Origin of the sequence: Brevibacillus sp. BC25 (genome assembly GCF_000282075.1) — a bacterium.
GTDB lineage: Bacteria > Bacillota > Bacilli > Brevibacillales > Brevibacillaceae > Brevibacillus.
On sequence record NZ_AKIX01000016.1, the window covers coordinates 57,672 to 115,342 of the forward strand.

The window sequence follows — 57,671 nt, forward strand, 5'->3', positions numbered from 1 at the left end:
TCAGACCGTGATCATGGAGGCGGCTGGGCAGTATCTCGTGCCGGGTTACATCGAGCCACACGCGCATCCGTTTCAATGGTACAACCCTTACACGTTGGCTGACTTTGCTCTACAAACGGGAACGACTGGAATGGTGTCAGACTCACTGATGCTCATGCATCTTCCTTTTTCGCAAAGGGCAGCGATCATGGATTCTCTGGCAGCACATCCGGTGAAGCAATTTTTCTGGGGCAGACTCGATCCGCAGACAGGGAAAGCTCATCCGTCGTTCACTAAGGAAAATTTGGCGCGAATGCTGGAACATCCACGTGTGATCCAGGGTGGGGAGTTGACGAATTGGGGCGGTGTTTTACAAGAGGATGAGACGCTGCTATTTGGTTTGAAGCATACGCGGGACTTGGGCAAAAGGATGGAGGGGCATCATCCGGGAGCTTCTTACGAGACCTTGAACATTGCCGCAGCAGCTGGCGTAACTGCTTGTCATGAGGCCATCCATGCAGAAGATTTGCTGTCGCGCATCCGTTTAGGTATGTATGCGACACTGCGCCATTCCTCCATTCGCCCTGATCTGCCGGAGCTGGTGAAGGGATGGCTTGCGCTGGGGGTGCCGTGGTCATCACGGATGATGCTGACATCAGATGGAAGTACGCCGCCGATGCATCGTGACGGGTTCATGAATAGTACGATCCGCGTGGCCATCGAAGCGGGAATGCCGCCAGAGGAAGCGTATGTCATGGCGACGCTGAACCCGGCTGTCTATTACGGGCTGGACGCGGAGATCGGAGGAATTGCGCCGGGCCGAATCGCGGATATGCTGTTGTTGCCTGCAATAGATCAGCCGACACCCTCCATCGTGATTGCAAATGGACAACGGGTGGCAGAAAAGGGAACCTTGCTCGTCCCAACCGTTCAGCCACAATGGGACGAAGCTTCGGTACGTTTGGCAGATCCATTGAAAAAGCAGGCACATCCTGATTGGTTCCGCCTACGACCAGATGAAGATGGAAAGGCCCCTGTGTTACAGATGCTGAATGCCGTTATCACCCGTTTGTCGCTAGAGGACATGCCCGTTGATCAGGATGGCTATGTATCTTTGCACCACGATCCCCAGTTAGCGCTGATCGCCACCATCGATGCGACTGGCGGCAAGCGAACATTGGCAGTGCTTCGTGGCTTCGGTGAGCAGCTTGAAGGGCTGGCCAGCACCTATTCTGCGTCTGGCGATTGGATCGTAATCGGACGCGATCCCCAAGCGATGGCGCAAGCACTGGAGCGTATTCGGGAAATAAAGGGCGGGGTCGTCCTGATCGATGAAGGAAAAATCATCTGTGAATGCCCATTGCCTCTTGCTGGAAAATTCACGTCTGCGCCGATGGAGGAAGTGATCAGCATGGGTGAAAATTTGGTAAATCAACTCCGTTCCAAAGGCCATGTTCATCTCGATCCGATTTATTCGATTCTGTTTTTTACCGCTACCCACTTGCCGTATGCGCGTCTAACGGCAACTGGCATTGTCGACATTAAGAGTGGGCAAATCGTCGTTCCCGCACTCCCTCTACCTTGAGGGGGTGTTTATTTTTGTTTGTAAATAAATGATATATGAATATAAAATATATTTTACTTCTTGTAAATTATCAGATTTATTTTAAAATAAAAACAACCAAGCCTCATCTATCTTTATCCCCGAAGAGTTATCGTTTTTGAAAGTCGCAACCTGGCTAGCAAGGTAGATGGACTAGGTAACAAGAACAAAGAATGATAAAAGGGGGATTCATTCTGAATGAAAAAGCGTTCTTATGTCGGGGTTTTATCTGCGGTATTGGCTGCGAGTATGGCATTAACAGGTTGCGCAGGAAACAGTAATTCAAGCGGCGGAAGTAACGCAAGCGGGGGGCAAAGTCAGCCAGCTCCAGGCAACAGCGGTGGCGGAACAACCGAGGGAGGCCTCATCAAGATTGCCACACAATCCCCACTGTCTGGGAGCAATTCCGCTGTTGGAGATGCGATTAAGACAGGCGCAGGTTACGCTCTCGAAAAGCGTAAGGAAGAGTTTAAAGCACTTGGCTTTGATCTCCAGCTTTTCCCTCAGGATGATCAAGGCGACCCGAAAATCGGGGTATCCAATGCGGAGATGCTTATCTCTGATCCCGATGTGTACGGTGTAGTTGGGCACTATAACACAGGTGTTGCCATTCCATCGTCTGTGAAGTACGAGGAAGGCAAGCTGGTCATGGTATCCCCAGCAAACACAGGGGTGAAGCTCACGGAGGAAGGCAAGAAAACCGTTCATCGAATCTGTGCTCGCGATGACGCGCAAGGGCCAAAGGCTGCTCTTTATGCAAAAAATACACTTGGTGTAAAAACGGCCTATATTATCCATGATAAGACAGCATACGGCCAAGGTCTGAGCGATCAAGTGAAGATGCAATTCGAAAAGGACGGGGTCCAAATCCTTGGCTTCGAGGGCATTACTCAGGGTGAAAAGGACTACAGCGCGGTACTTAACCAGGTAACGGTGAAAAACCCGGACATTATCTTTTTCGGCGGTCTTTATCCAGAAGGTGGAATTATGATCAAGCAAGCTCGTGAAAAAGGATTTAAGGGTTATTTTATGGGTGGCGACGGCTTGGATTCTTCTGATATGATAAAAATAGCCGGTGATGCTGTCGAAGGTGTAGTCTTTACGTCAGTAGCAGGGGACGTAACGCAAACCGAAGAGGGCAAGAAATGGGCTGAAGAGTACAAAAAAGTCACAAACAAGCCTCTGGAAACTTATTCCGTCTACGGTTTCGACTCCATGAACGTCATCCTCAATGGTGTCTTGGAAGCAACCAAAGCGAACGGAGGCAAAAAACCAACCCGAGAGCAAGTCCTCGATGCAGTCCACAAAACCAAAGATTTTCAGGGTCAATTCACCAAGGTTACCTTTGATGAAAAAGGTGACAACACAAATGCGGATGTATTCATTTACAAGTTTGACAAGGACAAATCCATTTTCGTAGGCAAGGCCGAGTAATCACACCACACAACGCGCACACACTCCCATGCCTCATATCAGGATAGGGGGCTGCACGCCGGTGTTGGCCCCTTTTCCACGAGAAAACAAGTCCAGTCAGCGGAATGAATGCAGAAAATTTGTACAAGTTTACAAGAGAAATGAGGGATGGGAAAGCATGATCAACATTTTGCCTCAGGTGTTGGTTGACGGATTGACACTTGGATTTATGTACGCAGTCGTGGCTTTAGGATACACAATGGTTTACGGGATTTTGGAAATTATCAACTTTGCCCATGGAGACATTTTCATGGTCGGAGCCTTTATCGGTACAGAGGTATTATTGATCTCTGATGCGCTAGGGGCACTTGAAGGTATGAATCCATTTGTCGCACTTTTCATAACACTCATAATTGCCATGGTATTAACTGGTGCTTTGGGGGTAGGAATTGAGAGAATTGCCTATCGACCATTGCGCGGAGCACCTCGTCTTGTGCCGTTGATTTCAGCGATTGGCGTTTCGTTTTTGCTGCAGGACCTCGTACGTTTTACAGAAGCACTAGCTCGTAATGAGTTTTATCTGAACAGTCCCGCTCTATTTACAGGTTCGATTCCATTAGGAAGTATTGCTACGATTCCAACAAAAGGATTGATCGTAATTGTAATTGCGATCGTCATGATGATTGCGTTGACGTTGTTTGTGAATAAAACAAAGTGGGGAATCGCCATGCGCGCCGTCGCACAAGACCAGAGTACGGCTTCGCTGATGACCATAAATGTAAACAAAGTAATCATGCTTACGTTTTTGATTGGATCCAGTCTGGGTGGCGCGACAGGAGTTCTGTTTGCACAAAACTACGGGACGATCGATCCGTATATCGGTTTTATCCTCGGTTTAAAAGCATTTACAGCTGCCGTACTCGGCGGGATTGGGAACCTGCGTGGTGCGATGATCGGTGGCGTACTCCTCGGTCTTCTGGAATCCCTGTCCGGTGCCTTTATGGGGCCGTTGACCAACGGAGCCTTTGGTGCAGAGTACAAAGACGTGTTTACGTTCAGTATTTTAATTCTCGTGCTTCTCTTCAAGCCGGAAGGACTGTTTGGCGAAGCTGTAAAAGAGAAAGTGTAGGTGAAATAAATAAATGGCAAATCTCGCTTGGAAATCGTTCAAAGGCATTCCGCTCGTATTCACGTTGATCTGGATTGTAGCTTTTTCTGCCGCGTTGTACCTCATGGATAAATCGGTCATCGCGTTTCTCGGCATTCTTTCTTCCATTGTGCTTGTCTATTACACCAATACCTCCAAGTCGATCAAAATGGCGATTGGCGCTATCGTGCTCCTCCTGATCATTCCGTTGGTAGCCGGTGAAAACCGTTACTACATGGAGGTAGCTTCACAGGTAGGCATCTACGTAGCGATGGCTTTGGGCTTGAATATCGTAGTAGGCTTTGCTGGTTTGCTTGACTTGGGTTACGTCGCATTTTTTGCTGCTGGAGCTTATGCGTACGCGATTTTCTCAACCTCGCAAGCGAATGAGTTTATTGCAGGGAATCTGTTCCCGCTCTCCGGTGAGTGGTTTTGGCCATTTCTCATAGTCGGATTAATTGTGGCTGCTGTTTTCGGAATATTGCTAGGATTGCCAGTTCTCAGAGTAAAAGGGGATTACCTCGCGATTGTGACTTTGGGCTTCGGTGAAATTATTCGCATTGTTTTCAACAACCTGGACAAGCCCATCAACATCACCAACGGTCCGCAGGGAATCACGCCGATTCCGTCTCCTGAGCTGTTTGGGATCAAGATGGGGACGCCGTTTTACTTTTACTTCATCGTGTTGTTTGTGATTGCCTTTATCGTTTTGGCGAATATACGCTTTGAGCATTCCCGTTTGGGGCGTGCATGGATTGCGGTACGTGAGGATGAGCTGGCTGCCCAGTCCATGGGGATTTCCCTGTTGAATACCAAGCTGGCTGCATTTGCATTGGGTGCTTCCTTCGCTGGTGTCGTGGGTGTTATCTTTGCGGCCAAGCAGACGTTTATCGATCCGACCTCCTTTACGCTGATGGAATCGATCGGGATCTTGGTCATGGTCATTCTGGGTGGTAGTGGCAGCATTCCAGGCGTTGTGCTTGGTGCCGCTTTTGTCACGATCTTGCAGGTACAGCTGTTAAAAGAATTCTCCAACTTCCTGCACGGTTTACAAAATTCGGGGCTCATCAGTTTACCCAACCAGTTGGACCCATCCAAGTTCCAGCGACTCATTTTCGGAATCATGCTCATTCTCGTAGCCTTGTATCGCCCTAACGGATTGATTCCGGCCAAACGGAAGAAAAACGATCTCGATGCGATCAAAAATAGCGAGTTTGGCAAAGAAAAGCTGGGGATTCTCGGCAGACTGTCCCAATTGACTTCTGGAAAACAGTCATAGCGGACGAGGAGGGAAATGAGCATGGCATTGTTAGAGGCAAAAAATTTAACGAAGCGCTTTGGTGGCTTGGTAGCCAATCAAGACGTCTCGATTGACATTGAAAAAGGAAGCATTACGGCGGTCATCGGTCCGAATGGGGCCGGAAAAACGACTTTTTTCAATATGATTACTGGATTTTACGAGCCAGACGAGGGAGAAATCCTGCTGAATGGCAAAAGCATCAAGAAGCTTCGTCCTGATCAGATCGCGAGTCGGGGTATCACCCGTACCTTTCAAAACATTCGTCTGTTCAAAGAAATGACGGCATTGGAAAATGTCATGGTGGGTGTGCATAGCCGCTTATCGGCTGGAATTCTCGGAATCTTGTTCAACTCCAAACGTGTACGCCAGGAGGAAGAGCGGACGCGAGTCGAGGCTTATCAGCTCATGGAGTATGTCGGAATCGCGCATATTGCCAATGAAGCGGCAGGGAGTCTGCCTTACGGGTTGCAACGACGATTGGAAATCGCCCGGGCGATGGCGACCAATCCGCAAATTATTTTGCTCGATGAACCAGCGGCAGGGATGAACCCTCGTGAGACGGTTGAGATGACAGATTTTATTCGTCGGCTGAAAAAAGAGCTCGATTTGACGATTATTTTGATTGAGCATGATATGAAGCTGGTCATGGGACTTAGCGAATACATTCACGTGCTGGATTACGGGAGAAAAATTGCAGAAGGAACACCCGAACAAATCCGCAACAACCCTAACGTCATTGAGGCCTATCTCGGAAAAAGTGCGTCGGACGTGTCGTAGAAGGAGGAAAATCGATGGCATTGCTTGAGCTGACTAACGTTCATACGTATTACGGCGGCATCCACGCATTAAAAGGATTGAGCATAACGGTAAACGAAGGCGAAGTGGTGACGCTGATTGGTTCCAACGGGGCAGGTAAATCGACCACGTTGAAAACGATTTGTGCGCAGACCCGTGCCAAAGAAGGAAAAGTCATCTTTAATGGCAAAGACATTACACAGATGCGTACACATGATATTGCCTTAGCAGGAATCGCCCACGTTCCGGAAGGCCGCCGCATTTTTCCCAAATTGACCGTACGCGAGAATTTGGAGATGGGTGCCTTCAGTGTATCCGATAAAAAGGTGATTGAAGAAGGAATCGAGCGTGCCTTTGCTTACTTTCCACGACTGAAGGAACGGGTTAGTCAAAAAGGTGGCACGATGTCCGGTGGCGAGCAGCAAATGCTGGCGATTGCTCGTGGACTGATGATGAAGCCAAAAATTCTCATGCTCGATGAACCGTCGATGGGATTGGCGCCGATTCTGGTGGAGCAGATTTTTGACATCGTTACGGAGCTAAACAAGGAAGGCATGACGATTCTCTTGGTCGAGCAAAATGCGAATCAGGCGCTGTCTGTCGCGCATCGCGGTTATGTGATTCAGACAGGCGAAATTATTTTGCAAGACGACGCCCAGACATTATTGATGAATCCGCAGGTAAGAGAGGCGTATTTGGCGTAATATTGGTGTAATAGAAACGTGAGTACCGATGGGGATTTTGTCTCCGTCGGTTTTTCATTTGGTCAGTGAGGAGGAGGTAGCTTGCTAGATATTAGTCCCCGCTTTGTTGAAGGGAGCGAGCCTCTCTATCTACAGCTTTATCGCTATTTTTGTACAGAAATCCAAGGGAGGCGCTTGATCTCCGGGACGCGTCTGCCTTCTGTTCGGGCGTTGAGCGGATTTTTGCAAGTGAGTAAAACGACTGTCGAGAGCGCCTACCACCAGCTCATGGCAGAAGGCTACATCGAGAGTCGGGAGCGCAGCGGATTTTATGTGGTCGATGTGGACTGGGATGGGCCAGTGCCTGTACCCGCAGGGGAAGGGCAGCAACCAATTAAACCGGCTCACGTCCAAACGCCTCCACCTACGCCCTCACTAGTCCCGGTCCAATATGATTTTCACCAAGCACGCGTAGATGCCGAGCATTTTCCTTTTGACCGTTGGCGCAAGTACACCAACCAATGCATGCAGGAAGAAAACAAGCATGTGCTCTACTACGGCGACCAACAAGGCGAGCCGCAGCTGCGGGAGGAGCTCGCACGCTATCTCGGACGAGCTCGGGGTGTACAAGCTACGCCGGAACAAATTGTGATCGGTGCGGGGACGCAGGTGATGATCAGCTTATTGGGATTCTTATTCGGAACACGAGGACAGGCTGTTGCGATGGAAGAGCCGGGCTATAACGGTGTTCGTGCCGTGTTTTCCCATTTGGGCTATGATGTGCGCCCGATCAGGCTGGAAGAGGATGGAATCGATTTGGAAGTGCTTGGTGAGAGTGGAGCCAAGCTGGTTTATATCACCCCGTCTCATCAGGACCCGTCTGGAATTGTCATGCCGTATGCCAAACGGCTGAAGCTGCTAAACTGGGCGAATCAGACAGGGAGTTACATCATGGAGGATGACTACGATGGTGAGTTTCGCTATCATGGCAAGCCGATTCCTTCCCTTCAAGGGCTGGATACGCAGGGACGCGTCATTTATTTGGGGACGTTCTCCAAGGCTTTGCTGCCGTCGATTCGGATAAGCTATATGGTTTTGCCCCAAGCGTTATTGGCGGTGTTTCAAGAAAAATTGGCGGATTTTGATCAGTCGGCATCACGTATTCATCAGGAGACGCTGGCCTTGTTCATGAAAAATGGCGACTGGGAGCGGCATATTCGCAAGATGCGGACGCTTTACCGCAAAAAGCATGGGGCGTTGCTTCAATGCTTGCAGGAACAGCTAGGGGCGTATATCCGGATCAAAGGTCAGGATGCCGGGCTGTCCGTGACGGTAGAAGTGAAAAGTGAGAGCACTCCGCAACAGTTGACGCAAATTGCGGCTGCATCAGGCGTACGTGTCTATCCAACTGTACATAAATGGGTTCATCCGCAGGAAAATGGACTGCCGGCTTTTCAGTTCGGATTCGGGGGGCAGACCATCGAGGAGATTGAGGGTGGCATTCGTTTACTAAAACGTGCATGGGAGCCTTATTTGCAAGTGGAATGGGAAAATAAAAACCCAATCCAAAAATGAAAAGCAGCATCCCAAAAAGGGAGTGCTGCTAATAATTAGGGGACGTACTGTTCTGTAACTTTTGTGATGATTCCATTCGTTACTTCAATGTGGAATGGTATCTGATAAGGAATCCCCTTGGAAAGCACAAACTTTTTAAAAGTATCGGCGTTTACTGATTCATTCCAATGGAAATTCCCATCTTTTTGTGTAGAGTTGGTTTGAAGAGTAAACGAAGCCTTTGGAGAAATTTCAAACGATCTAATTTTAGGACTGCTATTACGAATGTAATATGGCATTGGATAGTCCTCTTTTTCTAATGGATGATCTTGACGATAAGCTTTTACTGCTGCCTCACCGAAAAACCATTGAATATAGTCAAGCAAGACGAATAGTTTTCCATTTTTCACTTGTAACGTTTTCACATATGCCATTGATTTTTCAAGGGTATTTCCTTGTTTATCCTTGCTACTTGTTGGAACAATTACTTGGGGAGGAACAGGTGCGACCGGTTCTTGGGGTGAAACTGCATGAGCGTCGGTGACAAGCAAAGCACAGAATAACAAAGAAGAAAGCAGCAAATATGTTTTTCTCATAGGGTGTCATTTCCTTTCTGTTTACACGTAATACGATTGACAATTAGTAGGACGAAAAACTAACGAGACCGTTACTCCTCAAGATGAAAAATTTAACATGATAGTTCGGAGTGGAGCATCAGTTCTACAGAATTAGTTTTCTAAGTGTGACAGATATTCTTCTTCTTCTTAAAATAAGTGTCTCAAGATGGCGTGGCTTGTCTCGGTAACGGGTTTGAAAACAAAGGCCACCCAGGTGCTCATGGGCTGCAGATAGCAGTTCCTATAGCCGAGCTGAATTAACTCTAGATTGAGTCGAGTTGTCTCTTCGAAACTTGCGTAGAAATGCAAAATGCTTGGTCATAGTAATTACCTCCTTCCGCACTTAACCGTAGCTGAAGGAGAGTGGGACAAAAAAATAAGCCCCCAATTGGGAGCCCGTATATACGTTTGCCTAAACTAATTAAATCATGGGCTTACCGCGAGGGAAAATTGGAAAGATGAGCGCACAATAGACTTGTTCATCAATGCTGAAAACAAAGAGAAAGCACATGAGCTATTAAAAGCCTACCCGTCGATGAAAGCTGCCGTGGAGATTTTCACTGTTGAGAAGTACTTCCCCGAGCAGTACGACTTCACGGAGATAGATATTGCGAACATAGAGGGCAATGGAACTAGAGGGGATATTGATGGTCGCGGTACTCTACGTAACGTTGTATGCAACAAAATCATTCCCAGGGAAGAAAGCCCGTTGATGATCCTCAACTACGAGCAAAAATGCTTGGCAATTGAAAGAGCAGTGGGAGCACTTCATATAGAAGGAAGCAAGATCATCAGAAGGTGCTTTTTCGAACAAATAAGGGACAAGCATATCTATGAGTTCGAGTTGCGTTTACCAAAGAGTACTTACGACTTTCAAAAACCGTGCGATAGGTACGGTAAAGTTTATTCTGAAGGCGGTCACTGTAATATAGAGCCGTCTTTTCTATTTAATAAAAAATCGCAACTACTAATATTATCCATACGTAGTAATAGAAAAGGGGATAATTGGTGATAAGGTTATTAAATAGGGTTAGTAGTATTAATGTTTAGGGATAAGGAACTGATGCAAAACGTAGTAACCTTTAAGTAGGTTACATTGTTAATAGGAATTCTTTCGTTGTCAAGCACCATGGTGGATTGCAATTGCAACAACACAAAGCCCGAAATGTAGGCATATAGTCGATATAAAAATGCGCGAAGAAAAATGAGGATAGGAGAACATTATGACGATTACAAAAAAGGCAGAAAACTTTTATCAAGAAGTAGTCCTACGTCTGAAGGCGCCTGAAAATATCACTATGCTTTTAGTTTTGTTAATTGTATGTAAGTTATTTTTCCCGATACATTTTGGCAAGCTTATTACAATATTAAAGAACAATATACCACATCTGGCTTTTGCCATTGAGATGTTATTGATTTTTACAATCATACTTTCAGTAATGTCTTTGCTTTCAGCAATATTAATACTTTGTTATAAACCTATAGTAAACAAAAAGTATTTCCAAATCTCAGACACTGAGATAGCTCTTCTTTATATTGGTGATTACTATAAACTAAATTATGGAGCTCAACGCAAACTATTAGAAATTCTAACCTGGTTTTGTATCTTTGCAGGTTATCTTTATATCCTTGAAGAGAGTAGAGCCATTTATTTTGTAAATCTTTTTGCGGAAATGATTATAAATAGTCAAGGCATATTATTTAGATTAGCTGAGTCGGTTCTTATAGCTATATATGGTGTGGGTATTATTTTGGCGTTAGTGAATCTATTTAAAAATATGGTATATCATTTTTTCTACCCCAGATATGAAAAGTATGATGTTCAGCGAAATGTTGAAAAAAACGATGCTGCATAGTATTTTATCAGTGGGCATTTTGGGGGCAAAATTTGAGCTTCTTATGTACCAATATTGGGCGCCAACCATGCTATTATGGGAACATGAAAAATAGGTAATATGAAAGCAACTGTTGATTGAAAGGACTTTTCTTTGGTAAAACTCATTCATTACCGTCTGAGCGAACTAGGCGGTATTCTTTTTTGCCTGTTCTATGAGTTCTTTCTTTCTCTTTTTTAATAAGAGTAGACAATCCGCTATAATTTTTAATCCAGTGGACGTTAAGATATAGGGAAAGGATACTAATTGCAGCAGAACGATGACCATTTTCCTTGTATCTTCAAGATTATTCGAATCAATTCGAACAATCTTGTATAACATTGAAAAATCGCTAATAAAATTTGTGAAAATTACGGACAATGAGAGAAAAACCACAAAAATTAGTCTAATAATATCAAAAGATATTTTTGCGTTTTCAAGAAAGATTTGGTTTCTATCGAATTTAATCTTGATGGCAAAAATCAATGATGAGACGATAGCAATTCCTAATACAATGATGTAAAGGTCATATCCGGTCTCAGAAAGCAAGAAAGCAGTAATCCAAAAACTAATCGAAAGAGGAAAGAATAAGAAAGTTACAAAGGTCATAAAAAGAATATTGCAATTTTTTGCTATTTCCTGTGGTTTGATAAAATACACAATTGGTGCCATAAAAATAGCAAGCAGCACTGTTGGGAATATTTGTGTACTACCCTTAAAATATGTCAGTATTAGGGCGACAAAAAGTATAACTGTCCATATATGGGGCAAATATTTATAAATTAGTTTTAATTCTTTCATGTAATTGAACCTCCTTCAGTCACACTATTCTACAGTTGGGGAATAATTCCTTTTGCAAAACACTCAAAAGGATTAGTTTACTAGGCTTACAGTTAGTTACAAAAGTTTACACTACAGGCGATTTCAGCGAGCGAACAGGACTCTTTGATAAAATGGAGACAAGCAAATAAGGAATAAGCCACTCGGGACGCCGGGTGGCTTTTCTGTTTGCATTCTGGTCAAAATCTTCTAACGGATCAGATAAAACACAGATCGAAGGAGAGATAGTATGAGTAAAAAAGAACTGCGGAACAGAGAGTGTTCTAAAAAGATTGCCCAGCGTTATATCGTTAACTTTATCGACGGGGTTAGTGAGAAAGAGCAAAATAAGATCGTTAAGCAATTTGGTGGTAAAGTACTAAAAAAATTCCGTACACCAGCCTTTGATCGTTTTGCTGTAGTTCATATTGATGATGCAGGGGTTGATCAACTACTAACTCATAAACTTGTTGAGAGTATAGACCAAGACATCGAGGCAAAAAGTCCATCTAGTAACGAAGTAGAAACGTGGGGACATGCAACAGCTCAAGCATTTAACTTTTGGAATGCTGGATACACTGGTGCTGGAGTAAAAGTGGCAATTATTGACAGTGGAGTAACTCCCCACCCAGATCTACCGACGCCTCTTAGTACATGGAATGTGGTAACCGATTCTACTGATGCAACGGATGTAAATCCAACTGATTTTGGTCATGGTACTTGTAGTGCTGGTGTAATTGCAGCTCGCAATAATGGCGCTTATGTAAAAGGTATTGCCTATGACTCTGACATTCACGTTATTAACTGTTACTACCAAAAAGATGGAGACACTCAAGCTTCATATACAAATCTTTCTCATACAGTCGAAGCACTCCAACATGCTGCGACTTTGGATGTTGACGTTGTACTTTGTAATGTACAATTAGACTATGGAGGGGCTTCTCTGCAAGCTGCCTGTGATGTACTAGAGGCGAAAGGTATTCCCGTCTTAGCTGCTGCAGGTAACTATGCAGATACAAATGGAGACGTTACCAAGGACACAGTAAGATACCCTGGACGATACGAGAAGGTTGTTGCTGTAGGAGCTGTTGCTAGAAGCTCCAGAGCTCCTTATTTAAGTCGAGCAGACTATTCAGGTACTGGACCCTATTTGGATATCGCAAGCTTTACAAATCAGGTAACGACTAGTAAGTCTGGAGGGTATAACTCCTCTTATGGCGGAACGTCGTGTGCTGCTCCATTTGCTACAGGTGTAATGGCGTTGCTCAAACAGGCATATCCGAACCACACTGCCCAGCAACTGAGGGATAAATTATATGAAGGCGCCACTCCTTTTGGGACAAAGAATGAGTATGGTGTTGGTCTGATTGGCCTTCCGGCATCACTTCTTCCATCAAATTCTCTTGCTTATCCTCTTTTATCATCATCGACAACGGAAGATTTCTCTGATTCGAACTTTAATTTTAATATCACAGGTGATTTTGTTCTCGGAACAGACGGTAGTCGAACAGTTTTAAGAACTCCGGCATATTTCAATACAGGCACAGGTATTAGTCGGTTCACCTTTCAACTCCCAGCAAATGCAGTGAATCCTCAGATTAGTATTGTTCAAAGGGCCGATTGTAGATGGACTGATGTTATGTTAGTGACGGTGAACGGAATGGCTTTAACCTACGCTTCCGATATTGAGTCCAACTATGAAACTAATACTCTCTCGTTACAGCCAGGCGGAAAGTATCTTGTAGAACTTCGGTGGGATAAGTATAAATCCTATTCGGCCGGTTTAGATGCGGTATTTATCGACAGCATTTCTGTTAATTTCACTACTAGTGGAAGTGGCGGAGGAACTCCTGGAGATTCTTTCACCAATCCTATTGTGGTTTCCGGAACGAATGCAAACGGAATCTTGCAGGATACAAAAGATCTATACTTCAAATACACTGTACCAAATACAGGAAGTTACAATTTCACAACATCAGCATCGTTTGATTCTTACATGCAACTACTCGATAGTTCCCAAAACATCTTGGCCCAAGATGACGACAGCGCAGGCAGTTCACAACCGAAAATCACATATACTCTCTCCGCTGGTCAAGTGGTATATTTGAAAGTTTACGGATATAACCATGGAGCAGGTAAAAATGGTCCAATTACGCTAAATATTATACCTGCGTCTGTAGGGTCTGTCCCAGGTACGCCCAGCGTATCAGTTGGATCACCTACTACTTCTAGCCTGACACTTAATATGTCTGCTACAGGTGCGATTAGTTTTAATGTATACCGTAGCACATCACCATCTGGGACGTACTCTCTAGTTGCATCTGGTGTAACCTCTCCTTATACAAATACCGGGCTAACTTCTAATACAGCGTATTACTATAAGGTTGCTGGTGTAAATAGTTTTGGTATAGGACCGCAATCGGCATATGCTTACGGTACGACAAATGCTAGTGGGGGAGTAACACCAACTACTATTGTAGAGGACTTTACTGATGGTAGTTTTGATACACGATTAAACCTATCACTTGGTGGATGGGAATATGATTCTTCTGTAGGATCTATTTCAGCAATTGTTGCTGATTCCACTGGCTCAAAAAGTGTAACACTAAATGTAGATATCCCATCTGGAACTACCTCAAGAACTTTGAAACTTGACCATAAAGGAATGCTTTTTGGAGGTAGTAGTGGCGTTTATCATACTCAAGTTTTCGTTAATGGAATTTTGAAACACACATTTACTGAATCAGACGTCCAATGGAGAACACAAACAATAAATCTTGGCACGGGTAACCAGGCTATCGAAATTCGAGCTTCTTCTACTTCGAGTACTTGGGTTACGGGAATCGATAATATCGTTGTCAGTTGGAGGTAATTAAACGATTCTTGAGTTTTATAAAATATCTAATATTTTTATTTCTGAGCCCAATTAATCTTGGGCTCTTTTTCTATTTACATAACATAACTATGGTGGTGATGTAGTGGCAAGAGCAAGAGACCTGAACCGAGAGTAAGGCTTTAGAGTTAATGAAGCGGGATTTGCCGCTATCGGTTTGATTTCGCACGGAATCGTGGGCTGGCCGATTCTCGTCTCGACGCTATGGTCTGGCATTGAACAGCGAGGAGATGCGCAGGAGTCCGCTGTGCGTCGGGAGCTTTCATCTACAGCGGGTGCTGGGTGAGTCAGCATAAAGAGAAGCCTCCTGTCATCAGAGCAGACTGATGAACAGGAGGTTTTTTCATGGCAACTTAAGCTATTTTCAAGACATTCGATACCCTAACTGAGCTGACATCGCACGTACCGTCGCTAGCGTTTCTTGTAAAATCTCTTCTTGTTTCAGCATCACGCGGTCGGAGGGACCGATAACACTGACGGATGCAGTTACGTGTCCAGTTGAATCAAAAATCGGGGCAGCGATTCCGGTCACGCCTGTATTGCGTCGATTCGAGCTAATTTCATAGCCCCGCTCGCGGATGGTCGCCAAGTCCTCTTTGATTTGCTCGATCGACGTGTACGAATGAGGCGTGTAGCTTTTCAGCGGGTGTTCCTGCAAAATTTCATCTTGAAATTCCTCCGGCTGATAGGCGAGCAAAACCCTGGCGGCGGAGGTAGAGTAAAGAGGAAAACGCCGAAAGGATTCTACGGTAAACCGAACAGGATGAAGCGAATCCTCTTTGGCTACATAAATCGCGTCCTTGGAATCTTGTACACATAAGACTGCCAATTCGTTTGTCCGTGAGACAAGCTGGTCCAGAAACGGTTTGGAAAAATCAACGATATCGTGATTCGTGAGCACCTTAGTGCCCAGCTCCAAAAGCGTGTAACCAAGCGTATACTGCTTGGTTTTTTCATTTTGGCGGATAAAGCCTTCAGACTCCAGCGTGGACAGGAGCTTGTGGACAGCTCCCTTGGACAGCTGGAGCTTTTTGCTGAGCTCCGTTACTCCGAGTTCCTTTGGCGAATCGAGAAATATTTTTAACAGCCGACAGCCATTTCGAACAGAAGACAATACTTGGTCCATAAAAACGTCTCCTTTAACGTACAGTAGCCCCTCTAAAAGAAGAGTCTCGATTGAAGTAATTTTACCATTAGAAAGAATGCTGACAAGCCTGTAATTGGGGCAATGATGCTTCTAGTACGACTACCTTGAATAGTCAGTATCTTTATGCTAGTATAACATTATCGTTCTCTAATAGGAAACATCGTTCTCTATTCGTGAACAAAATAGACAATCGGGGGTCGAACTTACATGAAGAAAAAGGCATTATCCGTCTTGTCCATTTTTGCTTTGACTGGTTCCTTGCTGGCTGGATGTGGCTCCTCTACGCCGCAAACATCTGCACCGGCTGCTGGCAACAATAGCGGCACCGAAGCACAAGCTCAGCTGGAAGACACTCTGGTAGTAGCAGGAAACGGCGCGACCGTTGAAAAGATGATGAAGGATGAAGTCTTCAAGAAGTTTAACGAGAAGTATCCGAATGTAAAGCTGACCTATGTTTCCGGGGTTTCTACCGACATCGTAGCGAAGGTTAAGGCACAGAAAAATGCTCCGCAAATCGACTTGACTATCGTTGAGGGCGGCGAGCAAGAAAAAGGTCGTCAAGAAGGCCTATGGGAAGCCGTATCCGCAACAGATATTCCGAACATGAAAAACGTACCGGAAGATTTGCGTGTGACGGAGGATAGCGGTGTAGTCGTAAACTTCACGCCGATGGGGATTTCCTACAATGCGGACCTGGTAAAAGAAAAAGGCTTGCCTGTACCGAAGTCTTGGAATGACCTGGCTAAGCCTGAAGTGAAAGGCTACATCACGATGACAGACGTAGCGAGCAACTTCGGACGCTCTGCGATGATCATGCTGGCGTACGCAAATGGCGGGACCGAGAAAAATATGGAACAGGGCTTCAAACAAATGGAAACGATTGCAGGATACATGCCGACCTTTGCGAAGAGTGCAGCACAGCTCCAGCAAAATCTGCAAAACAAGAGCGCAGCGTACACCACTTGGACAATGGCGCGCAGCTTGACACAAAAAGAAGCAGGCGTACCATTGGAGTTCGTTTTCCCTGAAGAGGGCGGAAACATCGTACCGAACGTAGCTACGCTGGTAAAAGGTTCGAAGAGTCCAAAAGCGGCAAAAGCATTCGTCGATTTCCTTTTGACAGATGAAATTCAAACGATGTACGCAACGAAGCTGTACTACAATCCGGCAACATCTGTGAAGCTGCCAGACGATGTAGCGAAAACATTGGAATTCGATCGTACAAAGGTTGTTAACTTCGACTATAGCGTAGTGAGCAAGGAAACATCTGCTTGGCTGGATCGCTTTAATAAAGAAATCGCACCTAAAACAGGAAAGTAGGTATTCACGTGACCAAGGTGATTGACGTTGAACTGCGCGGCATCATGAAAAAATTTCAAAGCAATGTCGTGGTTCAAAACTTCAACCTGCAGGTGGAGCAAGGCGAATTCATCTCGTTTCTCGGCCCATCTGGTTGCGGTAAGACCACGACCTTGAATATGATTGCCGGTTTTTTGGACTCGGATGGCGGAGACCTCTTGATCAAGGGACAGCGAATGAATGGCGTGCCTCCGTACAAAAGGGAACTGGGAATGGTGTTCCAGACGTACTCGCTGTTCCCTCATATGACTGTGGCGGAAAACATCGCCTACGGCTTGAAATTACGCAAAGTGAACAAGCAAGAAATGCAAGAGCGTGTGAATCGTGTACTTGGGCTGGTCAAGCTGCCAAACGTAGCAGACCGCTACCCGAATCAGCTATCTGGCGGACAACGTCAGCGGATTGCAATTGCACGGGCGCTTGTTATTGAGCCGTCACTCCTGCTTTTGGATGAGCCGCTCAGTAACTTGGATGCCAAACTTCGTGAAGAGCTGCGCGATGAGTTAAAGCGCTTACATCACGAAATCGGCGTTACGACTATTTTCGTTACACATGACCAAGAAGAGGCGCTAGCGCTCTCTGATCGCATCGTGGTCATGAATCACGGATTCGTGGAGCAGATCGGTACACCGCTGGAGATTTACAATCAGCCCGCATCTGAATTCGTACATACCTTCATTGGTAAGACGAACCGTTTGGAAGGGGAAGTCATCGGAATTGACGGGGATGTACTCACGTTGCGTACGACTGGTGGAATGCTCGTGAAGGCGGCGAAGCAACAGCGAACAGTGGCACTCCATGAAAAAGTGATCATTTTTATCCGACCAGAGAAAATCAAGCTGACCGATACAGCAGTCAGTGAGGAAGCGAATCGGGTAAAAGGACAGTTGCAGCTTGCCTCCTTCCTGGGCTCGTACACAGAATGTGAGGTCAAGGTCGGGGAGCATACGCTTTCGGTAAAAGTCCAAATGACCGATAGTTCGGTGGACCGCCAAGAAGGTCAAACGGTTTACTGTCAATGGAACGCGGACGACGTACTGGTCATGCCCGCAGGAAGGGGATGACGAATGAGTAAGCGTCTCTCGGTTACGTTGTTGACAGCACCTGCGATGATTTTGCTGCTTGGAGTATTCATCATCCCGATGATGATGATGCTTTTGCTTAGCTTTCAGGATGAGAATCAGGCATTCTCTTTGCACAATTATTTATTGTTTGTACAAGATCCGTACTACTTGGAGATTCTGTGGCGGACGATTCGTGTGAGTCTCTGGACCGTACTGGCGAGCCTTTTGCTTGGATTCCCTGTAGCGATGTACATGGCGCAGGCTACAGGGAAAATGCGTGGAATCGTCACGATGCTAATCCTGGCCCCTCACCTCATCAGTGTTGTGATTCGCAACTTCGGTTGGGTAGTGGTTTTGGGTGAAAAAGGTTGGATCAATGAAACGTTGATCAGTCTGGGGTTGATCGATCAACCATTACGGTTGTTGTACAACGAGCTGGGTATTGTGATCGGTCTGACGGATTCCTTTATTGCGTACATGGTTTTGGCGATTGCAACCAGCTTGTATGCCATCGATCCGTCCCTGAATAAGGCGGCGTCGATTTTGGGGGCTTCCCGCGCACGTACGTTTTTCAGTGTGACTTTGCCCTTGTGCTTACCGGGGATTATTGCCGGTACGACACTGGTGTTCAGCTTGTCGATGAGCGCCTTTGTAACACCTGCTTTGATGGGGGGAACGTCCGTGAAGGTCATGCCTGTCATCGCCTATGAGCAAATCATGGCGACACTGAACTGGCCTTTGGGTGCGGCACTTGCCTTCCTGCTTCTGGGCAGCACGATCCTATTGGTGACTTTGTATACGAAGCTGATTGAAACCAAGCGGTATAAAGAGGTGTTTGCGTCATGAAAAAAATAAACGTACTCGGACTCATCACGTTCTTTGTGCTTGTTTTGGTCAATCTGCCGTTTCTGGTCATTATCCCGAGCTCCTTTACCGCAGCAGGATATCTCGGGTTTCCGCCGGAAGGGTTTTCGTTGCAGTGGTATGAAATGATTTTGGATCGACCGGAGTTCATCGATTCGCTGTGGTTTAGTCTTAAGCTAGCTACGGTTACAGCAATTTTGGCGACTCTCATAGGGACATTGGCTGCATTCGCGCTGTCCAAATACAAGTTTCGTGGGAGCGGCATCATCAACGCACTGATGCTTTCACCGCTAACCGTTCCTTCGCTCATTATCGGGATTTCCGCGCTGCTGTTTTTCACGCGAATTGGTATCGCAGGGACGTTTACGGGGCTTTTGCTGGCGCACATGCTGATCTCGATTCCGTATGTCGTAAGGCTGGTGCTCACAGGGCTTAGCTCGTTCGATTATACGTTGGAAAAAGCGGGATACATGCTGGGGGCCCATCCGTTTCGGGTGTTCTGGGATATTACGTTGCCACTGTTGCGTCCGGCCATCGTGTCGGGGATGATCTTTTCGTTCTTGACGTCGTTTGACAATGTGACGGTTTCCTTATTCTTGGTGGCACCGGATACGACGACGCTGCCACTCGCGATTTTCACCTATATGCAGGAAACACTTGACCCGTTGGTGGCTTCGATTTCCTCGGTGGTCATCCTGTTGAGTCTGGTGTTCATCGTCTTGTTGGAAAAAGTGTACGGACTAGAGCGCCTGTTCGGACTCAATTCACAATCTCACTAAGGAAGAGGCACTATGTCAATCCATACTTATGTACAAGAGAATATGTCCCACTATCTCCAGCTACTCGAAGAGGCAGTCAACATGGACTCGCCTTCTCGTGACAAACAGCTGGGCGACCGCATGGCGGGTTGGTTCGCCCTGCAGTTTCAACGGCTGACAGGGGGAGTAGCAGAGCTGATCCCGAATAAGACGTATGGCGATCAGGTGCGTTGTACGCTGGGCAACGGGGAAAAGCAAATCCTCATCATCGGTCACTACGATACCGTATGGCTAGAAGGAGAGGCGGCTCGCCGACCATTTGCGATCCGGGATAAGAAAGCGTACGGGCCGGGCGTATACGATATGAAAGCGGGCGTTTTGCAAGCAATGTTTGCGATGCGGGCATTGGTGAAGCTGGATCGCCTGCCTGCAGATAAAAAAATCGTGCTCCTATTAAACAGTGATGAAGAGATCGGCAGCCCGACTTCTCGTCGATTGGTAGAAGAAGAAGCCGCGCGTTCGGTGGCGAGCTTTGTGTTGGAGCCGCCAACCGAACCGAGCGGCGCACTTAAAACATGGCGGAAGGGAAGCGCCTATTTTACCGTGGCAGTCAGCGGTATTTCCTCACACGCTGGCGTCGATCATCAAAAAGGTGTCTCTGCTATTGAAGAACTGGCGAGACAGGTGCAATTTCTGCATGCCTTGACCGATTACGAGAAAGGAACGACCGTCAATGTGGGCGTCATCAAGGGCGGGATTGGTTCCAATGTCGTAGCGGATTCGGCAGAAGCTGAAGTAGACGTGAGATTTATCTCGATGGAAGAGGCATTACGCATTGAGAAGGTAATGAGCGAACTCACGCCAGTGCTCGCCGGTACAAATATCAGCGTAAAGGGAGGCATTCGCCGACCGCCGATGGAGCGAACCGAAGAGACAGGCAAATTATTTTCCCTTGCACAATCGATTAGCATCAATGAACTAGGGATGGCTTTGGAAGAGTCGGGTACAGGTGGAGTCAGCGATGGCAACTTTGCTGCTGCTTGTGGAGTCCCGACGCTGGATGGACTTGGTGTAAAGGGTGGCTACGCCCACTCGCCGGATGAATGGATCGAACTGGGAGAAATATCGACGCGTGCTACCTTGTTGGCGCGGCTGATAGAGGAAGTATAGAGAGAGTATAGAGAAAAAGAAGAAGCACCTGCCTGATGCGTGTGATGTTGCATCATGGTAGGTGCTTTTCCTGTACGACAAATACGCTTACTTATCTTTATTAATAACAGCGCTCTCAATATCATTTATCAAGCCAGCAATTCTTTTATATTGGCGCGCATAATTCGGCTGATACTTTAACATCGTTGCATAGTATGCTTTTGCCCCGTCGAGTAAAGCGGAAAGAAACTCCCTTTTCGGTAAATTTGCCTGTGCGATAAGAGTGTTGTCGTTCGTATATCTAATAGAAAATTGCACCAAATTCGAATCGAGAGTTTCCAAAACAAACTCAATTGGATCAATTCCATACTGTTCTACCGCAGACCCGTGTTGAACATATTCATTCATCAGGTGAATATATGAGTACCAGAGTTCTACACCGCAAAAGCCAAAGGATACAACATTTAATTCATTGAACGATATGGTGACACAGTATTCATTATAGTCTTCTTCAATATTATGCTTGAAATTGTCCATCTGGAATGAATCTTGGATATTGATATAACAGTCATCTGGGTATAGAGCAATTACTTTATGCATGTGCATATCAGGAAATTTTGTGACGAGTTCCTTATGTGGTCTAAGCAAATATGTATTGATCTTAAACATAAGCATACTCCTCTTAGAAAAATTTTTCCTTGCGTAAAACCAAACATCCCGCCTCACTTTTTACAGTGAAGCCGGATGTTTGCCAACATATGCTTCTTAATCGTACTCTACCATGTTCCAGCCGTCAGGATAAAGCGTAATTACTTTTCCATCTTCGATAACCAAGGTATATTCTTCGCCCAACCAACTTCCATACACAGTTGCACGCTTCCCATTTTTCAAAGCTTTTTCAATTTTATCGTCATTGTTACTTTGAAAAGAAAGTATCGTAATCATATTTTCAATATCTTCAATACCGATGTTTGGTTCAAACATGCTGTTCTTTTTACCAAAATCGATACCGTAATAGTATTTAGGGTGATGTTTACCCAAAATATGCTCCAAACCCCATTTAGATGTACCAAATTTCAATTCAAAAACTTCACTTCCAACTTGATACTCCATTAGTGTTGTGCTTGATCTCGAGCTTTTTAAACCGTAATGATCTTCAATGGCATTTTCTACATAAGCCTCAGAAACTCTTTCATAAGTTTTGTATCCCTTCCAAGCGACTACCCCAGCCCTAATAATGATACCGATGACTGGAACAACAGCAGCTTCTTCTTTTATTTCATGTTTTGCGTTGCCTTGTTCTTCAGAAGTTAGCTGTTTTACTTGATTTTGTTTATTATCTTGAGCATGTTGAATAACCACATCCTGTGATTTAGCAATTTGAGCAGAAGCATACGTTGAAGGAATCACAGCTGTTGAGAGTAGTAAGGCAGATAAAATTGTGAAAAAACTCTTTTTAAGCGTCATTTTTTTCCTCCTAGGTGCACCTAGGGGTATATTACACTTAATTTGAAGGCATATAAGCATTTAGTGATGTCAATTTTGTTACAAAATTGCCTTTATTAGGAAAATTATTGTTTTCAATTAGGCAATAGTAGATGAAGATGATATAGAGACAAGAGAAAAAGACACCTGTCTGTTGCATGTGATGTTGCGTCGGACAGGTGCTTTTGTGTGAGGAAGAAAGAGGTTATTGTTTCGAGGATGTATTTAGCTTTTTCACAAAGCTATTAAGGTAGTTCGCTCCGCGGCTGGTGAGGATACCAGCCAGCACGGCAGAAACGTAGTAGCCGCTGCCCTCAAGACCAAAGGGGTTGACTTGAAAAGCGAGGGAGAGCGAAATGCCAATGAGGATAGAGAGGATGTAAGTGGAGCGATCTTTTAGTACGGGGAAGGCATTTTTAAAAATTTCGGTTACGGCTTCGATCAAGATCGCCATAAAAGTAAGCAGACTCAGGCTGTGAATGAACTGGTCAATATCAATCAAAGGTTGTTCCTCCTTTTGTTTTTAAAGCGGGGCGTGGTTCGGGGAGTCAGAGGCGATCAAGGCTGAAAGACAAACATCCAGCCGTCATTCATTTGGAAGGGAGCTAATTCGCGAGGCGAGATTTCGCCCCAAGGAAGGTAGGTGTCACCTTCGTAGATGACGCCTTGTGGAGGAGGTACGGCTGGATCGGCAACATCTAGGAAATCCTCGCTTGCATGTACGTTTTGAGCTCGGTCTCCAGCTCTTTTACACGAAACTCCAGCTGTTGTCTCTCTACTACCAGCGTCGTGTATTTATCTCGCCACTCCTGTACGATGGTTTCAAGCTCCATGCAACGGTTGCGCCAAACATGGAGTTCTTCCCGGAGCTTGTCCATTTCCTGACGCAGCTCCTGGCGAATTTGCTGGTTTTCTTGTGAGATTTGCTGCCTGTCTGTAATCATCAACTCTTTCTTGTTGTTGTGGCGAGCAGCCAGATACGTGACGATTGCCGTCAGCACACTGGATACTACCAAAGGGAGAGTGGAAGAGTTGAGTAGTGTTTGGATCATCCGTTTGTTCACCTGCTTTCTCTTGTGAGGTCTATATATAGAGTAGACAGTTTGGGGAAATTCTCACGGTGTTTTAGGTGGTTGTACTTTACCACAACTCAATGCATCAAATTCATCGGAGTAGGTGCTGGAGACGGTACTTATGCGTATTTCAAGTTCCTCTATTCGATTTACAAGGGTAGGATCAGTCGCTGCAATTGGCACTACTTTCACCTGTTCCAACGAAAAGTTCATGGGTATCGGTTGTAAAAAGAGACTTCCCCGCTGAGGCAGTGAAGGGGAGCGTGACTTTTAGACCACACGGCTTATATGAATGAATCTGTCTTACTCATAGTAGTAACCCCACGCATTGAGCTCTGCATTCCCAGTAATGATTGCTTTTACGACGAGTTGTGTTCCAAACGGTTGGCTGGAAATATCCGTTAACGTTTGTGCAGAAACGTCTGTCCAAGTGTTTCCACCATCTCGAGATGCCTGGTATTTGATACTTCCACCATTAACCGTCTCATCTCCGACAATCACGATTTTATTTGGCGGTGTAGTGGTGTTCTCGGGTTTTGATTGTAGATGATTTTGGTCTACGGCCTTTTGTAATCGTAATTCCTGTATTTGGGTTACGCCAGACCCGTATTGGGAAGAGGTAGAGTAAAATCGATAGTATTGATAAGGTTTGATGTTCTCAGTAGGAATAGTAAATTCATTGCCTTCATACCGAGTCCAAACATAACCGGAAACAGAATGGAGCGTATCCCAAGTCGTATTATTATTGGAACCTTGCAATTGCCAGGTAGTAGGAGCGTACTTTGCGCCTCCAGATAAAAGATATCGATCGACACTCTGTCCGTGTTCACCCAGGAAGATTTTGATCCAATGATGTCCACCTGCAGTTGTGCTCCAGCCACTTGCTAAGTTGCGGTCAAACAAATGAAACACAGCTCCACCAGTAACACTGTCTGCACTCACAATAAAAGGGGCGGGGGCGTCGTTAGCAGTCATGGGCGGTACAATATCTACGATTCCAGTAGTGAATTTTTTTTGAGTATGGTCATAGACAGCTTGGCTATTCGGGATATCTATACCAGATAGATCTGTGAAAGTATCGACAACCATGTTTTTTAATCCATATTTTGTAGCGTTCATGTAAGTGATTAGTTGGAAATTTGTTTTTAGTAGATTGGTTTCAAGATCGATGACTCGTTGGGGGAGGTTGGGGTCTGCTAAGGAGGGGTTCAATAATAAGTTGGCGCTTGTTACAGTGAAATCTCGGATAGAGGGGGTGCTTGATTCGCTAGCAGGAGAATGGAGAATCGCACGGACTCGAAGATCGCTGTTGATTGGATTGGCAAATTCAATCTCCTGACCCAGCTCAGCAGATTGCCAAGACCCGCCACCATTGTTGCTTACTTCCCAGAGGATTTCTCCGCCATCGAGAATTTGATTGGCAGTAAGTGTAACACGAGAAATGGGGGTAACGGATGGTAAGGTGGATGAAGTATACGTTTGTGTGATTTCTCCTGCCGTTCCGCCTAGTGAAATACGATAGTTTCTAATTGTGGGGGAAATCCCGTAATTTGGTGACTGCATCTTTATTTTCATGATTAACTTGTCTGTTTTATTGGGAAGGGTGAGTTCCTCACCAAGTGATATGGGAAACCACGAAGCACCGTCAGGGGAAATCTGGAAAGTTACAGAGGTAGGAACAGTATCGTAACGTAACATTTTTATCAGGCTATAGTTGCTTGAAGAATACTCGGTCGTATTCATGACAATTGTCAATCGACCATTTCCGTCAATACAGCCAGACACTCGTGTTGTATTGGTCCCGCTTTGGATCAGTGTGTCTGGTTCCACAATAGATAAAGTAGCAAGATCAATAGAGATAAGACGGGTAGAACCAACTGTTTGTTGATGATAAAACACCCGCATAATTTTGTCTTGTAACACAAACCCAATCGGTAAAGAAGGCTCAATAGCCATGAATCCGGTCAAAGAAAAAGTGGTGGATGCTCCCGTTGACAAGTTTAGGCGGTGTACAACCGGAGCATTGTTATCAACGCATAAGATAGTCGTAAAACCTGTTGATTCATCGTGGGTTGCGTTTAACCATTTACTTGAGGCTTTACCGATCGAAGAGAAATGGGTTGGGTTTGTTCCATCATAATTTAATCGAAGAGCTCTTACCGTGTTATTGCTGTAACCTCGTATTATGAAACAAACATAGCCTTTTGTACGGTCTTCTACCATTACAACATTGTCAACTGCCGTAGAGGGGGTGAAAGCTTGTGTAGTAGTAGGGATGAAAAAGGTACCATCTGGATTAACGCATCCGTAATAGAGATTAGTTGAATACCCCCACGAGTACCAGATCCGGTTGTTTTTATCGACATGGAGTTTTAAAAATGGAGTGTAGGAGTTAATGGTGGTGGTTCCTTTTACAGAAATGGGAGTTAAAAAGGCTTGAAAATCAGGCTTAATTGAAATGATTAATCCAGGCATGTTTGTTAAGGCTGCTGCTATCCATACATTGTTGTTATGGTCTACTACTGCATTCGTAATGCTTGAGGCTACATAGTAACTAGTTCCACTGTACGAATGCAAATACCCTTCAAAGGCAACGGAATCATCTGGATTGGTTACAACCGCATAAATTCCTTCACGGTAAACAGAACTGATAACCCAAGTCCTGTTTGACCGATCAACTAAAATAGTGGGTTCTAGGTGAGATTCTTTTGCCCCCCTCTCCCCGGTTACTTTTTTGGTAGAGATAACGCCTAATGCGTTAGGAAGCGTATAGTCTGATTGAACTGTTAGCTTGTCAACTCCTACTACTGGAAGAGAAGAAGACACAACCACTCCTTCAAGGGTGTTGCTCAGTCTTACCAATCCGTTTTCAATGTCGAAGTTAACGCCGTAGGAATTGATTTGATCAACAGCGCTCAAATCGGTGAAATTCTCTGTTATGGAGGGGATTTTAGAGGTGCGTACACCGTTGGTTGAATACCATGCAGTTGTTTTCTCAATATCAACTTTTGGTGAAGCAAATGTTTCCGTATAGGTCCGAGATACGGAACTACGATATTTCTCTAGTTTGCCCACTCTATCTGCCAGAGTTGGATCGGTTCCAATAGCTGAGATCCCATCACCTGTACCGATAAATAATTCTTTTGTATCTGTAGTGAAAAGAGGTTCTCCAACCGCTGCGGCGGAAGGGAGATTTGTTTTTAGACCTCGTTTGAATTTGATTGGTAACGCCATTAAAAAGTACCTCCATCTACTTCAGTGATCGTGGAGCCACTGCTACCGCCAGAGCCTACGTTTATTTTGTAATCTCCATCTGAGAGTAAAAGGACTCGCAGATTGGTATTTCGGTTATACCCGTATTTGTAATCAACTCCGGGCATCGCCATGTCCCACGAATCTAGTAAGTCTACATCCATGGTAAGGGAGTCTAGACTTGTTTCATCAGCGGATGAAGACTGTTCGAAGTAGAACGCGCATCGCAAGTTTCTACTTTGGCCAATCTTCTCGTCCCAGTTTTGGATGCTATTGAAATCGTCTATTGTCATTGCTTTTGCTTTGAAATCAATGGGGTTAGTAACATCAACGGTTGTCCACGAGCCATCCTTTTGTTTTGATTCCCATGTTGTTCCACTGTCCGTAGTTATTGCTATCCTTAAGACGCCTTTCTCTGTACCTGATAAGGTTAAAGAGTTGATTTTTGATGTGCTGAGAAAGCTTATATCATTCTTCATCTTTACGATCCTTGGTACTGGGATGCCAGTAAGATGAGCTATTGTGGGCTCTCTTTTAGGTTTCGAAACAAGGATTTTGATGTTGGATTTGTCTATTAAATCTTTCAAGTATGGGGCGCATGTAGAGAGGTCGAGCATGCCTTTATTTATAAACATATCGTCTGTAGGGGGAGTAGTACCAACGGTTTCCCAGCCGGAAGAAGTGTACGTTTTCACGTCTGTGCCGTCTTGTACGAGGAATCTATTGTTTATTGACTCAATCAGCAGAGCAGGACGAAAGCCTCGACTTGGAGTTGTAAGCTCTGTTGAACCAGATGTCCAGTTTGTGAGTCCGTTATAACCTCGAATCACGCGGGCTTTTGAATTGGATTGATCAGTTGTACTGGTCCATGAACCGTGATTTACATTATTCCAGATCCGATCATCGGTAATGTACTTATCCCATTCGTTGTCTTTATCCGATGCATTTACTCCACCTGTCGGCAGTCGCAATGTTATTTCTCTATCAGAGGATGTGAACAATTGGGCAGTATAAAAGCCGACATAATAAAGTCCGTTCCACACGTAACGTTCTGATACTCTGATGCGATATTGTGTGTAAGCTTTATCATTTTTGAATGAGAAGGTTTTTTTAAGACCGTGCCAGCTTGATACTTCATTTCCATTATGCAAGATATCCCAAGCAGTTCCGTCGTTAGAAGCTTCGAAGACCCATTTTTTCGGACTGTATATGGCATATAGAAAATACGAAGTAATTCTTGTTGGCGTAGAATACTCGATCTTTAAAATCTCTTCTGTTGTTTCAGTACCAGCAGTACTTGTCCAGTACGTAGTCTCTGATCCATCAAAAGCCTTCCATGCATGATAACTTGCTTTGTCATACTCTGTTGAAGCAGAAACTTTACACACGGCAGAAGAATACCCAGACAATCCAGGAATGGTGTGCAGGCTTTTTATTGGCAGCCCGCTTCCGCTTGCAATCCCTGCTGTATTTAAGGCATCCCATGAAATGTTTTGGATATTGCGGTCAGCCATTAGCAACTTATCACCTTTGTGATTTGTACCGTACATGATAAAATATCCATCACCATTTGCACTTGTTGCAGGAGCATTGGGAAGAAGTCCTAGCATTTCTTTTCCGATAGATATGCTTCCAAACGCACCAGCAGGTGCCAAGTAGTTAAAACGAATACGTTTTCCTACAGTTAAATCTTTAACATCTATTACTTCATCGGGGTGGAGAGTTTTACCATAATCATCAATGTCAATGGCATCAATCTGTATGTTTTTCACGTTCATGTTATTTGGGTCAAAACCAATACTTCCTGCATAGGAAGGAACTGTAATCTCTACAGTATGCATTTTATTCTCTAACCCTATTTTTTCGTACTGTAAAGCTTGAAACTTTAAATCCCCATACTGACTGAATGTTTCAGTGACACCATCAATCGTTATTGGAACATTTGGGAATTTGTTCTGGTACAGGTTACCTATTATTCTGATTTTAGTACCAATAAAATTAAATTGTATCTTAAAATCTGCACTTGTTGCATAGTTGGAGGCCCCACCATAAAAGCCTACATTTGATTCTCGTACGAAAGTTCCAAAGTATTTTATAGATGGATCACTGTCATCATACCTTTTCCATCCTTGAGCTGGTGCTGTTAATTGAAAACCGATAGGAAATTCAATAGACCCTGTATCATCAATATCAATTGCATCAATTCCAAGATAATCTGTCCCAGAATTCAATTTCAGCTCAACACGGTGCTTTCCTTCAGGCAATCCCATTTTTTCAAATACGATGACTTGTGGAGTATTTGAAGTACTTCTTTCACTAAATGTATGTGCGACCCCATCAATCGTGATCTTCGCATCTGCTGTGAAGTTGTTCCAGCAAAAAGATATGATACGGATTTTTGTTCCTACAAAGTAAAACGTTGCCGTGTCTCCTGCTGTTGAAGTGTAGGTATCTGTAAATTCATAACTACCTGCGTATCCTGTTCTTTTCGCCCATGTTCCATTATATGAAATAGACGGATATGTGTTATCATATCGCTTCCATCCTGTCTCTGGTGCAGTTAATTGATCTCCAACTGTAGCCATACGTTACACCTCCTTATATTCAAACACTGGGCGGAATCCTTGATTTATACCCATTGATAGACCGATCCAAGTTGACATAGCCCAAGCAAACTCAGTAGTTAATCCATCAGTTGATTTCGCAAGCCCTCTATGGACTCTTCCTATATTGCTAGATGGACTTGGGTGACCACCTACAGGATGCGACATCCCATTAATAGGCGTATCTTGACACCATGTAACAACATTCAAACCAGTATTAAAAATATCTTTGTATGTCTTCCCGCTCTGAATCATATCTTGCGGAAAGTTTACAATATACTTATCCCATTCATTATTTACAGGCCAACAACCTAATCCCTTATCAGCGGTAGACATTGCACCATTTGCATCTGCATAAGCAACTCCACCTGTTAAGCTCCTCATAATACCTGCCACTTCATACATTCTGATGTCTCCTATGCGGACATAAGTATTAGAGCCTACTCTGTCTGTAACGTGGACTCTATATTTTTTGTAAGGAGTGTTGTTATCAATGATCATTTCAATTTTGTCTGTCCATGTATGATTCGATCTGCGATCTAGCACATCCCAGCTTATCCCATCATTGGTGCCTTCAAATGTCCAATCCCTTGGTCTTCCTCCGTCTCCAGATGAATAGGAAAGAATATCATATCTCTTTACTATTTTTGGTTCAGGGAATTCATAAGCGATCCATTCTGATGATGATGTTGTTGGAACACTTTTGGAATACCAGTAATTGGTTATGTCCCCGTTAAAAGCATTCCATGGGGGATTGCTTGTTACAACACTACTTGCACTAGCTATCCCACTTGGAGTTGTATCTCCTGTCATTACAGGAATGATATTCCCATTATCCCAAGGACGCCCTTGAATAAATCTCCCTGTATTTAATGCTTCCCAGGAAATGGAGTGATTTACAACTCGGTCGCCTATTAACAGTCCTTTATCTACTTTGACAAAATAAAATGTTCCACCATTTCCGCTGGTTGGTGCTGCTGTCATCCCTATCACTGGAATTTCGCCACGAGTTGCTGTGCCAAGTAAGCTAAGACTTCCAGTTGAGCCTGCTGTGTTTTGCCAATATTCACAAATGATATAATCACCAATCTGCATGTCTGAAACTTTTGTTCTTTTTTGTCCTGTAGTTGCGGGTATTGTCATTTTTTATCACTTCTCTCTATATTCAAATACAGGTCGGTATCCAATCGTCGTGCTGCTAATGCTACTACCCGAGAAATTAGAATAGTTCACTTCATTTCGTACAGAACCACTTGCATTAGCAGAACCTCTCCATATCCGATGTCCAGAAGCACCAGTTGTGACTCCGTCATGGTGCCTCGTTCCAGTGGCGGGTGTTTCTTGACACCATGTAGCTACACCTACATTCCAATGGAATACATCATCGAGTGTCTTTCCTGACTGAATTTTATCGATAGGGAAATTCACAATATATTTATCCCACTCATTATTGGCAGGCCATCCACCTTTATTATTATCAATAAGGGATAGATGCCCGTTTCCATCTGCATTGGCTACTCCACCAGTCAAGGATCGCATAATACCCCCAAACTCAAACATCTCCAATTCACCGATGCTGAGAAATGCGGAGCCATTATTAGAAAACACGTTGATACGATATTTACTATAAGGAGTGTTGTTTTCTATGAGAAAATGACGCTTTTGCGAACCAGACCAATTTGTTTGACCAGAAACATAATCTAGTTGATTCCACTTGGCTCCATCCCAACCTTCAAAAATCCATTCCTTCGGAGAAGAGGCTGGAGTATCTGTTGCGTCACCGCAAATAACCGTATATTTTCTCACAATGGTTGGCTTGGGGAATTCATAAGCCAACCAACCCGTAGACTCGCCATTGGTATACCATACATTTTTCCATGCCCCAACTAACTTACCGTCGAACGCCTGAAAAGCACCATTTTGATTACTGGATACACTGCTTGCACTAACGAAACCGCTAGGAGATGTATTACTTGTCATAACCGGGATGAGATTGGTGCTATTCCAAGTATTTCCCTCAATTGCTTTTTGAACGTTTAGACTATCCCATGAGACGGAATGTGAACGAACTCTGTCTGCAATTAGCAGGCCTTTATCTACTTTCACCATGTAAATAAAGGTATTAAAGAGGCTTTGTTTGGTTCCATTGATAGGAGTTTCTGTGTATCCTGCGGTACTTCCACCTAATTCGTGAAGACCTGTGGAAGTCACCTTCATCACAATGTAATCAGCGATTTCCATATCTAAAACATTCTCTCTGAGTTGGCCTATTGTTGCTGGCATTGGCATTCTTACTCACCTCAACTTTTTGAATTGAAAGCTGATTGTTTATTTAAGTCACTTCAATTTTCTCAATACTGGAGAATTGATTAACATCAAGAGTAAAAGAGTAGACACTATTACCAGATGGAAGCACGATATCTTCCGTCAATTCAATCGTAAAGTTGGTTTTAAGGCGTAAAGTACCATCTAACTCCATATAATTGTCATGCTCGTAGTTAGATGCTTCGTTTCTAGTAAAGGCTGCTATTTCGCGAGTGTCATTTAGTTCACCGGGGACAAATTTCAAAACCTCAATAGGGAGTAATTTATAATCAGAAGTGTAGGGAATAGTGATATTAATTTCTGAGGGAGAAGTAGGGGAGGCGATGACTCCATACTTTTCTACTTGAATCATTGGAACATCCTTGCCAGGTACGTTACCTCCAGAGCTACCCCCTACTGTATCGGTATAAGTGGGAAGAGTGTCCTCGTCATACCAAATGCAGCCAATGCTATGGAGTACTGCCTTATCACCAAGGGTAGCTCGAATGACAAGAGAAGTCCCTGGTAGGAAAGAGCTTATATCAACCAACTGATTTAAAGGAAGACTAGTTGTGAACGTTGTTCCTCCATCAAGTGACAAATCAACGTTGATACTGCCTTCATACTCTGCATCTAGTACAAGATGGGTTGGGGCTTTTTCCAACAGAATCGGTTTGGAAACCATGACAGGGTTTTTATCAGATGCTTGCAGGATTTGTACCTCAGTGACGGTCATATATGAACTTTTATTCCATACAGTTACTTTGACCTCATTAATAGGATAGTCCAGGTTGAGGGGGTAGTGCCAAGAACCGTCACCATGTACGCCTTTATCAGTTATCGTAGCGAGATTTATCCTTGGAGTAACAGCCTCCCATTTACTTGATGAAGGATTTTTGACGAAAATTTGGTGATCGCAATAGTTGTGATTCCCACCATAACTGCCGTTCATCCAAAGAATAATTTTGGATACTTCTACGGGTGTCACCCATTTCATGAATAAGTCAGCGCTTGTACCACTCTGAAGCCAGTAATCAGAATTTCCACCTGGAGATACGGTAGTATTATCATCTGCGATTTTTTCAACAGAATAGACTGGTGTAGTGCCATTTGCTTTAAATGGTCGATAGGAAGTAGTGTTATTGTTGTAATCCCCAACAGAAGAAGCAGTCTGCACACCAAGTGTCTGCCAGCTATAATTAGCGCCCGCGGATTTGATAAATTTTCCATTCCCAATTTGATATGATTCGGACTTAGAGGCATCAATTCCCGACGCATTTACAAAAGCGTCTGCATACAAATTATGCCTAACCGATGCTCCCTGATTCGCACCTTCCAAAGTGCGATAAGCATTACGCAAAATATTGGTGGCGGCCACGACGTCTACTAACGGTTTGGTGCTACTACGATCGTTGCCTCCTTCTTCTTTACCTGGCATCTCAATAAGCATGCTATCGTCATACCAAGTAAATCCTAAAGATTTTAAACTGCCAGTAGCTGGAATGTTAGCTCGTATTTGGAGGCTTGTACCTTTTAGTGAAGAGGTATCAAGTAGCGTGTTTAAATCGATGTTGTTTACCCAAGTTGTTCCATCAAGGGTCAGGTCGAAGGTGACCGTGTCAGTATACTCCGCAGTCGTAATAATCTTCTTTGGAGAGCGGCCAACATTAACTGCCTTAGTCACGAGAGTAACAGCGTCAATAATTTCATAGAATTTAATTTCGTGCCAACCGGTATAAATCACCGGGTATGCTCTGAGATGACTGCGAAGCTTGGCCATGCGGTAATAGCGGTATGCAGTAGTATTGGTGAAGCTGTGTTCTGTTTCTGAATCAGTGTTTACATGAGATCCTGCGTAAATATCTGTCCAATTCGTTTCATCGTGTGAACCTTGGAGAGTAAACGAGGCAAGACTGTACTGTCCACTGGAAATTCGAAGAGGCTTGATTGCGAGCTTGGTAATAATTTTAGGAATGGAAAAGTCAATTTGCCACCAATGACCTTCTGCCGGAGGAGTCACTCCATTTGAATAATAGTAATCAGTTAATACTCCGTTGATTCCCAACCATCCAGGATAATCAGACGTTTCACTAGAAGAGGATACATGATAAGGGGCAGGTTCAGTAGGACTGGACATGATGATGTTTGTATCGTGAAGCCCGGGTAAGACAGTACCATTTATAATCCCAAAAGAAGATGACTTTTCGGTATCAATTCCTGAGGAATCGCTAAATACATCTACATACATGTTGTTTTGACGATAGGCCGATCTGTTATGTGTTTCCGCATCACGAAAGGTATTCAGTAAAATATTGATTGGGGTCTGTAAATCAAAGGAGCTGCTTGAGGCTCCCCCATTATTTCCCCCGTCGCCTCCGGTACCAATCTTCCCCTGCATGTCATCTAACCGAGCTTTCAGACTGGGAAAGGTCCTCCCATCCCGATCCCGGCGTGCAGCGACCACCTCGGTGTTCGGGTTAGAGGAGACATCGCTTTGCAGCTTCAAAATGGCTTGGTCTTGCTGTGCGTTTTTTTGTTCGACTTGCGAAAGACGGAGATCTTGGGTCTGATTTTTCGCTTCTGCCGAACTGACCGTTGACGATAACGTATTCAGCCGCGTTTGAAAGGTAGAAACATCACTTTTCACAGCATCAAGCTGACGATCCTGTTCATCGTCTTTGTTTTTTAGCTCACGGAATTTTTCTTTTAAGCTCGGTTTTTCTTCTCTGGCATCATCTAGCTCCTGGAGGTAGGAGTCGATTTCGGCATGGGTACGTTTTCCCTTGTTGGCCAACTCATTATGATCGAGGACGACTTCGGTGCCTGTTCGGGTGATTCTGACCGACATACGTTCAGCTCCTTTTCGATTTATTTGGTATAAATGGCGGACAAGTTAAGCCCAAAATGGACATGTGTCGTTTTATCTATGAGGGATGGATCGGTTTCTCGGGAAATTCGCGTCCAGAAAACTTGTTCATTTCCAGCTGCAGTATCCGGCAGGATGAAGGAATCGCCCCACGTGCCGGGCGCACCGTTTTTGTCTGTAGCGACATCTACAAGCCGCTTATACTGATCCGTACCTGCATAGGAGGTGAGAACGCCTTGGATACCTGTAAAGGTTCCATGATGCATCGTATTTCGGGCGACCATTTTCACTTCTTTGTACTGGCCTTGGAGCATATGACCGAGAAACTCCTCTGTGTTGTCTTGCAGGTGGACTTCCTTTCCTTCGCCATCGATAAAAAAGAGGGTAGGAGAGGGGGAAAAGTCGTATTCATCCCCGCCCCACATTTCCATCTGGTCGCTGGAGCTAATGATAGTTTTTCCGTCTGCTTCCGCAAAACGGAGAGAGCCAGTGAAAGGAATAGGACGCTGGGTCATATCAAATTGAATGGATGTTTGGCTTGTCCGACACGTTTTGAAGTCGACAGCGGCTCCTGTGGAATCTAGCAGCTCCACGCGGGTGCCGGGGGAGAGGTTTGAAACTGTGAGAGTGGGGAGGGAGAAAACGCGGACGTGTTCCATGTCCAGATAGTCGTCTGTAGCGCTGCTGTTGAGAAACATACCGATTTTGGGAGCAAGGCGATTGAATTCCTCTGAGCCGATGATGTGCCAGATGGTTCCGTCCTCGGACCAATAAGCGGTGTAGGTATTGTAGTCGCGTATTAATCGAAGCCAGGGGAAGGTTTTCGCAGTACCTTGCGATGCATCGTAATATTCTTCGACGTGGAAAAAGTCATTGTGGTTTATGAAGACAGTCAATCCGCCTGTGCTTCCGGAAGCTTTCGGATTGTATGAATTTTTCATATCGAGGACGAATTGCTTTACGGGTGTCAGTGAATCTAAAAAGAGTTGAAGTGGCTCAGCTCCGCCTTTTAAACGGAGCGAGCCTGGTGCGTCTGATAGCGACCACCTTGAAGAGTCATTTGGTGTCATGTTCCACTTGGAATCGAGGGTAAGAGAATCGAAAGAATCTTCGAAGAGAAACCCCGATTTACGCCGAGAAACTACACTCATAGAAGTACCTCCTTACGTAAATAGCCATATTCGTTTGCCAATCACACATGCCTCAGGGCGTTGTTTCCAGATCGCCAGCAAGCATTTGATCAGTGCTTCGACGCATTTGTCTCCGCTGCCGGGATCGCAGTAGGGGGTGACCAGGACTTTGTCGCAGATCCAGTTGGTTAGTTTGATGTAGTCTACTTCGCAACCATCCCAGACCTGTCCACTGCTTTGTGCGATGAATTTCCACTTATACGTATGCTTGCCTGCTTCAACAGGGTAGTAGTGATCAAAGAAGCCGCCTTGTTGCGTGAAAGTGTCCATTAATACGTTGTCGATATAAAATTCGAGCTTGGAGTTGAAGGGTTCGGGAATCAGCTCCCATGTTTCTGTAGCTTGGAAATCCTTCATTCGGAATGTTGTTTTGTATTCTTTGCCAGTGACGGCGCTGGTTGTACCTTTTTGTTCGGTGATGAATTCAAAGCGATAGGAAGGGGAAGGCGTAGGTAGGAGAGAAGCGAGGCCAAAGGATTGCTTGCCTTCTTCCAGAAATGTTTGTGAATGAATCAAAGCTCCGTTTTGTCCATACACGTTCAAATGCATCTTGCTTCCGTTGCATCCACCCATCCAGATAGCCGTGTTCTCGGTAACCTTGAACCCAATGACGGTACAGGATGACTTTTCGAGAGGCTTCACGTCTTCCAATTGCACATGTGCGTCCGATAGGGAAACCATGTCGTCGCATTTCGTTAAGAATCGATAATTCACTCTGTACCTTTTTGCTTCTGGGGTATTGTTGTTTAATGCAACCTCGATTAATTGCTCGTCATCACCATCGTATTCATCCTCGGAGATCAAATCGTCGGAATCCTCGTCATAGACTCTGACACGCAATCTCGTGTCTTTGCATAAACGAACAGGATCAGGGCTTTCCCATACTTCGATGGCATCTAACCAGCACCATGAGTCGGGAGGGATTACCCATTCTGTAGCAGGTTGGGTCGGGGGAGTTCCCGTATAAGGGGTTTCTTTTTTGGGGTAGTAATGTCCGTTGGAGTCGTGACAATAATCTTCCCATGTTTCTTTGAATTTTCCTTCAGACAATCGAAATGATCCGCCATTACCGTGTAATCCACCTTTAGTTCCAGGGCCTTTTACAAGTGTATATCGGATTTGATAGGTTTTACCTGGTGGAATGATCACTTGTATAGGATGCTCCCTCTCTGCCTTATTGTAGGAGCTTACACCGTTAAAGTAGGCAGGGTATGGTTTACCTATTGATTTTCCTGTGGATTTATCGATTACTTCCATTTTTACTTCTGTCGTGTCATAAATATCCTTTCCCTCGTTATCCCGTTTTGTGGTGGTTATTACTAAGTTATTGATGGCGGCAAACTGAAGATTACTATCCACCTGATCATTATCAGAGTATTCATCCTTAAAGATAAGTCGTAAATACCATTTTTTTACGTCCATTTCATTTCCGGAATTTGCCTTTTTGGTGACGAATAAAGATTTTGACCAATCAATATTTGCATAACTAAGAGAGCTACCTTCATTTTTGACAGAGTCAAATATTACCTCACCGCCACCTTCTGATTTAGCGGATAATATCATCCTAAAGGATGCTCGAGTGCCTGTATATTCTTTACCTAGCTTTGATTTATTTTTTTTATTCAGGTCTCTTACTAAAGAAGCGAAATTAAAACGCAAAGTTATAATACCGCCACCAGAAAAACTGATGACGTGTTCAACCGTGTTCCCTGGAACGATTGAATCTGTAAATAAAACGGGATATCCGTTTATTATTTTCAGATTTGAATCTAGTTTCAATCCGCTATAATCTAGATAAGTTTTTGAAGGGGTGTTATTCGGTATGCCTGTTCCCCCAAAAACTTTAAGCTTCTCGGAATAGGTATAAGAGGCAAAACTAGGAGCAGTCACTTCCCGAGTGACAATTCCGCCATTTTTTGATTGCTCATGTCCCTTATAAAACATTCTTCCTGTGATACTACTAGGTAATCCACTATCGTAAAGGGAATAATCTATGTCATGATTCTTAATCCCAGCCTTGTAACATTTCTGGCCTCCTTCTTCCGGGGTAAGTTCTTCGGAGCCGTCAATGCCTCCTGAACCACTACCTCCAGACCCCGAACCAGATCCTACCTCTACCTCGACTTCTTCTAAATCCTCGTAAACCCATTTCAAAGAATGCTTTCCAGCAGGGAGTGCAACTTCCCGATAAAGACCTACGGCTGATTCATGATTTTCGTTTCCTTCCCAAATCAGTTTGCCGTTATCATATAACTTCAACGATTCATAACGGCTGTACTTTCCTCCATATTCAAAGCGGACAAAGCCAGGATTTTTCAATTCAATATCACGTAAATAAACGCGGTTTGTGGTTCCATCCTGATCCTTGACCATCAGAACACCATCATCAATATCTCCAGTATTTGATTCAGGATGATAGAGCTGGTAAATGTCTACCCATTTCCAGTTATCCCTGACATCTATGTCTCTACTCCAACGTTCGTCACCTGAATTGAAGTCCTCTGAAAAGACACGAACGTATTTGGAACGATCCGGGTCAAAGTCTGTTAAATCAATGGCGGGCTCCAGTAAAACCTTCTCTGTAAAATTCAGTGAAGCACCAGGGTTTAGTTTCACTTGATAATCTATCTCTGCTCGATTCTCAGCAGTCGTTGCCATCTTTTTGCTCCGGTTGTAGTCCCAATCATTGGAGCGATCTACGGAAATAAAGCTTCCGAAGCGGCCGCGAATTTTTTCTGAATCATCATCGTAATCAAAGTCTGTGTCCTTTTCAGCTCGAAAAGGCTCTTCTGTATAGCTGTCTGTCACTCGAAAGGTAATCGTATGGGTGCCTTTGGTAAGATTGATTTTTGCCGATTGAATCTCTGTGGTAGAGGCTGACACAAGCACCTGCTCCCCGTCTACCAGAACCTCTAGTATTTCAGAAGGGCGAAAATCACAAGCATAATCAAATTCAAACCAGCCATCGTCAAAAAGAGTAACGGTAGTTGATGCATCTCCAATACCTTGACGGATGGGGTCTTCCATTACCAATGCTTGCATATTGAAATCGGGATGAGACCATCTTTTCCAAACGTTTACGCCGGAAAATGTGAAGTATGTTGTGTCTGCGTCTAAATCAGAGATCACTTGCGGATTGTAATGATCGATCGACAGAGGAGGGCAGATTATTTCAACTTCGCCCTTTACGTCGACCGTAGTCTCATCTCCTACGTGAACAGAGTAAGTAATGTTGGCATCACCAGATTTGGTTTCAGAATAGTGCTCGTAGGGATCAAGTGACCATGGAGGGCCATGATGAGAAGAGGCGTGACTTCCGTGCAGGCCGCTACCATGCATAACGTTTTGCTGAAAAGTGTCATCAAAAAAGGTGTTAACATCGAATTGATAGGGTGGAGTTACTCTCCCCATTTTATGACTCCAAGAAAAAACACCGTCACATTCGTTGTCTAGTGAGATGGAGACTTCTCTCCCATTAATATCCTCGGTCACTTCACCGTTATAGTAAGTCGTCATGATGCTTTTGCTTGATCTTGTAAGCCATTGCCATTTGGGATCAGCAAAAGCCTTGTTCCCCAACGTATCCACATCCGGCGGCGTCTGCTCATCCAAGCTCTGCACCACTTCAACGCACTCCACATCTTTAACATAAACGGCATTCTGCCCAAACCGCCGATCACTCATCCGACGCACAAACCAATCAAACTTATACGTCTGCCCCGGCTTGACGTTAAACTTCGCTTCCTGCCAGCTGTTGCTTTGATTCCATTCCCCGCCAACCTGATTGTTGTTGATAAAAAACAGCAACCCATCGCCAGGAGCGCTACTAGCCATGTATTTAAAACGAATGAAGCCTTGTTTTTTAAAGCGCCACTGGAAAGTCACTTTACTGGAGTTGCCATGCTTGAGAGTGGTTACATCCAGCTTCATGATATTTTCGTTCCCTGCCATCTCATTGGTGCCGACGGAGTGAACCATCTTCCATTCCTGATCCTCGGTGGAGGAGACATAGCGGAACAAGCCGTGAAACTTATCCGATAGCGGGAGAGTCCGCATATCAAATGTAGGAACTTCTTTATCGATGGCATCGTAATGATTGAGATAGTAGCCGCTGAAATGATGATAATAAGAAGCTGGGCAAACTGGCAGCGAAACATTTTGATGGGTTCCATCCGGCTGCTCAGCGTTTTTTAGGATTTTGTAAATGCAATCGCGTACCATGAGCAAGGCTCGCTGGTAGTCGTTTTTTTGCGGATCGATTTGCTGGTTGACCCACCATTCCAGGCGACGATACATGTTCCAAAGCGCTTCGCGGCAGCGAACCTTGGCGTACCAATTTTTGTCCCGGACGAATTGCTCAATCATCTGATCGATCATGCTTTCGAGAGAGTCGAGATTGACCGTCTGCCAACGACCAATCTGACCTTTGCCGGGATCGCCTAGCAGCGGATTCTGATACCCAGCGTAACGATCCTCTGCACGAGGACGATTGGGGCTGTCCGGATTGTCCGGATGATTCGGGTGGAATGCGCCCTCTACCAATGAGGAGCGCATTTTTCCGAATGTGACGTTGCCCACTGATTTAGAAAAAATGCCAAACGTATGACCCAAAAATAATCACCTCTAATCCGTAAAATCGTATTGCAGGTTATGATCTACCCAGACGCGGATGCGGTTGCCCGTTACCCAAACACGAAGCGTGTACCATTTCTCTTTTTCCCAGGAAAACGGGTTCATTGGGGTAGAGTACATGGTTGATCTGCCATTCTCTACTTTGAAAAGCTGCATGGGGCGCGGCATACCGCTGGCGCTTCCATCACTGACGACGAACATCCAGTAGTTCTGGTCGTTGTGATATTTGAACACGATACCAGCACTGTCTCCATCTGCGGGCTCATCGACTTTGAAATCGACCTCAAACTGATAGTCTGAATAGGTAAAGTCGTTTCGAATGTAGCCACTCATGCCACTAGAGCCTTTTGGATGGGTAAAAGTGCCTTGGTCGCGATTATGCTCCCATGTGCCAGAACCAAAACGAGTCCAGTTGTCTTGTCCCATTGCGAGTGCGTTCCTATCTGTCGTCCACGGATAGTACGCATTGAATGGATCGTGGGGATCGTATGCTTCCGGAACAGAAAAACCACCAGACCAATGCTCGGGATCATGTTCAGCTTCGAGTACATCGTTGGAGTAGTCGTAGACCAAACCTTGCCCTATTTCTTCTATACGATCTGCCCAAGCTTTCTTGTAGTCACGAACAGAAAGTAATGGTTGCTCGATATGCCCTTTTCTGTGATCCAATTGGCCAGCCAAATATTCCAGGATGACGGCATCTGCGAGTTCTTTTTTACCCATGATTTGAGTGAGCAGCGAGGTCGCTCGCTCTTGGTTGTTAGCTATCCAATCCGCGTTCATAACAGCTTGATCCGGTTGCCTGTAGCTGAGGATGGATTCGATCAAATGAGCTGCTGCCTCCGGCTGATAGGCAATCAGTTGCTCATGCAATACCGTTTGTTCCAACGCGAGCTTGGCATATTTTCGCCACTCATCGTCTTGCAGTTCTCCATCACGCGCGCTTTTTTCTGCCACATCGTATAAATCGACGAGGTAACTGGCTCGCTCATGCGGGGAGGTAGCGAAGAGATAGCCACTGCACAATTCCGTGATTCTGCTGCGCAGCAGTGCGGTGACCGACAACTCGTCAAGATCGCTGGCGTGAGCGGATTTACGGGCTGTATGCTCGTCAAACAAAAAGGACGGATCGGGTTCCATGTAACCAAAAGGATGCTCGATTTGCAGCTCGACTGGACGGAATACATCTTCACCAACGAGTGCTTCTGCAATGGTTGCAGGGGCTGCCTCCATTTGGCTAGTGATATCCACCTCTTCAACCGTGGAAGAGAGCAATACTTCCCGTTTTCCTGCTACCCCGTCCTCCTCCAGATGCGAGAGAATCTCATTCTGGCGGGTAGCCTCCCATGTCTCAAAGGAAAGAAGGCCGGCTCTGTCTTGCAACGCTTTACTGAAAATGACCTCAGATTCGATCAATGCCTGAACCCGCGTCCGCACACCCTCCAAAAATTCCTCATCTACATAAGCCTCGAAAGTCTTGTTGGTCAGTGCCCATTCCATTAGTGCTTCCAAAATACTCTGACCGTCTGTAAGGCGCGAGGCAAAAATCATGTCGTCCATCAAGTGGGAAGGAAATTCTTTGGAAGCAAGGATGTCTTCCAAAAGATGAGCGGGCAGTAACCGTAAGATGGTCGCGAAGATCATATCTTCAGCCAGGAGACTTGGGCGTACATTTTCCAGATTGGCGAAAATGTCATCCTCATCCTGATAAAAGGATGGCTTAGGTGCTTTGCCCCCACTAAGCTCGATGGGGCGTTCCTTTTCCCAAAGATGAGCAGCACGCATGAGCTGGCGATCTGCGCGAAGGTCATCCGTCATAATGGAAGCGGGGCGAGAAAGGTGTTTCTTTCCGAGTTCAAAATGTTGGGGAACCCACAGCAGATTGACTTTTTCACGCCGAGAATCAGAGAGGGGATTTGGGATAAACAGATGGTGGCTGTTTTGTCGAGAGGCTTGTTCGAGATAGGTCAAGAGCGAAGCATCTGTTTGAATCGTTCGGGTTCCCGTAATCTGTGACATGAAAATAGCGAGGTCTGAAACCACATCCCGATTCCCGATTGCATATTCCGTCATGAGTGTGCCTAGTGATTGATAGGATCGAGCAGCATGGAGTCGAGAGCGATTGATGAACAAGTCATTTTGGTACGGACGGAAGGCTGTTGGTGAAAAGGAATCGAGGGAGAGAAAACGCGTGACATCTCGATAGCCCCAGTCGCGCTTCTGTAAAAGGGAACCATCTTGACGCATTGTACGAAAACCCGTAGAAGCCCGATGAATGGCTAAGTCTTGCGTAGTGATCCTGCTTGCACGGTAAAGGAAGTGCAGCAAGGCGTCATACTGACGGGCCTTGAGATAAGCCCAGTCCATGTCGCGAAGCACCTTCGTCGGCTTTGTTTTAATCCGGTGGAAGGCTTGCACGAAGTGTCGGGTCATCTGGAAGGCAAAATGACGCTCGCCAATGGAACGGGACCAATCCGTAAACATGGCATGTCTGTTATCGCGGCTGGAAAGAAGTAGGCTGTTCTCAATAGATAGGTTGTGAGTGATTGATCTGGTTGCGTATTTTCTTTCCATCTGCACAAAGAGAGAAGCCCAAAACTTTCGCTCAGCCAAGCTTCTTTCGGTGTTGACGAATAAATCGAAGGTAGATAAACGCTCTCCTGTGAACCATTCGTTCATCTTTTTTCCGGCGAATCGCTTAGTTCGTGTTGCTCCAGGTTGTTCTTTCCCAATGGTAGCTTCGGCAGAAATAGAACGGCTTGCCGATGCTGGTGGCAAATCGATATGCAGCTCATCTTTATGCACACGCACGGACATTTGGGCAGGGTTGAGCTTTGCCATCCCTGCTGTTTTAATCCGATCCGATAAATGAACGCGACGAATAACTTGTAATGGCTGCTTGATGATTCGGTCAGCATCCAAGGCATCGTCCTGAAGCAAGCTCTCTTTAAGCGGCGAGCGATCAGATACCACGACCAGCTCCATGGGATTTGCCATGCTAGTATCATTCCGGATCATATCCTGTAAGGAATCTTGAAAGTCAGCAGCAAATGATTTCCGATTCGCGAGCAAATAATCCAGCATGAGCATACTGGCACTTTGGCCGTAGGGAATATAGACGAAGGAATACTTACGGGAGGGCGAAGTCGTGAAAGTTACTTTCCCTATATAGTTGCGAATAGAAGCGTGGTTGTCTGCAAGTCTGAATTGATAGGCTGCTAGAGAAGAAATCCCGGTCAAATAGTTCACCTCCCAAAAAGAAGGGGGAAGACCAGATATGTGTTCTAGTTTCCCCCTTTTGCTAGCTATACGGTTTTAGAGGGACTTCTTTTAGTAGCGAACTTCCTTCAGGAACGCGACTCCCATTTTTACGTTGGCGGAGTAGTTCATGAAATTTTGCTCGGTATTGTGATCGAAATAGCGGTATACTTCCTGCTTGTGTTTCTTAGTCGTGTCGCCTGGGTCGACATCAATGATCAATTCATCCAAGTGGAGAATGTTGTTTTTCGAAACAGCAATGCATGCATCTAAGCTACCGCGGTATCCATCATATCCGTGCACGACATAAATCGGGCTCAAATGGTAACGGCGTGTCCAAGCAGATGCGTTAAAGCCTTGTGGCTCCAAAAGAAGTCCGGTGTCACCGAGCTTGCTATCGGAATATGCTTTGCCAGGCTGTGGTGCTTGGGTGATGAAGGCAGGGTAGTGCTTTTGGAAGCGAATGCCCGATTTTGTCGCCAGCATTTGCAAGGTGTTGTTACCAAAAGAGGTGTATTGACCATAATCGTGTGGGGCGATTGGAGCAACAGGCTCAGCAGCGACAGCTCCAGCCGTCAGCATGATGTTTCCGACCACATCATCCATGTTGTACTTGAACGGCTTAAGTGCGCCGACATAGAGGAAGCTCTTGCGATAATCTTCAAAGTGAACAGCCGGATCACCAACAGCTACGAGGGAAAGACGATTGTTCATCACGTTCATGTACAGGTAGACAGGTTTATCAATCGTACGATCTGTCGGTCGTTTGTCACTCGTGACGAATTTCTCGTCAGCCCATTCGAAATTGACTGGATGTCCTTCTGTTGCGAAGGTTTTGGCTGTCTGGTTGTATCCTTCCAATACTTGAACCGTCAAGGAGCTATGTTCCTTCGGGTTGGTGAAGCCTGGATTGACGAATTTCACATAAAACTCTTTGGTCGCGTCGTTAATTTTGGAGCTGCCCTTTAAGACCAACTCGGAGGTTTTACCAGAAGCGGAATCTTTTTTTGTGAGATCGGTCATGACCGTCCAGGTAGATTTCTCCTGCGTCTCTCCAGCAGTTGCGTTATGGGGATAGTTGGTGATTTGTTCGATTTCAGATTTAATGGTATCCAGGAGCTCTTTAGAAGTGGTGATTTTTTCAATGTATTTAAAATTAGCCATGTAAAATTCCTCCTTTAATATACTTCTTTTAAGATAGCGATGGTGCAATCAGTAGGGTTGGGGGAGTACTTGAAGAAGTTGACAGGGGTATTGATTCGGAAGAACTTGTAAACTTCTGTCCAAGTTCCGGCAGCAGGGTCCTTCGGATCTTTTGGTTCCTCTGTATCTACTACGAGCTCGTCCTTGTTGATCAGATTATGGTCCTCAATTGCTACGACACTGTCGAGGTAGCCACGATAACCTTCGAACTGGTGTACCAGATAGATCGGAGATGCATGATATTTTTTCGTCCATTTCGAGCTTTGGAAGCCGTTTGCTTCGAGAACCATTTTGGACAGCTCGGGAGGGATTGTGCCCACTCCATCGTATTTAGGGAGCTGGGTAATGAAGGCAGGGTAGTACGCTTGGAAGTAGACGGAGCTTCGGGTTTGCAGCATGGAGAAGGAATACATGCCGTTGGAGGTATAGCGTCCCCAGCCTGAATAGTTAGGATTGGAGTCTTGTTTGATGTCGGCAGGAAGGAATCCTGATTTTTCCTTTGTCAAATCACCCATGCCGACTGTAATTCCAAAATTGCCTTTGTGGTCATAGTCAGCAAAAGGAATGGTCTTTCCGATATAAGCAAAGCTGCTGTAGTAGGCATCCATATCAGGCGAAGGGTCGCCCTCAATTACGATTGCTACACGATCATTGCTGACGGAGAGGTTGTATTCGACCCAGTAGTCTGGGCGACGCTTCTTGTTTGGTACCCAAGAGACGACAGAGTCGGCGCCGAAGAAAAAGTGGGAGGAAGGGCTTTTGATTTCGACCTTGTCATCGTAATCGAGTGCCCATGCTTCGTGAGGTGGAGTGTATTTGTCGGTATCATCAGGATTGTTCCATTTGTTGTATTGAAGCTCGGCTTGTTTTTGGTCAAGGACGACTGGGACTTTGCCGGGGATGACAGTGCTCCTGTCGCAGGCTAACAGGTAGGTATCAGCGGAGTTTCCAACCGGATTTTTGCCTGTGAAGCCTTTGCCGTACGACACATCCAAGAAGTTGTATTGCTGAATGGGATGCTTCAGCATGACAAAATAATCGTTAGGCGTTTGGCCCGAAGGTACGTCAGGAACGGCTTTTAGGACGACAGTGCGGTCGTAGTGATGGACGGGGTTGGCAATGTATTTGACCATTCCGAATTTGTATAGTGGGGCACTAACGTAGGTGGTGTAACCTCCCGAATAATAGGTAGTCCATTTCGCTTTTGAAAGTAGGTCGTTCCAATCGGAAGGCATTTGTGTCATGATCTTGTACTCGTTCCATTCGACACCGGGTGTAAAAGTAATCCCATCAAGCTCGAATTTACCTTGAAGCAGTACATAGGATTTCTTACCGACGGTGTTTGAAGGATCAGCATCATCGATATTAACCACCAGTAGCCCTGGCACAGAAAGGGTAATGTCGTTACCTTCAGTATCTTTGTAGGCAAATTCTTTTACCTGAATTTTTTTACCTGATTTCGTATTGCTAGTACCGAGAGTTTCATGGACATAACCATCTTCATCAACCAGCGGAATATCAGAGTACGAGGATCTCAACTCTCTTAAATCCGGCAACACATAAACCGGATAACTCTTCCCATCCGTATGCTTGTACGTCCCTTGTGTATCCGCAACAGTCGTCTTCTTAAACGTAACCCACTTATCTTCATTGACTTCAAACACCTTTTCCCATCGGTTCTTCGTATCCGGGATTTTGGCGTTGACGATTTCATCAGCCAGCTTGTTGATGAGCAAATCGGCTGTGACCTCGCCCTCGATCCAAGCTACTTGTTTACTAGGCATCCATACGCCTCCTTTACAGTTTCTTACGTAAAAATTTCACATTGTACCAAACTTTCTTTTCCGTACCTGAAATGTTGTGGAAGTCAAAGCGGACCTGAGCATTTGGCTTCAACGGATAGACGATCCCAAAGCTGTTTCCCATCGAGACGGACTCTGGGAGCTCTTTGGTATAAATCGTTTCACAGACCTTCACGCCGTCCAGACTCAGCTCCCAGTAATCGCCGACGCAATAATTATTGGTAGCAAACGCCACGGATAAAAATTCTGTCGGATAGGGAAGGGCATAGGTATCGGAAAAGACTTGCTTGGACGCGGTCACATCAAGCATGCGTCCGCGAATGAAGGGCTCAGTAAATTTGGAAAAGTGCGGGTAGGGGAGTTCTCGTACCTTGTCGATTACGCCCCCGCCCGAATAAACAACGGAGAAGCCCACTTGTACTCACCTCTCTTTCTCTATACGAAGGACATCGGTGCCAGTTAAGAGGCCCCTCGTATCATAGAGTAGACGGATCAGATAAGATCCTACCGTTTTTCCGTCAGGTGCGTAGCCCGCAGCGGTAACCGAGGTTAAGCGCCAAAGAGAATAGTACTCCCAATCTGGATGGAGCTGATCGACTTCAAGCGGGAAGGTGGTAGTGTCTGTAGAGCCAAACGTGAGGGAAATATCCAGCATGTAGCCAGACTCGTAAAACAGCTTGGCACCCGTGACCTTTTCGGGATCGAGGGGATGCTCCCGGATCAGACGTACAGAGGGTTCCTCTGCGAACGGGTCTGCCATGACTTTCGTGGTACGGTGGACTTCATCACGGATCAGATCGAGGATCGGATAAATCAAATAATCATTCGCAATTCCGGCCATTACACCATCGCCCCCTCGTTGTTGCTCCAAAATAAATCGAGGATTTGCATGTAGCCGTTCTGCGCATCAAACATCGTGCGGATTCCTTTGATGGTATACGCTTCGCGGGTGGTTGTATTGGAGTCGATAATGTAAATACGATCGAGGACATCTAGGGTAGGGTTACCGGGGATGGAAATTTGTAGCGTACGGCACAACCGTTTCAAATCAAAAAACGTTCGCTGGGCAGCCACCCTCTTCAGCTCGTCTGTTTTGGCATAAGGAACGGATCTAACGCCTGTACGTACCTCGCCCTTCAGCTCCATCAAAATCTCCGTGTCTACAAAATGACCAACCTTATTTTCTTCATCCAAAATGACAAGATGGCTTTTGCCACGTGAAAAATCGATGGTCTTATGAATCGTGATCAAATTGTCATGCTCGGTATAAGTAGCCACAATCGGCCGATTCATATCAATCTCTTCCAGGCGATACGTACCGTAGCGGTCACAATAGGAACGGAATGGCGTCTCTTTCATGATTTCCGCGATGGCTTCTCCGACTTTGTATTGATACGATTCGAATTTGCGTCCGGGCGGCTCAATAAAAGGATTTTTCCAACCTTTTGGGGTCAAAATGGATTCGGGATCGACTTCAACGAATTCGCCTTCTTTATCCGGTACAGCTTTGAAAACTTTGCCTGTCGCCTGCGTCACGTGGGTATAGCTCGTCTCTTGTACAATGGCATAGGGGTAGAAAATGTCTTGCGGATTGCTGCGCCAGGCATACATTCCTGCATGGGCGATCAAGTCTTGTACGATGGCGGATTTGAGATAGGCCGCTTTCGCAGTAGGCTCTGTCTGGACAGCTGGGGCACCCTCCCACTCTGGAATCGAATCAAACTCCGTGCTTAAGCGGAATTTTTGGTAGATTTGCCACACGCTGTTATACCAGTTCGTATCGCTCGCCCATTGATAAGCGCCCTTGTCGCCTCCTTGCCAAAAATATTTGACGTCGTCGACAGACTGGAAGCGCCATCCTTTGCTCGCCATAGCTTCCCGATAGCGAACGGCGCCACGATAGAGTTGTCGTTCGAGCCCTTGGTATTGCGGGTCACATTTTTCTCCGGTATAGCATCCATATCCGAGAATAAAATCACCTGGAGGCAGGCCTTTCCCCAGCGTCCCCATTTTGGTTTCGTGCTCCGCAATGGCAAGCAGAAATTTATAATCGAGCTCGGGACCTTGCTGCTTAGCCTGCTTTTTGGTCATGGAAATGATTTTGTCCCGACGAGACATCGAGGAAAAAACGTTGGTATCATGTGCGGCAGAATGTCCGACATCTGGGGGATATTGCTTGTCCTCGGTAATGACCTTGTTCAAAATCTTCTTGTACATATCGCGGCAGTAAATGGTTATGGTCGATTCCTCGCCATTCAAATCGAGCTTGTCGATCAGCCCAGTAAACACACGCATCAAATTCAGACCATAACCCATGTAGATCCGGACAGGAGTATTTTCGGAGAGAACACCAACATGGAATCCATTCACAAAATAAGACCAAGGCGTTTCTTTGTAGGTTTCCGGAAAGTAAAACGGATTATAGTCCGGGCTGTAGTAGCCGCCAGGGTTCGAGATTGTGATGCGTGCCTCACATGAATCCATTTCATATTGGTCGTCCATTTCGATGTGGTTAATATTGTCGAGGGTAAGGGTGTCCATATAGACGAACTTTCCGACCTGGAGTGATACTTTTCGCGGCTGACCAGGCATGAAGGTGCTCGTAATTTCCCGTTCCTCAAAAAACTCCTGCTGTACCGTCGGATCGACTTTGTCTTTGTTCCCGTACAGATCGGGTCGCCCTTGCAATTCCTTGATCTGAATGTACTGGAGGGAAAAACGATTGACTTGTTTTCCATTCCAAGACAGCTCGATACGGATTTCCATTTCGCCATTGGGAAAGGGGATGTCACGAATCTCTACGTTTTCTGTGCCGGAGAATTTGTTGACCTTGATTTGCATTTTTCCATTGAAAAAAACGCGCAGCTCGCCGGCACCTTCACCGAAGTTGGTGGAGAACCCCATGCTAAAAATGCCGGGGTGAACGGAGGTCAGCTTGAGATTCATGCCAGTCGTCACGGTAGGGGATGGGAAGACGGTCTTGTACCCTTTGGGGTCAAAGGTAAAGGTAAGGTTGCTATGCTCAGTCGAGCTTCTCTCGATCATGGATAGCTTTTTGGTCAGCTCGTCTACTTTGTAGACAGATTTTGTGTGCCACGTATTATTGGTAAACCGTTCGTCCAAAAGAGTTGCTCCTGGCGTTCCAACATAGGTGGCATCGGTTGTGACCCCTGCGCCGTTATTGGAAGAGGCAGCGAACAGATGCTTCGAGCCATTCATATAAGGAAACGGATCGATGACGGCATCTCCATTCCAGACTTCAAAGTGCAGATGAGCACCTCTTCCTTTGGAGCGGGGGGAATTCGGATCGTCATAGGTACCCATGTTCGTAACACCTGCAGAGCGGACGTCTCCTGTATTGCCGCTTTTTCCGATTATGGTGCCTTGCGTGACATAATCCCCTGTTTTGACGTGGATTTCGCTCATATGGGCGTAGCGGGTCCACATGCCATCTGCATGCTGAATTTCTACGCGAAAGCCAAAGCTCGTATATTTTTCAGACAAGGTCACTTTTTTTACTTTGCCAGCCCAGGCAGCTTTGATGGGCGTACCGACTGGACAAGCGATATCAATCCCTTTGTGGTTGCGGTTGTCGCCCATATAGGCTGTAATATCTCGGATGCTTTTGCCTTCCACCGGAAAGACAAAAGAAATCTTGGATGGAGCAGTGCCACCCTCTCCTGAGCTATCTTGAATGATGGTCCGGGTCAGCGTTTTCTCTTCCCGAGGATCACTCATAATGAAATCGAGTTCTTCGGTACGGCCTGGCACGAAGACGAGTCGATCGACCTCGACGCGGCAAGCGGGCTTTGTTAATTCTCCGAGTTTGAGTCTTTCGGATAGAATTCTGCGAAGCTCATTGGACATCGTTTGCATGAAAGCACCTCCTATTTAAACCGTTCCAGGGACCATTTTCGAAAGCGATTCAAAAAAGAGACGGCCTGTGCCCGGGTGAGTAGCGAGTAAGGCATGAACCATTTTTCTTTCTCTTCTGCGTTGGATGACGATACCTCGTACATATGGTTGACGACAGCCGCTCCATCGACGAAATTGTTGATCGCAATTCCTTCGATCAAGTAATCTCCGTTGCCAAACCGCTCGTCTTCCATAGAGAGGACGGATGGTGCCCACCATGAAGGCTTGCTGCCTGTCATTCCACCGTTTAATGCGATCTTTTCCCCGGTGTTGCTGTTGTACATATATTTTTCACGCCCGACATCTTCAAAGCGGGTGCTCGTCTCTTTGACATAGAAGAAATGAACGTTTTTACCTGCCTCAAGCGGCATGTTGAACAGTACCGTATGATCATCAAATTCTTGATAGTCGGAACTGTTTACCACTTTTCCATCCACTTTGACGGCAAGCAACTCCTTACCCGCAGGATAGGTACCATTCAGACGAAAAACACGTTGCCCTTCGTATGCCGTGTGGGATTCATCCAGCCGCTGTGTAGGAGGCTGTGAATCTGTAAAGCGTTGGTAAAAAGAGCGCCGAAGCCGGTCAATAAGCAGAAAAGCCTCTGCCCGATTGATGTAGGCGTTGGGAAAGAAGCGGTCGTTTCTCCATACGCCAGGGCTTTTCACCGAAAAATATCCGCCTCGCATAAACAGAGCACCGTTTTCGTAGCTGTTGTAGATGAAACGCAACTGAACGCCGTTTAGATTGTAGGGAAGGTAAATCGTGGCTCCGGGAGCAGGACTAACCATGTAGACATCTTGCTTGAGTCCGATATATTTTTTGGCGAGGTCTTGGGCAGGTGTCGATTTCCATTCTTCTTCAGGCACGTCAATCCGCTTCAAGGAGCGACCATATGCGTACAAATACTCGTTGAATTGGCGGCTGAACGGATTGTAGAAATACGTGTCTCCGTTATCGAGGCGTTTGTTCGGGTAAGCAAAGGAAGAGGAATTGGGGGGAATCGGTTTGCCAAAACGGTCCAAGGCAGGCTTGCCGAAGCTGGAAAAGGCAACAACTGAATTGGCAGAAGGGGCGTAATACAGCTCGATATCTGTTTTGTTCGGGTCGGTTTTATTTGGACGGATTTCTTTGAAAAGGGTTTGGGTTCCGTCAATGAAGACAAAGAGGGGGTTATCTGTACTCGGTGTCAATTTGGCAGTGAGTGTAAATACCTTTTGCCCAGTGGAGCCCTTCTGTTCCTCATATAAGTAAGGGGCATTGCTTTCAAAGGAGCCGTAAGCGATTCCTTGAATGAAGGGTTCTCCGTCGGCCATCAAATAATTGCTTGCCTCCATTACTTCGTTAAAAAACCAGTCTTTTTCATTCACATCAGCCCAGCTGATCATTTTCATCACCTCCTATATAGAGTAGACAGAAACGTTTTAACTGCCTCAGCTATTCCCGAATCATCCGTTCTACCAGTCGCCTTGTCCGATTCAAAAAGGCAATAAATTCGGCGCGTGTCACAAAATCATTGGGGCGGAAGTAAATGACGGGCTTTCCGTCACGGGTAATGACCGTGATCAGCCCAAGATTGGCCATTTCCTCGATGTTTTTCTGCGCCCAATGCCCTTCAATATCTTGAAACTGGAAACGTGATTCGCGTTCGATCGAGTCTTTTTTGATGAGGATCAAATCGACAGTTACGCTGTAGCGCCGTCCTGCCTCAAGCACATGGGGGGTGATGGATTCTGCGCTTCCGAGGAAAATGCTTCCTTTTTCATCGTAAAACTTGTGGGTCCAGCCTGCGTAGCTCAAGTAATCGTTATACGATTCCTTGTCTGGAAAAAGCAAGGTCAATGAACAGTGGTAGCTGCTAAAGCCGGAGTGGTGGATGTGCGAGGGAGCGTTGATGATTTTGATTTCGCGCAAGGAAGGCTGGGGACTTGGTGGAGCATAGGGCTCGATGAGACGGGCGTTTACTTCCATGAACTCGAAGCCTGTATCGACGAACAGCTTTTTTTTGTAGTGCTGATTGGCAGTGCCAAAGGCGTATTGTTGGGTCATTTTTGTACCTCCTTACAATCTCGTGTAGCTCGTGGCGATGCCGGAGCGTACTTGTTGGCTCAATTCGGTAGAAAGGCTTGCTTGTGTACTGCGAACGGCTTCGCTGACGGTCGAGCCGAGGCGCTGTAGGTCAGCTTCCGTTCCGCTCATTTTGTCGATCGTAATGTTCACATTACTGCCGCCGCCATAGGTAAGGTCGTAGGTGCTATGTGTTCCATTGGCCGTTTGCATGCCCCAGTAGGTCAGTGGCTGCAAGCCGTCGGGCATGTTGAAGGTTCCTTTGGTAGGCTGCTTGGACATATGCAGAGATACGAGATTGTCGTACTTGGCTTTTTCGAGGCCTTTTTTAAAGCTTTCGATGTTTTTCTTGAATGACTCATTGTTTTGGTTCTCGGACAAAAGCCGATCCATTTCAGAACTCGTCGCATCAAAAGTCTCATTGATACTGCGTAAATATTTTTCATCTAGCTTCTTTACTACTTCAGAATTTTCGCTGTGACCTGCCAAGATTGCTTTGTTCCTGTCGATCGAGTATTGAAGTTCTTTACTTTCCAGTTCAGAGCTCAGCTTGTCCTTCACGGAATCAATTTTTGTGCCGGTGGTATGGTTGGTTTTATCGAGGTTATTTTGGGCGATAGAAGCGTTTATATTTTGGACTACTGAATTTACTATCCTATAGGCATCTGTATCCTTAGGAATCTTTTTCTCTAGTATCTCTTTGAAATAGGTCAGGGTTGCATTCCGGGCCGTATCAATACCACTGTAGTAGTCAGCATAAGCTTTTAGCATTTCTGGGGAATCTTCGGCCTTACCCTGCCTTAGAAGTTTATTCTTTGTTTCATCTAAGACGGATTTTAAGGTGTCCTCCTCTACAGCGAGTTTTTCCAGACGATAACCAACCACTTCCTTGCCAAGGTCGAGTGTTTTGACCTCTTTCCATGAAGTAATTGGGGTATTGTCCAGCTTGGAGCCGTCGCCATCGATATCGATAAGCTTAGAGTTCTTGTCTTTCTCCTCCAGTTTTTTCTTATCGGATTTCGTTTTTTCGAATTCAAGGTCAGCTTCTTTCTCGTCTAGCTGAAGCACTTTATTTAACTCTTCATTGAGCCTAGCACCGTCGTATTTATCACCAGCTTGCAAGGCTTTAGAGTAATCGCTCCATGAAGGAGCAGTGCCCCCCATGAGGTTGATCGCACTATCTGTAACAGCATTAAAAGCTGTTGATATATAACCCATAGCCTTTAAAACAGGAGGCATTTTATCGATATTCATGATGTCAGCCACGAGATTTTTTTGGTTTTCTAAGACCCTGCTTTGTCGCTGAGTATCGGACATAAACAAAGGCTGCAGCCAATCCTTGTTAAAAGTATCCAAGAACGTGAGTGCCGTTAAGCCAACACCTAAGGCACCTGCGCCTTTTAAAAATTTCCCAGCATTTTTTAATCCTTTTCGCCATGCTGGTACACCCTTGGTTGCATCATCAACAGATGTTGAAGCAGCTTTGCCTGCTTTGGATTGAGCTTTTGGAGGCGAGTCTGACTCATCCATATCGCTCGTCTTTTCGGCAGATTTAGGTTTAGATTTAGATTCGGATTTAGGTTTAGATTCAGAATCGGATTTAGGCTTAGATTCAGAATCGGATTCAGGCTCGGTTTTAGCTTCAGATTTAGATGCAGAATCGGAGTCAGAGTCAGAGTCAGCTTCTTTCTTATCCTCCTTCTTTTTTCCTTTAAACATCTTGTCTCGTATCTTCGTCTTGAACTCACCAGATAATTCGTCAAAAAGGAGAGCAGCAACAGGGGCCAGCCTGCTAGCAGTAGAGGATGAACTGCTTGCGGCCGCAGCCGCGGGAGCAGCTTGAGGACCCGCTGCGGCATTCGGAGGTTTGGGTATAGCCGTGGACAGTGCTTCTGTCAATTCGTTCAAGGCTTCCCGTGTTTTCTGGAGTTGTTCCTCCTGTTGTTTTAAGTCGCTTGTCATGTCCGTGATCTGCTGGTCGGTCGTGACAGACGTATCAGCAAGGGCACGCAGTTTCTCATCGAGCGAGGAGATGGAAGGAATCAAGGCGGTAATCGTGCTCTGTAAACCACCAAATGCACGCTGGACCAAAAGGATTCGGCTGGTGAGCAAATGTGCCTGACGCTCTACATCGCGCATCTTACGTCTGAGCAAATGTAATTGTTCAAGCAGCTTCTTTTCTTCCGCAATCAATGCCTTTAACAATCGATCATTGTACGGATATAGCTCTTGTACCCTTTTCTGTTCCAACCTGTTGCGGATCAATCGAGTGCGGGCAGCCTGATAGGAAGAGAGATTTTGCAATTGCCACGACTGGATTTCCATCGCTTCTTGCGTAAAGGGAGAAGAGGATTGACTAAGCAGTGCGGTAACACGCTCTTGTCTTCGCTGTTCACTTCCTTCATAAAGATTGCGCCGGGCTTTGACGTAGGCAGTTTTTCCTCCGTATTGATCCGCAGCATTTTTCAACAGGCGCACAGCGAGCGATAATTGGCTCTGGCTTTCTCGCATGCGCTGAAGCAAGTGGACCAAAAGCATGGGAAAGCTACCGGGCTGATTTTTAAAAAGATCGAATGCTTCAAGGGATGCTGCTTGCCAGATGTTTTGCATCTGGTTTTCGGAAGCAAGAGAGTCACCTGGTAACAAAGCTGCTTTCTCCCGAATATCGGCTACAGTTACATGCGGGTCATTTGATTGGCGGGAAGACGTATAGTAGGCTCTGGTTACTTCTTCAAGGCTGACGGCATATGTTAGCGCGATATCCCGCAGGTCTTGTTTGACTCCTGTTCGCAAGTATTCTCGCAAACCAAGTGCTTCTTCTTCCACTTGTTTTTGATCCGTCGTTCGTCCGAAAACGCGTGCCTGCGCCAAATCCATCATGTTTGTATCTTTGAACAAAAAATTACGCTCTGCCTTTTTAAATAGGCGGTTCAAAGATTTTGCTGACTCCCAATTTTCGATATCCATTGAGGTGATAAGCGTGTGAAGGCCGCTGCTCATCATGTTTCGCAACACATCTACGGCAGCCTCTTCCCATGCTAGTGGATGGATGGTGCTTCTCGTGCCATAGGACTTTTCCGTTCTTTTAACGGGAGTATCAGGAAAAGTAGCAAAGCGGAACGGGGAAATGGCTTCTCCTGTACTTACGGACAGCCGGGAAGCAGGGGCAGCATGGGAAACAGGCCGAGAGACATGCTTACGGGAAAAACTGAGCGGCTTCGACTCAATTTCGCGTATCATCTGGCGTAATTCATACAGTTGTTGATGCAGTGCTTGAAAAAATGGGGTAGCTTGTTGGGCACGAAATGAGGATGCCGACTGCTCTACAGAACTCCGTGCAGCACTCGTTATAGAGCGGAGGGCATCGGTCAAACGTTGAGTTTCCATGAATATCACCTTCCTCAAAAGAAAAATCCCGTTCTGGTCTTAGAATAGACAGAAACGGGTTATAGACCACCTAACACTTTGCCAAGTACGGCAATATCGTCTTCGGAAATTTCCTGATAGTCTTGCGAGCTAGATGCATGGGGAGAGCTGTCGACAGAATTCGTTCCCTTTCTTCTCAAGAAAGGAAATCCCATGCGTGTCTCTACCTCAAATTGAATGTATTTGTTCACTCTCTTCATTAACTCTGCTACTTGGGGAAGGGTGTACTCCCAAATATCCCATTTCTTCAAACCGCAGTCCTTATGGAGATGAAAAAATAGATCGCCCCAATCAAGTGGCTCACCAGATTCCATATCGCGAATCGTGGAACTGTCACCCTCGCCACTCTCTACTTTTTTAAGCCGTTTAGGCCAATTAAAATGTTAATAAGCTTTTTGGCCGTCTCCAAATCACAATGTTCATCCAAGTACTCGCGAGTGACTGTAGGATAGTTGCGGAAGCCCAGAAGCAGGATATCGAATAAATCTTCTTCCTTGTTTTCGTAGGGGAGAAAATTAAGGATAATCGCGTCGATATGGACGGTTCCTAGCTTTTTCATCAGGATGCGGGCGTCTTTTAAGGTCACAGGCGGAATCCGGTAGGTTTTGCCGTCACGCAGCATGATTTCACTGTCATCTTCAAAGAAAATAGCTTCTACCAGATCAGCTTCCTGCTGTTTTTTGATACGCTCTATAGCTTCTTGGTTCATCATCTCTGCGTGTTTTTTTTCCAGATCTTCTTGGTGGTTTAGCATGGAAAAATCCCTCCTTGTACAATCTGAGAAATCATCAGTAAAATTTATCCACTTGCTGAATGTGATTTCGTTCGCTATGATTCGTTGTAAGTTATTCCCTTTTTAAAAGAGCAAGGCAAGAGCGAAGAGCATGATACTCTCCACTCAGCTTGCTTAACCTCGAAAGATTTACACTTTTTTGTTAGATACGAAGCGTTTCACACTGCCTAGCTTGCCATCTGCTCGCTCTGGATCGATAACGGACAAGGAAATAGCGGAAGTACTGGCTGTGGAGCGTGCCGCATCGATCGAGAAGCTACCTTTTGCCATGCAGGAGAACAGCTCTGTTTCAATACCTGCATAGGTTCCGTCTTTTTGCAGGAAAGAGCCGTGATGGACAACATGAACCGGGAATGGCACTTCATCCATCAAAATGTCGACCACGTCTACGGTTTCGGTTCGCTGATAGTTGAAGACCACATCTTCATTAAGGAGGGCAGGAGAGAAGATGAGACGAGCTTTATCTTCGCTGCCATCCTTGAATGTATCCACCATGAATTCGTCAGCTTTTGGAGCAGCAGACGTGCTCAAGTTTACTTGCTTCAACAGGCGATTGCTATTTTTCAGACGAACAGCAAATCCGCCGCCGTTGAAGAGGGTACCGCCAAAGTCAACTTCACAAACACCAGCGTCGCCAGTGGATGCAGAACGATCTAGGCTGCCAGTTGTGATTGCTTTCTGCTCACCCAGCACATACACATAGTCGCTCTTTTGTTCTTGCAGCTTGGAGCCCATCATGAGCTCAAGTGCGCCCAGATCAAATTTGGCATCCGTTGCGGTAATC

Annotated in this window: 41 protein-coding genes (2 of these 41 cut by a window edge); 15 read left to right on the plus strand and 26 right to left on the minus strand. The window is 45.5% G+C overall.

From position 1 onward, the window contains the following. The 7 genes from PMI05_RS03675 to PMI05_RS03705 form a co-directional block, all read left to right on the plus strand. On the plus strand, positions 1-1,564 hold the 3' portion of the coding sequence (locus PMI05_RS03675; protein ID WP_039960181.1) for an adenine deaminase C-terminal domain-containing protein. It extends 194 nt beyond the left edge of the window; the window shows 1,564 of its 1,758 coding nt (coding positions 195-1,758); its start codon lies beyond the left edge, outside the window; it ends in the stop codon at positions 1,562-1,564. 216 nt (positions 1,565-1,780) lie between these two features. Beyond that, positions 1,781-3,016: a branched-chain amino acid ABC transporter substrate-binding protein gene (locus tag PMI05_RS03680; protein WP_007717351.1), complete on the plus strand. Its 1,236-nt coding sequence runs from the start codon at positions 1,781-1,783 to the stop codon at positions 3,014-3,016. Between the two features lie 157 nt (positions 3,017-3,173). Continuing rightward, a complete protein-coding gene (locus tag PMI05_RS03685) occupies positions 3,174-4,124 on the plus strand; it encodes a branched-chain amino acid ABC transporter permease (RefSeq protein ID WP_039960186.1) in 951 nt (316 codons plus the stop codon). A gap of 13 nt (positions 4,125-4,137) precedes the next feature. Beyond that, the gene (locus PMI05_RS03690) at positions 4,138-5,421 is read left to right on the plus strand and encodes a branched-chain amino acid ABC transporter permease (RefSeq protein WP_007717353.1); all 1,284 of its coding nucleotides are present in this window, start codon (positions 4,138-4,140) and stop codon (positions 5,419-5,421) included. 21 nt (positions 5,422-5,442) lie between these two features. Further along, on the plus strand, positions 5,443-6,219 hold the full coding sequence (locus tag PMI05_RS03695) for an ABC transporter ATP-binding protein (RefSeq protein ID WP_007717354.1): 777 nt from the start codon (positions 5,443-5,445) through the stop codon (positions 6,217-6,219). Positions 6,220-6,233: 14 nt separating this feature from the next. Further along, on the plus strand, positions 6,234-6,941 hold the full coding sequence (locus PMI05_RS03700; protein WP_007717358.1) for an ABC transporter ATP-binding protein: 708 nt from the start codon (positions 6,234-6,236) through the stop codon (positions 6,939-6,941). 81 nt (positions 6,942-7,022) lie between these two features. Further along, entirely contained in the window at positions 7,023-8,495 is a 1,473-nt protein-coding gene (locus PMI05_RS03705; RefSeq protein WP_007717360.1) for a PLP-dependent aminotransferase family protein, read from the plus strand. Between the two features lie 35 nt (positions 8,496-8,530). Here the strand turns inward: PMI05_RS03705 and PMI05_RS03710 are convergent, their stop codons facing one another. After that, positions 8,531-9,070, minus strand: a complete 540-nt coding sequence (locus PMI05_RS03710) for a hypothetical protein (protein WP_007717363.1) — start codon at positions 9,068-9,070, stop codon at positions 8,531-8,533. A gap of 496 nt (positions 9,071-9,566) precedes the next feature. Between PMI05_RS03710 and PMI05_RS03715 the strand changes: the two genes are divergently transcribed. Both PMI05_RS03715 and PMI05_RS03720 read left to right on the plus strand, forming a co-directional pair. Continuing rightward, positions 9,567-10,103, plus strand: a complete 537-nt coding sequence (locus tag PMI05_RS03715) for a hypothetical protein (protein ID WP_007717365.1) — start codon at positions 9,567-9,569, stop codon at positions 10,101-10,103. 211 nt (positions 10,104-10,314) lie between these two features. Continuing rightward, entirely contained in the window at positions 10,315-10,947 is a 633-nt protein-coding gene (locus PMI05_RS03720; protein ID WP_007717367.1) for a hypothetical protein, read from the plus strand. Positions 10,948-11,112: 165 nt separating this feature from the next. Here PMI05_RS03720 and PMI05_RS03725 read toward each other — a convergent pair whose 3' ends face one another. Then, positions 11,113-11,766 carry a hypothetical protein gene (locus tag PMI05_RS03725; RefSeq protein WP_007717368.1) on the minus strand — a complete coding sequence of 218 codons (654 nt, stop codon included), beginning with the start codon at positions 11,764-11,766 and terminating at the stop codon, positions 11,113-11,115. A gap of 268 nt (positions 11,767-12,034) precedes the next feature. Between PMI05_RS03725 and PMI05_RS03730 the strand changes: the two genes are divergently transcribed. Then, complete coding sequence (locus PMI05_RS03730; protein WP_007717371.1) at positions 12,035-14,656, plus strand: S8 family serine peptidase; 2,622 nt, start codon at positions 12,035-12,037, stop codon at positions 14,654-14,656. A gap of 385 nt (positions 14,657-15,041) precedes the next feature. Here the strand turns inward: PMI05_RS03730 and PMI05_RS03735 are convergent, their stop codons facing one another. Continuing rightward, a complete protein-coding gene (locus PMI05_RS03735) occupies positions 15,042-15,803 on the minus strand; it encodes an IclR family transcriptional regulator (protein ID WP_007717373.1) in 762 nt (253 codons plus the stop codon). A gap of 228 nt (positions 15,804-16,031) precedes the next feature. On the opposite strand from PMI05_RS03735, the gene PMI05_RS03740 reads away from it, so the two are divergent. Genes PMI05_RS03740 through PMI05_RS03760 form a run of 5 tightly spaced genes read left to right on the plus strand, consistent with a single transcriptional unit; the run spans position 16,032 to position 21,039 of the window. Next, positions 16,032-17,144 (plus strand): ABC transporter substrate-binding protein, encoded by a 1,113-nt coding sequence (locus PMI05_RS03740; RefSeq protein ID WP_007717375.1) that lies wholly within the window; start codon positions 16,032-16,034, stop codon positions 17,142-17,144. An 8-nt stretch (positions 17,145-17,152) separates the two neighbouring features. After that, a complete protein-coding gene (locus PMI05_RS03745; RefSeq protein ID WP_007717378.1) occupies positions 17,153-18,247 on the plus strand; it encodes an ABC transporter ATP-binding protein in 1,095 nt (364 codons plus the stop codon). Between the two features lie 3 nt (positions 18,248-18,250). Further along, positions 18,251-19,093 (plus strand): ABC transporter permease, encoded by an 843-nt coding sequence (locus PMI05_RS03750; RefSeq protein WP_007717381.1) that lies wholly within the window; start codon positions 18,251-18,253, stop codon positions 19,091-19,093. Then, on the plus strand, positions 19,090-19,890 hold the full coding sequence (locus PMI05_RS03755; protein ID WP_007717384.1) for an ABC transporter permease: 801 nt from the start codon (positions 19,090-19,092) through the stop codon (positions 19,888-19,890). The genes PMI05_RS03750 and PMI05_RS03755 overlap by 4 nt, the downstream gene beginning before the upstream one ends. A gap of 12 nt (positions 19,891-19,902) precedes the next feature. After that, positions 19,903-21,039, plus strand: a complete 1,137-nt coding sequence (locus PMI05_RS03760; RefSeq protein WP_007717386.1) for a M20 family metallopeptidase — start codon at positions 19,903-19,905, stop codon at positions 21,037-21,039. Between the two features lie 87 nt (positions 21,040-21,126). Here the strand turns inward: PMI05_RS03760 and PMI05_RS03765 are convergent, their stop codons facing one another. The 23 genes from PMI05_RS03765 to PMI05_RS03875 form a co-directional block, all read right to left on the minus strand. Next, entirely contained in the window at positions 21,127-21,687 is a 561-nt protein-coding gene (locus PMI05_RS03765; protein ID WP_007717388.1) for a hypothetical protein, read from the minus strand. A gap of 96 nt (positions 21,688-21,783) precedes the next feature. Next, on the minus strand, positions 21,784-22,485 hold the full coding sequence (locus tag PMI05_RS03770) for a hypothetical protein (protein ID WP_007717390.1): 702 nt from the start codon (positions 22,483-22,485) through the stop codon (positions 21,784-21,786). A gap of 223 nt (positions 22,486-22,708) precedes the next feature. Further along, positions 22,709-23,005 carry a hypothetical protein gene (locus PMI05_RS03775; protein ID WP_007717392.1) on the minus strand — a complete coding sequence of 99 codons (297 nt, stop codon included), beginning with the start codon at positions 23,003-23,005 and terminating at the stop codon, positions 22,709-22,711. A gap of 196 nt (positions 23,006-23,201) precedes the next feature. Beyond that, complete coding sequence (locus tag PMI05_RS03780) at positions 23,202-23,555, minus strand: hypothetical protein (RefSeq protein WP_007717394.1); 354 nt, start codon at positions 23,553-23,555, stop codon at positions 23,202-23,204. A gap of 324 nt (positions 23,556-23,879) precedes the next feature. Then, positions 23,880-26,810: a discoidin domain-containing protein gene (locus tag PMI05_RS03785; RefSeq protein ID WP_007717395.1), complete on the minus strand. Its 2,931-nt coding sequence runs from the start codon at positions 26,808-26,810 to the stop codon at positions 23,880-23,882. Beyond that, entirely contained in the window at positions 26,810-29,413 is a 2,604-nt protein-coding gene (locus PMI05_RS03790; RefSeq protein ID WP_007717397.1) for a discoidin domain-containing protein, read from the minus strand. The genes PMI05_RS03785 and PMI05_RS03790 overlap by 1 nt, the downstream gene beginning before the upstream one ends. 3 nt (positions 29,414-29,416) lie before the next feature. Then, positions 29,417-30,574: a discoidin domain-containing protein gene (locus PMI05_RS29565; RefSeq protein ID WP_007717399.1), complete on the minus strand. Its 1,158-nt coding sequence runs from the start codon at positions 30,572-30,574 to the stop codon at positions 29,417-29,419. Positions 30,575-30,580: 6 nt separating this feature from the next. Next, a complete protein-coding gene (locus tag PMI05_RS29570) occupies positions 30,581-31,720 on the minus strand; it encodes a hypothetical protein (protein WP_007717408.1) in 1,140 nt (379 codons plus the stop codon). A gap of 43 nt (positions 31,721-31,763) precedes the next feature. Beyond that, positions 31,764-34,583 (minus strand): discoidin domain-containing protein, encoded by a 2,820-nt coding sequence (locus tag PMI05_RS03805; RefSeq protein ID WP_007717410.1) that lies wholly within the window; start codon positions 34,581-34,583, stop codon positions 31,764-31,766. 20 nt (positions 34,584-34,603) lie between these two features. Next, positions 34,604-35,752 carry a hypothetical protein gene (locus PMI05_RS03810; RefSeq protein WP_007717411.1) on the minus strand — a complete coding sequence of 383 codons (1,149 nt, stop codon included), beginning with the start codon at positions 35,750-35,752 and terminating at the stop codon, positions 34,604-34,606. A gap of 12 nt (positions 35,753-35,764) precedes the next feature. After that, the gene (locus PMI05_RS03815) at positions 35,765-40,402 is read right to left on the minus strand and encodes a hypothetical protein (RefSeq protein ID WP_007717412.1); all 4,638 of its coding nucleotides are present in this window, start codon (positions 40,400-40,402) and stop codon (positions 35,765-35,767) included. Between the two features lie 12 nt (positions 40,403-40,414). Beyond that, positions 40,415-43,672: a family 16 glycoside hydrolase gene (locus PMI05_RS03820; protein WP_238543243.1), complete on the minus strand. Its 3,258-nt coding sequence runs from the start codon at positions 43,670-43,672 to the stop codon at positions 40,415-40,417. 81 nt (positions 43,673-43,753) lie between these two features. Then, the gene (locus tag PMI05_RS03825) at positions 43,754-44,845 is read right to left on the minus strand and encodes a hypothetical protein (protein ID WP_007717416.1); all 1,092 of its coding nucleotides are present in this window, start codon (positions 44,843-44,845) and stop codon (positions 43,754-43,756) included. Between the two features lie 14 nt (positions 44,846-44,859). Next, complete coding sequence (locus tag PMI05_RS03830) at positions 44,860-46,668, minus strand: hypothetical protein (RefSeq protein WP_007717417.1); 1,809 nt, start codon at positions 46,666-46,668, stop codon at positions 44,860-44,862. Positions 46,669-46,681: 13 nt separating this feature from the next. Beyond that, positions 46,682-47,101, minus strand: coding sequence for a hypothetical protein (locus PMI05_RS03835; RefSeq protein ID WP_007717420.1), 420 nt, complete (start codon positions 47,099-47,101; stop codon positions 46,682-46,684). Between the two features lie 6 nt (positions 47,102-47,107). Further along, positions 47,108-47,527, minus strand: coding sequence for a hypothetical protein (locus PMI05_RS03840; RefSeq protein ID WP_007717421.1), 420 nt, complete (start codon positions 47,525-47,527; stop codon positions 47,108-47,110). Next, a complete protein-coding gene (locus PMI05_RS03845; protein WP_007717424.1) occupies positions 47,527-50,562 on the minus strand; it encodes a M23 family metallopeptidase in 3,036 nt (1,011 codons plus the stop codon). Before PMI05_RS03845 ends, PMI05_RS03840 begins: the two co-directional genes overlap by 1 nt. 11 nt (positions 50,563-50,573) lie before the next feature. Beyond that, positions 50,574-51,989 carry a hypothetical protein gene (locus PMI05_RS03850; RefSeq protein WP_007717426.1) on the minus strand — a complete coding sequence of 472 codons (1,416 nt, stop codon included), beginning with the start codon at positions 51,987-51,989 and terminating at the stop codon, positions 50,574-50,576. Positions 51,990-52,038: 49 nt separating this feature from the next. Further along, positions 52,039-52,650 (minus strand): S-layer homology domain-containing protein, encoded by a 612-nt coding sequence (locus tag PMI05_RS03855; RefSeq protein WP_007717427.1) that lies wholly within the window; start codon positions 52,648-52,650, stop codon positions 52,039-52,041. 12 nt (positions 52,651-52,662) lie between these two features. Further along, a complete protein-coding gene (locus PMI05_RS03860) occupies positions 52,663-56,055 on the minus strand; it encodes a hypothetical protein (protein WP_007717429.1) in 3,393 nt (1,130 codons plus the stop codon). A gap of 59 nt (positions 56,056-56,114) precedes the next feature. Then, a complete protein-coding gene (locus tag PMI05_RS03865; protein WP_232030104.1) occupies positions 56,115-56,345 on the minus strand; it encodes a hypothetical protein in 231 nt (76 codons plus the stop codon). A 98-nt stretch (positions 56,346-56,443) separates the two neighbouring features. Beyond that, positions 56,444-56,848 carry a hypothetical protein gene (locus PMI05_RS03870; RefSeq protein ID WP_007717434.1) on the minus strand — a complete coding sequence of 135 codons (405 nt, stop codon included), beginning with the start codon at positions 56,846-56,848 and terminating at the stop codon, positions 56,444-56,446. A 168-nt stretch (positions 56,849-57,016) separates the two neighbouring features. After that, positions 57,017-57,671 carry the 3' portion of a hypothetical protein gene (locus PMI05_RS03875; RefSeq protein ID WP_007717435.1) on the minus strand. It continues 197 nt past the right edge of the window, so 655 of the gene's 852 nt are visible here — the last part of the coding sequence; its start codon lies beyond the right edge, outside the window; the stop codon is at positions 57,017-57,019.

Excerpts from the sequence above, each read along its gene's own strand:
- PMI05_RS03760 (WP_007717386.1), top strand. The coding sequence starts at position 19,903 with ATGTCAATCCATACTTATGTACAAGAGAATATGTCCCACTATCTCCAG.
- PMI05_RS03870 (WP_007717434.1), bottom strand. The coding sequence starts at position 56,848 with ATGCTAAACCACCAAGAAGATCTGGAAAAAAAACACGCAGAGATGATG.
- PMI05_RS03790 (WP_007717397.1), bottom strand. The coding sequence starts at position 29,413 with ATGGCTACAGTTGGAGATCAATTAACTGCACCAGAGACAGGATGGAAG.
- PMI05_RS03755 (WP_007717384.1), top strand. The coding sequence starts at position 19,090 with ATGAAAAAAATAAACGTACTCGGACTCATCACGTTCTTTGTGCTTGTT.
- PMI05_RS03785 (WP_007717395.1), bottom strand. The coding sequence starts at position 26,810 with ATGGCGTTACCAATCAAATTCAAACGAGGTCTAAAAACAAATCTCCCT.
- PMI05_RS03765 (WP_007717388.1), bottom strand. The coding sequence starts at position 21,687 with ATGTTTAAGATCAATACATATTTGCTTAGACCACATAAGGAACTCGTC.
- PMI05_RS03695 (WP_007717354.1), top strand. The coding sequence starts at position 5,443 with ATGGCATTGTTAGAGGCAAAAAATTTAACGAAGCGCTTTGGTGGCTTG.
- PMI05_RS03680 (WP_007717351.1), top strand. The coding sequence starts at position 1,781 with ATGAAAAAGCGTTCTTATGTCGGGGTTTTATCTGCGGTATTGGCTGCG.
- PMI05_RS03740 (WP_007717375.1), top strand. The coding sequence starts at position 16,032 with ATGAAGAAAAAGGCATTATCCGTCTTGTCCATTTTTGCTTTGACTGGT.
- PMI05_RS03735 (WP_007717373.1), bottom strand. The coding sequence starts at position 15,803 with ATGGACCAAGTATTGTCTTCTGTTCGAAATGGCTGTCGGCTGTTAAAA.
- PMI05_RS03825 (WP_007717416.1), bottom strand. The coding sequence starts at position 44,845 with ATGGCTAATTTTAAATACATTGAAAAAATCACCACTTCTAAAGAGCTC.
- PMI05_RS03830 (WP_007717417.1), bottom strand. The coding sequence starts at position 46,668 with ATGCCTAGTAAACAAGTAGCTTGGATCGAGGGCGAGGTCACAGCCGAT.
- PMI05_RS29565 (WP_007717399.1), bottom strand. The coding sequence starts at position 30,574 with ATGACAATACCCGCAACTACAGGACAAAAAAGAACAAAAGTTTCAGAC.
- PMI05_RS03845 (WP_007717424.1), bottom strand. The coding sequence starts at position 50,562 with ATGCAAACGATGTCCAATGAGCTTCGCAGAATTCTATCCGAAAGACTC.
- PMI05_RS03810 (WP_007717411.1), bottom strand. The coding sequence starts at position 35,752 with ATGAGTGTAGTTTCTCGGCGTAAATCGGGGTTTCTCTTCGAAGATTCT.
- PMI05_RS03770 (WP_007717390.1), bottom strand. The coding sequence starts at position 22,485 with ATGACGCTTAAAAAGAGTTTTTTCACAATTTTATCTGCCTTACTACTC.
- PMI05_RS29570 (WP_007717408.1), bottom strand. The coding sequence starts at position 31,720 with ATGCCAATGCCAGCAACAATAGGCCAACTCAGAGAGAATGTTTTAGAT.
- PMI05_RS03855 (WP_007717427.1), bottom strand. The coding sequence starts at position 52,650 with ATGACCCAACAATACGCCTTTGGCACTGCCAATCAGCACTACAAAAAA.
- PMI05_RS03690 (WP_007717353.1), top strand. The coding sequence starts at position 4,138 with ATGGCAAATCTCGCTTGGAAATCGTTCAAAGGCATTCCGCTCGTATTC.
- PMI05_RS03805 (WP_007717410.1), bottom strand. The coding sequence starts at position 34,583 with ATGTCGGTCAGAATCACCCGAACAGGCACCGAAGTCGTCCTCGATCAT.
- PMI05_RS03730 (WP_007717371.1), top strand. The coding sequence starts at position 12,035 with ATGAGTAAAAAAGAACTGCGGAACAGAGAGTGTTCTAAAAAGATTGCC.
- PMI05_RS03710 (WP_007717363.1), bottom strand. The coding sequence starts at position 9,070 with ATGAGAAAAACATATTTGCTGCTTTCTTCTTTGTTATTCTGTGCTTTG.
- PMI05_RS03850 (WP_007717426.1), bottom strand. The coding sequence starts at position 51,989 with ATGATCAGCTGGGCTGATGTGAATGAAAAAGACTGGTTTTTTAACGAA.
- PMI05_RS03860 (WP_007717429.1), bottom strand. The coding sequence starts at position 56,055 with ATGGAAACTCAACGTTTGACCGATGCCCTCCGCTCTATAACGAGTGCT.
- PMI05_RS03840 (WP_007717421.1), bottom strand. The coding sequence starts at position 47,527 with ATGGCCGGAATTGCGAATGATTATTTGATTTATCCGATCCTCGATCTG.
- PMI05_RS03720 (WP_007717367.1), top strand. The coding sequence starts at position 10,315 with ATGACGATTACAAAAAAGGCAGAAAACTTTTATCAAGAAGTAGTCCTA.
- PMI05_RS03750 (WP_007717381.1), top strand. The coding sequence starts at position 18,251 with ATGAGTAAGCGTCTCTCGGTTACGTTGTTGACAGCACCTGCGATGATT.
- PMI05_RS03725 (WP_007717368.1), bottom strand. The coding sequence starts at position 11,766 with ATGAAAGAATTAAAACTAATTTATAAATATTTGCCCCATATATGGACA.
- PMI05_RS03685 (WP_039960186.1), top strand. The coding sequence starts at position 3,174 with ATGATCAACATTTTGCCTCAGGTGTTGGTTGACGGATTGACACTTGGA.
- PMI05_RS03700 (WP_007717358.1), top strand. The coding sequence starts at position 6,234 with ATGGCATTGCTTGAGCTGACTAACGTTCATACGTATTACGGCGGCATC.
- PMI05_RS03780 (WP_007717394.1), bottom strand. The coding sequence starts at position 23,555 with ATGATCCAAACACTACTCAACTCTTCCACTCTCCCTTTGGTAGTATCC.